Genomic DNA, 55,897 nt, shown 5'->3' on the forward strand with positions numbered 1-55,897 from the left:
AAGGACGTGGAGCGCAAAAAGCGCTCGGTAGCGACCTCGCACCCGCCCCCGAAGACGGAAGCGACGGCGGCGCAGGACGCGGCCCAGCCGCCCAAGGACGACGAAGAGGCGCAGGGCAAGACCGCCAACGCCGAGAAGATGAACGACGCCAAGCCGAAGGAGTTCGACAAGGACGCGTTCATCAAGGCGGTCGAGAAGGCGATCGCCGAGAAGGCGCCAAAGAACCTCGACGAGGCGGACAAGTTCGCCGACTCCGGCAAGGCCGACGAGGTGAAGGCCGAGGTGCACGGCAAGGTCGGCGAGGGCAAGACGGATTCGGCCGAGCAGATCGCCACGACGACCGCCGCTCCCCCGGACACCTCGGCGGCCGTGCCCAAGAAGGTCGTACCGATGACCCCGGACCGGCCGCCCGGGACCCCGGGCACGCCGAATCCGGCGAACGCCGTACCGGACAAGTTGCCCGAGTCGGCCACCGACTTGTCCGCCGGCCCCGCGCGGGTCGACCGGCAGATGGCGGATGCCCAGGTCACCGAGACGCAGTTGAAGAAGTCCAACGAGCCCACCTTCAAGAACGCCCTGGGCGAGAAGAAGGCCGCCGAACAGCACTCCGAGGTGGCCCCTGGCCGGATGCGCGGGCACGAGAAGAAGGAGCTGCGTGCCGCCACCGCACAGGCCCAGCGGCTCGGCGCCGCCGCTATGGGCGCAATCGGCGCCCAGCGGGTGCGGACCGGGCAGCAGGTCGGCGCGGGCAAGACCGGGGCCAAGGGGCGGGACGAGGAGAAGCGGGCCCAGGTCACGGCGATCCTGCAGGGCGTCTTCGACACCATGAAGAAGGAAGTCGAGGCGATCCTCGACGGCCTCGACAAGCTCGTCGACGAGCAGTTCAGCAGGGAAGAGAAGGCGGCGCGGGACGCGTTCACCGCCGAGCACAAGCGGAAAATGGAGGAGTACAAGGACCGGCGGTACTCGGGCTGGACAGGCAAGGCGCGCTGGGTCCGGGACCTGTTCGCCGGGCTGCCCGCCGAGGCCGACAAGATCTTCGAGGAGGCCCGCGACAACTACGTCCGCCGGATGCGGCAGGTCATCTCCGATGTCGCCGACACCATCGGCGGCGAGCTGAACCGGGCGAAGCGCCGCATCGCCCAGGGCCGCACCGAAATGCAGGCCGCCGTGCGCAAGCTCCCGGCCGACCTGCGGTCCATCGGGCAGCAGGCGGCCGCCGAGTTCTCCGACAAGTTCGACGAACTCACCCAGTCCGTGGACGACAAGGGCACCCAACTCGTCGACACGCTGGCCACCAAGTACACCGACGCGCTCAAGTCCGTCGACGACGAGATCGCCGCGGAGAAGGAGAAGAACAAGGGCCTCGTGGCCAAGGCCGTGGACGCGGTCAAGTCCGTCATCAACACCATTCTGGAGCTGAAGCGGCTCCTGCTGTCGGTCCTGGCCAAGGCCGCGTCGGCGGTCATGCTGATCCTCAAGGACCCGATCGGCTTCCTGCGCAACCTGGTCTCGGCCGTCGGCGCCGGCCTCAAGCAATTCCTGGCGAACATCGGCCGCCACCTGCAACAGGGCATCATGTCCTGGCTGCTCGGCAAGACGGCCGAGGCGGGCCTCGAACTCCCGTCGAAGTTCGACGCGCAGGGTGTGCTGAAGATGCTCGCCTCCGTGCTCGGCCTGACCTGGCAGAACGTCCGCGCCCGGATCGTCCGCAAGGTCCCCAAGATGGAACCGGCCGTCGCGGCGGCCGAAACCGCGATCCCGCTGGTCTCGGAGGTCCGCAAGCGGGGCGTCGCGGGGATGTGGGAGGACCTCAAGACGCGCGTGGGCGACCTGAAGAAGGACCTCCTCGACAAGGTCATCGCCTATGTGACGCCCACGATCATCCAGGCCGGGATCATGTGGGTGCTCTCGCTGCTCAACCCCGCGTCAGCGTTTGTGCGAGCGGTGAAGCTGATCATCGACATCGTGCGCTTCATCGTCACCCAGGCGCGCCAGATCTTCGAGTTCGTGAACGCCGTTCTGGACGCGGCCATCGCGATCGCGAAAGGCGGCAGCGGCGGCGTCCCGGGCCTCATCGAACGCGCCCTGGCCCGCTCCATCCCGGTCCTGCTGGGCGTCCTGGCCGCGATCCTGGGCGTGGGCGGCATCGCCGCCAAGGTCAAGCAGATCGTCCAAGCGATGTCCAAGCCGGTGAACCGGGCGATCGACTGGGTGATCGACAAGATCGTGGGCCTGGTGAAGAAGCTCTGGGCCAAGATCAAGTCGAAGTTCGAGAAGAAGAAGCCCAAGCCGAAACCGAAGCGCCGCCCGGACCGGAAGCGCCCGGGCAGGCCGCCCCGACGGAGGCGCCCGGACCAGCGGCGACGTCCGGACCGGCGGAGGCCGAAACGGAAGGACAGGCGCGACCCGAGGAAGAAGCGCCCCGACAAACGGTCCGAGGCGGACAAGCAGCGCGCTCTGGACGCCGCCCTCCGTGAGGCGACGGCGCTCATCACGGCCGAGTCGGCAACAGTCAGGTCCGTACGGCGCGGACTCCCAGCAATCAAGAAACGTCACGGACTGACCGGGATCAAGCTAGTACGGGAGACGAAGGAAAAGTACTACATCGATCTGGCGATCAATCCACGCGCCAAGACGCGGCCCGAGGACCTCGGGGAGAAGTTCCCCTACAAGATCGAGACGATCCCCGATGCCGGGTCGGTCAAGACCACCAGGCTCTCGCGGGTGATCAAGAACCTGCGCAAGATCAACATCCCGATGAGAGGAAAAGACCCCACGACCGGCTTCGTCGTCAATATGGCGGCGACGCCCGGCGAGATCACCTCGAACGTGGCGTCGCGGTACATCGACGAGGCGTGGAAGGACTCCGAGGGGAGAAGCGCGGAAGCCATGGCGCTGACGCGGACCGCGGTCGTCATCGGCATCAACACCTTCGAACGGCTCGACCCGAAGAGCGCCAGGGGCGGCGGAAAGGCCGACATCATGGCCGCCTTCGACCGCATCCGTCCGAAGGCCGGGCAGCTCCTGGGAGTGTTCGGATTCCTGTGGACCCCCCGTTGGACACACATCGTCGACAAGCGTGAGGTCGCCCTCGCGGAAGTGCGGCACGCTTATTCACAGCTATCGCACGCCGACCAGCAGACCGCCCTGGCGGCCAACGAGTCGGGCTGGCGCGACGGCAAGCTGCCCTACGGAGCCTTCCGTGAGGAGGTGCTCGGCCACACCTTCACCCAGCAGGCCGTGAGCATCCTCAAGGACACCAACACACAGGTCCACATCGTCAGCCAGGACGCCGACACTGGCGTCGCGGCCATCAGCGGCATGGGGGTCCTCCGAGCGTACACGCAGGTGCTCGCCTCCATGGAGCGGCACCCGCTGCTCGTCATCGGCGGCTACCACTTCGGAGGCTTCAAGTGGGGCGAGCACGACGACCCCCACATGCAGCAGATGACGCTCCTGTCCAACGAGCTCGACCGGGCCATCCGCGAGGCCATCGCCAACCGGTTCCCGGAGATGCTCTATCCGACCGAGCCGAACATGCTCATCAAGGCGTGGGACAACGAGCAGGCCGACGGCATCTTCCAACGGGCCCGGGCCGATGGCCTGACCGCCGTCCAGGAAAAGCTCTACGGGCTCCGCGGGGCCGAGGGCCGCTTCCTGCGCATCCGGCTGATGGAGCTGTTCGGTCACGAGTTCAAGGTGGCCTACGCCCCGGAGGCGAGCACCACCACCAGCCCGCTGCCGGAGAACGAGGACCGGGGCCTCGCCGTACGGCCGACCACTGTGGAACTGGCCGAGATGGGCAAGAAGCGGAAGAAGGGCGGCGAGCTCGCGGACATCCGCGTCAGCCATCGCGCGTACGCGGCCATCCTCCAGTCGCAGTCGTACGCCAGCGCGCAAACCCTCAGCCGGGAGTTCCTCTACGGCATCCCCGCGGTCAGCGGAAACAGGTGGCTCCAGCGCAAGCTGCAGGAGAAGGTCTTCGTCCACATCGAGAACGTCATCATGCTCATGAGCGACAACCCTCGGCTGACCGAGCGGAGCGGAAGCGTCCAGGCCGAGCTGCGCCAACTCGAAGCGAGCGTCATTAACCTCGTCGGCATGGCGGAAAGGCGCCGCGACCCGGGTGCCAGGCAGGCCCTGGAGAAGGCGCACACCATCACTCAGGAGATCGTGACGGCACTGACCGCCCCTCAACTCGCGGACTTCTGGACGAGACTGCGCACGGTGCTCGATGAGATCATGAGGGCCGCGTCGTCGAGGAACCAGGGAGAGCCGCGATGACCCCGGAGGCCGTGGACCGGTTGCGGATCGAGGCGTCGCGCGACGACTACGCGTCCATGGCGCGGCTGGCGCGTGCGCTGTACGAGAACGGGGCGGGTCCGCGTGAGGTGCTGCGCGAATGCTACGGCGTCCCGTTTCCCGAGGAGGTCTTCGCTGTCGTCGACGCCGGGCTGTGGTCCCTGGACCTGCTGGCGGATTTCACCAACCAGCCCTGGGAGCTGGCCGTTCCGCCCCGTCTCGGAGGCCCGGTGGAGGTGCCCGACGCCATGGCCGCAGTCGAGTCGCTCCTCCTGGCCCGCGACCCCGACCTGCTGCCGCTCCTGGAGATTCCCGCGGCCCACCCCGGCGAGGGTCGCCGTATCGTGTGCTACCGGTTGGAGGAACTCCGGGCGGGTCGTCCCACGGTCTTCTGCCTGACCGCGGAAGCCTATCCCGGCACGGGGGTGCGTGAGGATGAGGCGGTGCGCTGCGGCGATTCCATGCTCGCGGTCCTGTACGACGAACACGCCGCTTCCCTCCGCTCCCTGGAGGAGGAGTGGAACAGCCCGTGGAACGTGGGCGCGGGCTCGGTCGCGGGGAGCGAGGTCGAGCAGGCCCGCGCCTCACTGGCGCGGGTCGAGGAACTGTGGCGGACGGCGGAGGGGCGTCAGGGCGCCTGAACGCCCCGGATCGTGATCGGCGGCACGACCATCGGCACCGGTGCGGCAGGACTCGTCCGGCTCGCGACTCCGGCCACCGCCGCGTTGCCCACCTGGTTCTGCTCCATCACGAGGAAACCTTCGAAGGGGGGCAGCGGTTTGGCCGGGACCTCCGGCACCGGCGCCGGAGCCGGCACCTGGCGGGTGGCCGTCGCGGTCTCCGGGGTTCGGGCCGGGGGGACCGGGGCTATCAGGCGGTGGAGGGAGAGCGGGGGTTCGGTGGGCAGCATCGGTGTCACCCCGGGGTTCCGTCGTCGAGCAGGTGGGCGTGCGGGCCGAGTTCGGTCGGGCGGAGCAGGCGGGCCTCGCGCTGGAATTGGCGGGCCACGCCGCGGACGATGTGGCGCATTCCGATGGTAGCGCTGTCGGCGTCCGCCGCGGCGAGGGCGGCGGTGCGGGCCGCCGCGGCGATGCCCGCGCCGGTCATGTCGAGGCGGGCCAGGGCGTCCAGGTCCACGTCGGGGGCGAGGGGGGCCTCTTCGGGGAAGGCTACGCGCCACAGCCGGCGGCGTTCGGGCGCGGACGGGCGGGGGAAGTGGACGACGAAGTGGAAGCGGCGGGTGAAGGCCGGGTCGATGTTGTCCTTGAGGTTGCTGGTGAGGATCACCAGGCCGTCGCTGGCCTCCAGGCGTTGCAGGAGGTAGCCGACCTCCAGGTTGGCGTACCGGTCGGTGCCGTGCTTGACCTCGCCGCGTTTGCCGAACAGGGCGTCGGCCTCGTCGAAGAGGAGGACCGCGTGGCTCTCCTCGGCCTGCCGGAACGCGGTCTCCATGTTCTTCTCCGTCTCCCCCACCCATTTGGAGACGACCTGGGCGAGGTCCACCTTGAGCAGTTCCAGGCCCAGCATGCCGGTGACGATCTCGGCGGACATGGTCTTGCCGGTGCCGGGCTCTCCGGTGAAGAGGGCCTTGACCCCGCCGTGGCCCGAGCGGCGGGCGAAGCCCCAGCTCTCGGCGATCCGGGGCCAGGCGCGGAAGGCGGAGGCGATCTCCAGGATCTGGCGGAACTGGACGTCGGGCAGGACCAGGTCGTCGACGGTGCGGCGGGGCACGATGGAGTGGACGGCGCTGCCGCTGCGGCCGCGGGTGACGGTGGCGATGGCGGGTTCGACGTGGTCGGCGACCGGCTCCGGGCGACCGTTGCCGGCCAGGCGCGCCCCGGCGTCGGCGACCGAGGCCACGGCGCGCAGTTCGCCGCCGCTCATCCGGTAGCGCACGGCGAGGTCTTCGAGGAGGGTGCCGTTCAGATCCGGGAGGGCGGCCGACCACATGGCGCGGCGGTCGGTGAATCCGGGTACGGGGACGGTGAGTTCGGCGTACGCGCGGGCCGCGAGCAGGCCGGCCGGGCGCCAGGGTTTCAGGCCGGTCAGGCACACCGGTACGCGGGAGCGCAGTAGCGCGGCGGAGATCGCGTCGGCGTGGGGACGCCGCTGCTCGCCGTGCAGGTCGTCGGTGGGGATCCACAGCACCGCGCCCAGCGCGGCGGCCGTCCGCAGGTCGGCCTCGGGGTCGGCGGTCAGGGTCCGCAGCGGTGCTCCCGCGGCTTGGGCCAGCGCCTGGACTGCGTCGAGCTGGCCGTCGGGCGGGCAGCCCCACAGCCCGGCCAGGTCGATGTCCCCCGCGGCGAGGGCGCGGCCGAGGCGGGTGAGTTCGTCCGACGAGAGGTACGGGGAGAGCACGCGGGGTTCCGGCGGGGCGACCTCGCCGGGATCGTGGCCCAGCAGGCCGACGTCGCCGCCCCAGCCCAGCAGGAAGTCCAGCACCCCGGGGCCGAGGATCAGTTCCTGGGACAGTTCGACCGCGGACTCGCCGTGCGCGTGCAGCAGGCCGTAGCGGCGCAGCGGCGCGGCCGGGCCGAGGGCGCGGCGGAGGGCGAGGCGGGCCGCCGCGCCACCCGCATTTTCCTCGACCCCCTCGTCTCTCAACGCGCCCACCGTCACCAGCAGTTCGACGCTCGGCAGGCGCCTGTTCAGGTTGTCCACGATGTAGGCGTAGATCCGCTCGTAGCCGCGGTCCAGTTCGGGCGCCGCGACCAGCAGCAGCGCGTCCTGCTCCGCGCGGGTCAGGCCGAACCGGGTGGCGAGGGCGTCCAGGGGCAGGGTCTTCCCTTCGGCGGAGGCGCGTCGTCTCAGGCCCTGTTCGGCTTCCGACTCCCCGCGGCGGGGGACGTGCGGCTCGGCCATGGTGTCGGTGAAGGCGTGCACCTCGCCGAGGAGAACGTCGACCTGTTCGTCGGTGACGCAGTACGGGGTGAGATCCGGCCTGGTGAGCCGGGCCGCGAGCTGCGCCTGCCGCTCGACGGCGGCGCGCAGGGCCCGGTGGGTGTCGGCCAGCCGGATCCGCAGGTGTTCCACCGCTGGTTCGCCCATGTGTCTCACCCGGCCGAGAAGGTCAGGGTCCGGCCGCCCAGCCAGACCACGTCGGGCACGTCGGCGAGCAGGCCGCCGCGCAGGAGGTCCGCGTGGCGCCGTCCCATCGGTACGCGGACCCGGACGGCCGCGGGCTCGAACCGCACCGTGGCCTCCAGGTCGGCGAAGCGGTGCAGGGCCAGGAGCGGATCCGGTGTCTCGCGGTCGCGCCAGAGCGTCCAGGCGACCGTGGACAGGCCGAGCGCGGCGGCCAGGGTGACGGTGTGCTCCAGGCCGCCGTCCGGCGCGAGCGGTACCGCCCGGCGCTCGGTGACCAGGGCGGTGACCATGGCCGCGAATCGTTCGGCGTGGGTGGGGAGTTCGGCGGCCGAGCGCGGGTCCGGGGTTGTCCCCGTGGCGGCCCACAGGGGTGTGCGCCAGGGCAGCCGCGTCGCCGGGTCGCCGCGCAGAGGGCGTACGCCGGTGAGGAACGGAACCCCAGCCGAGGCGAGGTCGCGCAGCGTGCCCGGGGGCAGGGGGCCGTCACAGAGCAGTACGGTCGGCCGCCCGCACGCCTGCCAGTACGGCAGCAGCCCGGCGGCGTCCGCGGCCCACGCGATGGGGAACATGCCCTGGGCGTCGACGAGGAGGAGCGCGTCGTCCGCGCCGGTGATCAGGAGCGGGTCGGCGGGGTCGTGGCCGCGGCACACCGACAGCGCGAGGACGCCGTCGAGGACCGGGAGCGCGGGGCGCACCTGGCGGGCGAAGGCGGTCAGGTGCTCCTCGGCGACGGGTGGGTGGAGGCCCGCGAAGGCGGCCGCGGCCTCGGCGTCCCGTTCGGTGCGGCGCCAGCCCCGCGCGGTGGAGCCCAGCACCTTGTACGCGAGGGCCGCCGCGAACAGCGGTGCGTCGTCGGCGAGTTCCAGACCTGCCAGGGCGGGACCGATGGCGTCGAGGTAGCCGATGCGTGCCAGAGGCCCGGCGAGCAGGAAGGGCAGCGCGGACCACACCCGTACCTCGCCGGTGGTGCGAGGGGCCATCGCGGTGGCGCCCGGGGCCAGAGGCGGCGGCGCCACGGCGATGGCGGGCGGTTCCTGGGCGGGCGGGCCGAGCGGGTCGGTCAGGGTCCGGGCGAGACGGACCGCCTCCTCGGGGTTCGCGGACGCTACGTAAGCGGCGAGCGTCCGGGGCAGGTCGGCGGCGTCGCTGCCCGCGACCGCGGTACGCAACGGCTCGGGCAGCGCCTCGGCGGGCCGGGTGACCAGTGCTCGCCCGACCAGTTCGGCGAGCAGCCGGGCGGCCGTCGTGTCGTCGGCGCCGAGGAGGGCGGGCAGATACGCCCGTACGGACTCGTCCGGCAGCAGCGCGAGCAGCGCGTCCAGTTCGCCGCGCTCGGCGAGTTCGGCGAAGAGCGCTGCAGCGCTCGGGGCGGTCCACGGTTCGGGCGGCGCCGCGAAGGAGTCCTCGAACGACATGGCGTCCGTGTCGGGCTCGGCGTCGGGTGCGTCGGCGGGTATCTCCACCATCGGTACGGGTGCGAAGTGGACCTCGACGGGTGGTCCACCGTTCGTGGCCTGCTGAAGCGTTCCGTTACGGCCCGGCCTGACGGTGACGATCAGCGGTTCGGTGATCTCCACATCCGGCCCGTCGGCCGCCAGCCGTTCGGCGAAGTGGTCCGCCAGCAGCTCCGGGAGGGAATCCACCACGCGGCGGACCAGGCCGCGTGGATCGGGGCCCCAGCTCCACCCACCGCGCCGGACGACCGTCACGGTGCACCGGTGCACCGTGATGTCGCCGGACTCGCCGGTCCCGCCGATGGCCGGCGCGGTGGGGGCGCTCATGTCACCTTCTCCGTCCCCAGGTGGCCCGACCAGCCCGCCGCGAGCACCAGCACACCGTGCTCGCTGCCCGCGGTGAGGGTCACCGGCAGCTTCACCTGGGCCTGCTGGGCCGGGATCTCCCCGGTCAGCACATGGGTGTCCTGCTCGTCGGAGATCAGGGCCACCACGGGGGTGATGCGGTTCGCCGGGACCTGCACCTTGATGGTGATCCCGTCCTTGGCCAGCGCGACATCGTCGTCCCACTCCGCCAGGCGCACCAGCTCAGGTTTGGGTTTGTCCTCGGACGTCAGCTCGACGCCGAAGGCCAACGCATCGGCGAGGGCACCGGGTTCGTCGTCCACGGCCGCCACGCCGAGCTTTCCGGCGCTCAGCGGCAGGGTCGCGATGCTGCCGTCGCTCAGGGCGACGCGCAACGGCAGCGCGCGTCCGACGAGTGCGGCCACGTCGGCCGGGGCGTCGGCGCCGGTGTGGGCCAGGGCGCCCACGACGTGGCCGGTGCCGATCGCGTACACCACGTGAAGAGTCATCGTCAGCCACCGCCGTTCGTTGCCGCGACCGTAGCCACCACCAGGAAGTCGGCCGCCCCGGGCTGGTCGACGACCTCCCCCGGGGCGGCGACGGGGTCGTACACGCGCACCCGGCACCGGAGCCGTCGGTCGCCGTCCACGGCGATCTCCACCGGGCTGAACAGCGCCGTGTTGCCCAAGGGCGGTGTGCGCGGGGTCAGATGGACGTGGAGCACGGCCCGCCCGTCGGCGACCTGTTGCGGGGTGACACCGGACGGCAGGGGCAGCAGCATCCCGTCGGTGGCGGTCCCGGACGCGACCAGCGTGCTGCCGGCCTGGGTCCCGCCGCTGAAGCTGCCCTCGATCGTGAGGTTGCCGTTGGCCGCCACGGTCATCAGCGGGGCGACCGTGCCGCTGCCCTGGTACAGGCCGAAGACCAAATTCGGCGTGTCGCCGCCGGACAGGACGAGCGCCGGCTTGCCCTCCTGGGCCTCCGGGGCCGTGCGCAGGGTCAGTTCGCCGGACGCGGCCGAGACACTGTCCGCGCGTACGCCCACGAACCGCGCCGCGACTCCGCGCGCCTCGGTCACGACGCCGCTGAAGTGGCCGTCCGTCCACTGGACGTAGCCCAGCAGGATGAGCCAGCGGACGGGCGGATCGGCCGGTGGGGCGCCGATCGCGGGCGGCTGCTGCTCCGCGACCAGCCGCTCGTCGCCGAGGCGGCCGAAGAGGAGCTGGTACGACTCCTCCACCCGGGTCTTCGTGGCACCGCCGGAGCAGGAGACCGGAGCGGCGGACCGGTCCGGTTCGCGGTCGGCGGCGGTGAGGAAGACCGGGTAGGGCTCGACCGTGAGCTGGTCCGCGCCGTTGACCTCGTCGAAGTCGCTCTCGCGCAGCACCACCGGCTCGGTGACGACCACCTCGCGGCCGGTCCCGTCGACGGCGATCCCCGGCGACACGCTCACCTCGACGTAACGGACGCCCGTGGCCGGGTCGGTACGGGGCTGGGTGACGAGGCCGAGCCCTTCGGCGATGCCCCATTCGTGCAGGTGCCGGGCGTGCCGGACGGCCGGTCCGCGCGCGTACTCGACCGTGGCCGACAGGTCGGCGGCGGCCAGTACCTGCCCCTCGTGGAAGGCGGGGCGCAGCGGGCCCGTCATGGCGTCTCACCGGGCTTCTGGTTACGGGAGCGGGGCGACCGGGTGCGTTTGACCGGGGGCTTGGGCGGCTCGGCGGCGCTGTCGGGCGCCTGGTCCGCTCCTGCGTCTGCGTCCGCGTCCGGGGCCTGGTCCGGTGTGCCCTCGCGATCGGCGAGGCGTTCCTGTAAGTGCGTGACCTGCGTCTGGGCGCTGCCCATGTGGGCGCGCAGGCCCTCCACGGCGGCGGTGAGATCGGCGACCTGTGTCCTGAGCCGGGCCAGTTCCTGCATGCTGTCGGTGACTTCGCTGGGGGTCGTGTAGACCTGTTCATGCAGCGCCTTGGGCGGTGTCTCGCCGGGCGCGGGGGTCAGCAGCAGGGACAGCATCTCCTCCAGGTCCCCGGTGCGCGGCCAGTCGCCGAGCAGGCCCTCGGCGTACGGGAGCGCGACCGGGCCCTCGGTCGGGAGCGGCAGCGTCCGGTACACGGGCAGGGGCTCGCAGCACACGCGCTCGGCGAGTTCGCGCAGCCGGTAGAGCTTGGGCAGCCATTCGCCGTAGGCCGAGCCGCCCGGCAGCACCTGTTCCCGGGTGGCGGAGCAGACCCGTACGACGTCGCAGCCGTCCAGCTCCACATGGGCGAGCAGGACGTCGGTGTCGGTGCAGTCGCCGCACGGCGGGTTCAGCGTGGCGCACGCCGCGTCGGTCAGGAACCTGCGCAGCGCGGTGCCCAGCGTCGTGGCCGCCTGGGCGATCTGCTGCACCTCGGCGACGGTCGCCTTCTCGGTGCTGTCCGGCGGCGGGGCCGGGAGCAGCGGCGGTACGTCGGCGGTGGCGATGTCGTGGCGAAGCGTGCAGTCGGCGAGGTCGGCGGACAGGTCCAGCCGACACAGCAGCCATTCGCGGATCAGGCCGATGTCGGCTCGGAACTCCACCCGCAGGGCGTGGCCGAGCGGTGTGCCCTGGGCGAGCATGCGCACTTCCAGTGGCGCGTCCGGGTCGCCCCGCTCCGGTACGACCCGGGCGGCGGTCTCGGTGACGACGGCGCGGGCGATCGTACGGCGCAGCGGATCGGGCCAGGCCGCCTCCGCGTCGGCGCCCCGGAGCCGTTCGCACGCCGTGCCCAGGGCGCCGCGGGCCTCCCGCACGGAGGCGAGGTCCGGGTAGTTCTGCCGGAGCTGGTCCTGCCCGGCCGCGTCGTAGGTGTCGAACCGGGCGACGGCGGCGGCGAGCCCGCGTACGTGCTCGGTCATCTCACGGACCGTCGGCGGGGACGGTGTCCCCTCTCCGCCCGCGTTGTCGCGCAGCCACTTCAGCGCGGTGGCGTACCGCTGCGCGTCGGCGGCGTCGAAGCGGAAGGTACGGCCGGTACCGGTCGCCGCGGCGGTCAGGGCGTCGGCGTAGAACGCGAGCCGCCGGTCGCGGGTGCGCGCCTGGTCGGCCCGGGCCAGGTCGCCGATGCTCGCGAGGAGCCGGGTGCCGGGGTTGTGGCGGTGGTCCTCGAAGTCGTCGCACTTGACGACGAAGCGGTACCCCTCCTGAACCCTGGAGGGCACGCATCCCGGTGAGGGACAGGGCTCCTCCGTGGCGTACGGCGCCACCGGCTCGACGGGAAGCTCCTGGTACTGCACGTAGAGCCCGTAGCGGCGGCCGCCCTCGTCGGCGTCGTTGCCGCAGTTTTCCCCACATTCCACGCCGAGGGCTTGCACGCGCCGCTCCTGCACCAGGGCGGTGACGTCGACGCGTTCGGTGCAGGCGACGACGATGTCGTTCCCTGCGCAGTCGAGGGCGTGCCCGGGGTGGACGGCCACGGTTCCGCCGCCGCACGGGTCACAGGTGACGCCGAGGCCGCAGATAACGCCGGGCCCGTACAGGGAGCGGTTGTGGAGTCTGCGCTTCGCCGTCGTGTACTCGACCAGCAGGCTGAGGTCGTCCTCGGTCAGCAGTTGCCCTGCGAAGAAGCGAGGACGTACGAAGGCGGAGGTCCGGGTGGCGTCGCCACCGCAGCCGCATCCGCAGTCTGTTCGCATGATCAGCGCTCCTTCACAAAGAACCAGCTCTCGAAGACGTCCCCGCCCGCACCGGTGCCGGACGTCCAGGGGCCGATGCCCGAGGGTGGGAGGTCGCAGCCGCCGTGCGCGGCGTCGGACCGGGTGTTGTGGTCGTCGATGGTCGGTACGCGTCCGCCGACATGAGTGCCGTCGACCGGACGGCAGCAGCGGTCGAGGAGGAACGCGGCGCGGACGGTGATCAGGAGGCGGTCGCCGTCCTGCAGCGTCTCGCGGGTGGTCTGGCGGTAGCGGAACCGCTCGGTGAACTCGTCGCATTCGCCGTCTGTTTCGGGATCCGGTCCGGTGTCGGGTTCGGCGAACTTGCCGCCCATGTACCAAGTGGAGGCGTTGCGTCCGCTGCCGCCCTCGATCACTTGGAGTTCCACCACGCCGGGCCGCAGCGTGTCGGTCCGTACGCCGGAGGAGAACCGCACCACGAGGCCGCCGTCCTCGTCCTGGGTGCCGAGGAGCGCCTTGGCCTCGTCGATGGTGTAGGTGTGTCCGTGGATCCAGTTGATGCCGGTGATCACGGTGGGCACATGGCGGCCGAAGGGGCGGCGTACGTTCATGTGGATCTGGTGGCGGCGCACCGGCTCGTACCAGTCGACGCAGTCGATCCTGGCCAGCCACAGCACCTTGTGCTCGCATGCCGAGCAGCAGGTGTCGCAGCGCTCGTCCGCCGGCGGCTCGCACCCGGTGACCCGGACCGTGTAGCACTCCTCCGTCCAGCCGAACTCGCAGTCGGAAGTGTCCGCGCAGGCGTCGTTGTAGACGGCGCGGGTGGGCTCGACGGGCCGTTCGGCGTACTCGATGCCGACCCAGACGGTGTCGGTGTCCCGTTCGTGCGGTGGCAGCGCCTTCCACAGGTCGATCGCGCAGCCGCCGCGCACGACGACCTCGTTGCCGTCGCAGTCCACGGCCAGGCCGGGGCTGATCGTCACCTTGGCCCGGCGCCGGGTGTGCCGCTGTTCGGCATCGCTCTCGCTCTGCTCGGCGGATGGCGTTTCCTCACCCGTATCCGACGGGCAGTCGTCCTCGTCGCCCGGTGCCGGTTCCACGTACAGGCCGCACACCACGCCGTAGCCGAGCAGACAGCGCATGCGCAGCTTCAGCTTCTCGCGGTGGTAGTCCTGTTCACGCTGGAAGTCCCGCGCGCCCAGCATCTGGCCGTGGAAGTACCGCAGCCGGCGCAGCGGTGGCGCGTCGAACTCCTCCGTGCATGACCTCGATGTCTCTGTCTCCGTCATCGCCACGTCCTCTCACGACACCTGTGTGTGCACACCGACGGCGGAGACGACTCCCACGCCCACCCCTCGGCGCAATCCTCTTGGCCCCGGCCTCAGCACCCCGTCGCGGTTCAGCCGCAGGGGTGGCGCGCCGCCCAGTACGGGCGGCGGAAGCGGGACGAACGCGGTGTCCACGCCGACCGTGGACCGCGAACCGACCACGAAACCGGCGCCACCGGTCCGTACCGACCCCACCGTGTGCGCGGGCGCCTGCCGCTCCACCAGCCGCGCGAGCGCCGTCCCGTCCGCCGACCCGGCGGGCAGGGCCAGCCGGAACCGGTGCGCGTGCGCGGTGAACGGGTCGCTGTCGGGGGCGCCGAACGCGCGCAGCGGCGCCGCGCCCAGCGCCGAGCCGCCGACCCGGAACCGGCTCGCGGACCGGCCGAACAGCCTTATGGCGCCCAGCCCCTGGTCCTGTCCCGGCCCCGCGCCGGAGCCGATGGCCTTGCGCAGGTGTGCCCAGCGGCGGTCCGTCGCCAGTTCGTCGACGACCGGGGTCACCCCGAACACGATGCGCACCGCCTCCCGCAGCGCCCACGGCGTGCCCCGGCGCCGGTACAGCTCCGGGGCGGCGGCCAGCAGCTCGCGCCGGATACGGGCGTCCCAGCCCGCCTCGTACGACAGGCCCAGCAGCCCGGCCAGCCACGGCAGCACCCGGTCGGGGACGCCGGCCGGGTCGAGGAGGGCCGGATACCGCTCGATGACCCGGTCGAGCTGGGCGAGCGTGGCGTCGAACAGCGACAGGAAGCGTTCGGTGAAGTCGTCGGCCGCGGGGTCCTCACGGAAGGCGGGCGGCAGCAGATCGGCGCTGGTGACCCGGGGGAAGTCCAGCCGGATCCGGCGGACGACCGGGGTCGCGGCACCGTCGCCGGAGAGGCGCAGCCGCAGCCGCAGGTAGCGGCCGGGCGGCTGGTCCACGAGGAAGTCCGTGGATCCCGGGGCCGACGCCTGCCAGTCGCTGTCGTCGTAGTGGCTGTCCTCGGTCACCACGATCTGTACGGCGACGGCTGTCCCGTCGGGCACGTCGGCGTCCACGCGGACGCGGTGCCAGCGGCACCGCGAGATGCCGCTGTCGATCAGGGCGGTGATGTACGACCCGCTGGTCAGGTACGCGTCGGTGGCGGGCGGCGCGGGGTCGCTGGGCCGGCCCCGCCAGGTGTAACAGGTGGTCTGGGGGCCGTCGGGGCCCTGCTCGCTCAGGCAGAACCCGTCGTCGTCGGCCGAGGTGAGGGCGGACGGCGGAAGGGCGGCGGCCAGCTCGTCCATGGTGACGGTGTCGAAGTGGCGGCGGTGGCCGCCCCGGTGGATCGTGAGCCGTCCGCCGTCGTCGGTGAGCAGCCACACGGTCCGCTCCGGTCCGGTGCGCAGGCCGATGACCTCGCCGCGGGCGCCGGTGCGGAGCACGCCGCGGAAACGGCCCGTCTGGTCGTACCGCCTCACGTCCGTGCTGCCCTGACAGGCCACCAGGATCTCGTCGCCGGGAGCGGGGACGGCCCAGCGAGCCTGCTCGGCCCGGATCACCCCGGCGAGTTGGGCGCCCTCGCGGTGCCATACCAGGACGCGGCCGGAGTCCACGACGGCCAGCCGGTGGCCGCGCGCGGCGACCGAGACCGGCGCGCGCAGCAGGCGGGGATCGCAGCCGGGCGGCCAGACCGGGGTGAAGGCGCCGCAGGCGTCGCGGCGCAGCAGCCGCCGCTCGCCGGGGATGAGCAGGTACCAGGCGCACGGCCCGCACCCGGGCGCGAGGCGGGGATCGGGGAACCAGGGCAGCAGCTGGGCCCTGGTGGGGCCTTCGGGGGCGGTGCCGTGGTGGGCGAGGCGGAGGCCGGACGGGTCGCCGAAACCGACGATGTCCTGGGCCTCCTGCTTGTCCCAGCCGACGTAGGCGTCGAGCAGACGGAAGGTCGCGGGGTGTGGGGTGCACGTCATGGCTGGTCTCCTACCGGGATCAGCAGCGGGCGCTCCGGCCAGACGAGGGTGTGGGGCGGGAGGGCGTGGTCGGTGCAGGGCGGCAGGCGGATGCCGTCGACGGTGAGCGAGAGCCGGGTGACGGCCAGCACCCCGTCGACCGCCAGGAGCCGCCGGACCAGCGCGGTGTGCCGCAGCGCGCCGCCGAACGGCCAGCCCGCGCCGTCCTCCCCGCCGCGCAGCGGATCCAGGTAGGTGCGCACCGCGTCGCCCGCCCGGGCGAGGACCGCGGCCCGGTCGAGGTCCGGGTCGAGCGTGACCCAGGACTCCACCCCGACGCGGCGGTAGGGGGCGGGGGCGGCGACCACCGTGACCCCGGCGGGTGCGGCGTCGCGCGACAGGAAGTCGGCGACGGCCCGCAGGGTGGCGGCGGTGGGGACGGGCGGTTCGGCGGCGTCGTCGCCCGGCGGTACGGGCGGTACGACGAGGACGCCCACGACGCCGGGGATCGGCTTCCCGGCGAAGTCGGGGTGCAGGCCGGGCACGCCCCGGGCGCGGGCAACCGAGGCGCCGGGCGCGCGGAGGGCGAGCTGCCCGTAGTCGGCGGGGGCCACGGCCCGGCCGCGGGCCCGCAGTTCGCCGACGCCGCGGCGCATGGCGTCGGCGTCGGGTTCGGCGTCCGAGCCGCCGGAGGCCGGGAAGGGGTTGCCCACGCCGGTGACGAACGGCAGCGCGGTCACCACTCCGCTCACGGCTCCCGCCCGTACGGCGCCGGCGCTGCCGCCGCCCACGCGGTAGCGCACGGCGCGGACGTTGCGGAAGCCGGGCGGGACGGCCATGCCGTTGACGCCGTCCCCGAAGGTCACTTCGCCGCTGTCGTGATCCACGGTGAACACGCGGTCGTCGGCGCCGTACCCGGCCAGGCTCTCCACCTCGCGCCACCGGGTGGAGGTTCCGGCGGTGGTGCCGAACACGTCGCCCCCCGTGTCGTCGTCCACCTCGATGACCACCGATCCGGCGAGGATGGGCACCTGGCTGAGCTTCATGCGTCGCCGCGCGGTCGCCGTACCGTCCTGGACGGGCTGGAGCGGCTCGTCGCGGATGGTGCGGGCGGCTGTGGCGGTGACCACGTTCAGCCGCAGTCCGGACAGGACCGGCGCCGGGCCGGGGAAGGCGCCGTGGGCGATCCGCAGGCGCAGCCAGCGCAACAGGGGCCGGGGCCGGGTGCCGGGCGGGCTGCCCGGCTGCCACGAGCGCGGCACGCGCAGCTCGACGGTCCCGTTGGCGTTGAGCCCTGCCGTGGAGTCCCGCAGCACCTCGGCGGGGACGAGCCGGGTGCCGTCCAGCACGTCCCAGCGCAGCAGCGGCGCGGGCGGCAGCGGCAGGGGCGTCAGTCCGCCGGAGGCCGCGGGCGCGGGGGGCGCGGCGACGACCACGAAGCCCAGCGACAGCCGGGGGTAGGGGCCGGCCGGTCCGGCGAGTCCGATCCACAGCCCGTTGCCGGGCTCCGGGTCGCGGCCGAAGGGCGTGAAGGGGCGGCTGGGCCCGGACGGTCCCAGGGGCAGGGTCTCCAGCCGTCCGGCCTCCTGGACGGCGAGGGCGCCGAGGGTGGCCGGTGTGGCGTACAGGTCCTGGTCCGTCTCGTAGACGACCTGCCCCGCCGGGGTGGAGGCCGCGCTCTGGAACCCGGCGGGGACGAGGACGGAGGAGCCGTCGGGCGGATTGACGGTGAACTCGAGGAGCGCGGCCGCCGCTCCGGCCGGGCGCCGCCGCACCCCCGCCGTCGCCAGGTGTTCGGCGAGCACCTTCTCCGGGAGCCGGTTGACGCGGCCCAGCACGGGTTCGGCGAGCGTGCCGAAGAGGCGGACGAGCGCGACGCCCGCGTCCTGGCGGTCGGGATCGGTCCAGTCCGGGGTGTAGCCCGCGATGCGTCCGCGGACGGCGGTGCGGACCGCCTCGCGGGTGGCGTCGACGAGTTCGGGCTGGACGCCGCTGGGCCCGGGGCCTGGCACGGTCCGGCCGTCCGCCCGCTCCTGTTCCCGGGCGTCCCGCTCCCACCACACGTCGCCGGTCATGTCAGCCCCTCCCCCGGTTCGACGGCGGGCACGATCCGGGTGCGGACCGTGCGCAGGACGGGAAGTTCCCCGGCCGCGAGCGGCACCTCGTCGCAGGCTTCGTCCGCGTCGGCCCCGTCGAGGCCGATCGCGACGGCGGCGATGTCCGCGAGGTCCCCCAGCGCCCGTTGCGCGGCCCGCAGCAGGGCCGAGGGCCGCAGCGGCTGCCCGAACGGCCAGCCGTCCTGGTCGTCGCCGCCCACCAGCGGGTCGAGGAAGCGGCGCAGCGCCGCGGTGACCGCGGTGGCCACGCGGGTGCGGTCGGCGGGGTCGCCGGAGAGGTCGACGCGCAGGGCGACATCGCGGTAGCGGGGCGCGCGGACGAAGACCTCGGAGGTGAGCAGCCGCGCCTTTTCGAGACGGGCGGCGACCGCGCACAGCATGCCCGGGTCGGGCATCGGCGCGGCGACGAAGTCCTCGCGGGCGAGGTCGTCCCGGGGTACGGCCGGGACGATGCGCACGGTCACCGCGCCGGGCACCGTGGCGCACGGGAAGCCGGGATGCTCGCCGAGGGCCGGGTAGGCGCGGGCCACGGCGACGCCCGGGGGCGTACGGGCCAGGGTGACGAAGTCGTCGGCGGTGACGGCGCGGGTCACCTCGCCGAGCGACGCGGCCGCGCGCTGCCGCGCCTCGGGAACCGTCTCCGGGTCCGCGCCGCCTTCGGCCCGTACGAGGTTGGCGGCCGAGACCGCGCCGATCCCGGCCGGGTCGTCGGCGGCCGGGAGCCAGTTGGCGGTCATGCCGCCGTTGCCGTCCCTGCCGCCGCCGGTCACGTAGGCCACGTGCACGTCCGGGTCCGGGTGGGGGATGCGTCCGGTGAGTCCGTCGCCGAACACCAGCGCGCCCTCGGCCCGATCGAGCACGAAGATGCGGTCGGCCGGTGCGCCGAAGGTGAAGTCCGGCACAGGCGTCCACTCATCGCCCGCCAGGCGCACGGTGGCCTCCAGGAGGCGGTCGGCGGCGTCCGGCAGGACGAGGTGCTGTCCGGGCAGCCTGAGCCAGGCGCGGATCTGCTCCTGGAGGTCGGCGCCGTCCGCGGTGCGGTACGTGCGGTGGTGTGCGGCGGACACGTTGACGGCGAGTTGGAGGAGGCGGGGCGGGGCCGCGTAGGTGGCCGCCGGGGTCGACACCAGGAGCCCGGTGTCCTGGGTGGTCCAGTCGGCGGGAGGGTGGAGCCGGACGATTCCGGACCGGCGGAGACCGGCCGTGCCGTCCTCGATCCTTTCGAACTCGCCGGAGATGTCCGTGCCCGGCCGGAACCAGGACCAGGTCAGCTCGGCGGGCGGCGGCACATCGTCGACCGCCCCGGGCAGCCACGACGGTACGCACACGGCGGGCGCGTCCAGTTCCACGAGCAGGCAGATCGGGCCGGGCGCGGTGTGCTCTCCGGTGAGCGGCAGGGTGAAGCGGGCCTCGGCCGGGGCGCCGTCGCTCGCGAGCAGGGCGATGCCACGCCGGGCCCGCAGGTCCGCCGTGCGGTCGCGGTCGGTCCACACGGTGATCTCGCCGCCCTCGGCGAGCGGGAGGACGGCCACGTCGTCGTCGAGGGTGAACACGATCCGGCCCGTGGGGTCCCGGGTCAGCGCCGTCCCCGCGGGGACGAGGGGTACTGCGGTGTCCTCCTGCTGTGCGGCGAGGCGCAGCACGGTGGCGGCGGGTCGGGCGGGGCGCGGCGGTTTGATGTCGAGCAGCCGCAGGATGGCGACCACGAGCGCCTCGGGCACCTGGTCGAGCCAGTACAGCCGCTGTTCGAGGAGGTAGGCGAAGAGTTCGAGGAGGGTGACGCCGGGGTCGACGGGCGCGTGCAGTGTCCAGGTGCCGTCCGACTCGGCGGGGATGCGGCGGCGGATGGCCGCCATCATGTCGGCCCAGGTGAGGTCGTCCAGCTTGGGCGCGGGCAGCGTCATGGCGTCCCCCCAAGGGAGCCCGTGAGGCTCGTGAGCCCGGTGTAGAACGGGAACACCAGGTTCGCCTTGGTGTTGCTGCGCCGGATGCGATAGACGATCGAGACGGTGATCCGCGACTCGTCGGCCGGGTCGGCCTCCGCGCGGACCTCCTCCAGTTCCACACGTGGCTCGTGGTCGCGGACGGCGGCGGCGATCGACTGCTCCAGGTCGCGCAGGTTCTGCACGCTGCCGGGCGCGAACAGCAACTCATGGGCGCGGGTGCCCAGTTCGGGCTGCATGACCCGCTCGCCGGTGCCGGTGAGCAGCAGCGCCCGCAGGCAGTGCTCGATACTCTCCTCGCCGACGGCGTAGCCGAGCCGCCCGGACGCGTCGGGCAGGATCGGGAACCGCCAGCCGGTCCCCAGGAACTCCTCGCTCATTCCGTCCTCGCCTTCTTGGCCAGCACGGCGGGGGTGAGCGGCGGGGCCGGCGGGCCGGTCGGCCCGGCTGCGGAGGGGTGGGTGTGCGTGTTGAACGCCTGGAGCAGCGCGTTGCCGAGGACGAGGGGTTCGGTGGCGGCGCCGCCGAGGTCGATGGAGGGCGAGTCGAGCGTCACCTTGGGCGCCTTGAGGGTGATCTCGCCCTGGGCGGTCACGGTGACGCTGCCGCCCTCGGCCGCGGTGATGTGGATCGCCTTGCCCTGGTCGTCCAGTTCCACCACGTGTCCGGCGGCGGAGGTGATCCGGACGGCGGCCTTGGACTCGGTGTCGTCCAGGAGCACTTCATGGCCGTGCTTGGTCCGGATGATCTTCTGATCGCGGCCTTCGGTACGGGCGGTCGGCGGTTTGTCCTTGCCGTTGTAGAGGCCGCCCAGGACGATCGGGTACCGCATGTCGCCGTGCACGAAGGCGACGAGCACCTCGTCGCCCTTCTCGGGCACGAACACCGAGCCGTAGCCGTTTCCCGCGTACAGCTGGCCGACCCGGATCCAGTCGGTGACCGTGGTGTCGTCGAACCAGGGGAACTTCAGTTTGACCTGGCCCTCGTCGTTGCCCTCGTTCTCCACGACGAGCGCTTCGACCACGCCGTAGTAGCGCTTGTCGGTGGAGCGGGCGCGTGGCGTACCCCTCATGGTCACTGGTCCCCCTGGTGGATCCGCCGTGCGGTGAACTGGGTGAAGAAACCGCTGGTGTTGAGGGTGTGCTCGACCCGTTTGACGAAGTAGGTGCCGGAGAAACGGCGGCCGAGCCCGTAGATCTCCAGGTTGTCGCCGGGCCGCAGCTCGGGCAGGCCCGCCACCTTGCCGGTGGCGGTGATGAACTCGTACGCACGCTCACGCAGCAGGCTGATCGCCAGTTCGCGGGCCTCCTGGTCGCTGCCGACCGGCGCGTCGACCATGACCTCCTGGCGGCCCTGCATCGTGGACTCGGCGGCCTGCGGCCCGCTCTGCCCGTCGGCCGTGTTCTGCCCGGCGGGAAGGTTCTCCGCGGTCGCGGTGAACGCGATGGGCTGTTTCGTACGGGGGTCCCAGCCGCGCACGGTGACCTTGCTGACCTGCTGCGACACCGTCAGCGTCGGGGTGAACTCGATCAGGTTGGGGATCAGCCCCGCAGGCTGGCCGGTGGGGCCGGTGGTCAGCCCCGGAGCGTACGCCAGCCGGTACACGCGGATCGGGCGGCCGTCGCGGCCGTCGGTCGGCTTGATGAAGTACAGCGTGTCCTCGCCGGTCTTCGCGTCCGGCAGGATGTAGCAGTCGAAGTCCAGCCGCTTGGCCCGCTCCAGCAGGAACGTGGCGTCGTCCTGGTTCTTCTGCACCACCACGTCGTGGGTGGGCCCTTCCCTGGTGACCTCGATGCGCAGGTGGTTGCGCTGGGCGATCTGCTCGGCGATGCGCCAGTCGGGCAGATTACGGTAGATCTTGGTCTCGTTCTCGGTGGGCTTGCGGTCCTTGAGCCGCAGCAGCCCGTCCACGCCGCTGACCTGGACGGTGGGCGAGGCGCCGTCGGTGAACTTCGGGCTGAGCGTGGAGATGGTCCCGGTGGCGACGGTGAGCAGCTTGTCGGCGTAGCCGAGCCGGACCGAGACCCGGCCGCCGAGCCGGAAGCTCGCCGAATCGCTGTGCTTGAACCGCAGGTGAGCATCGTCCCAGTTGTTCAGGGTGAGATCGAAGCCGGACATCTCGTCGATGTCCCGGTTCACCTTGATGTCGATGATGTCGTTCTTGGTGGACGGGTCCATCTCCAGGCCCTCGATGCGCACCTCGAACTCCGGCGCGTACCGGTCGGGCGGGGCCACCTCGGGTGCGGGGGTGCTCATCGGGCCTCCTCACGGCAGCCGGGGCACGGTCAGCACCCGGCCCGGCCGTAGGTCGCGTGGATCGCTGATGCCGTTGGCGCGCGCCAGCTCCCGCCAGGCGTCGGGCCGCCGGTACAGCGCGGCGGAGATGGAGCTGAGCGTGTCGCCGCGGCGCACCACATAGCTCTTCTCCACCGTGGGCGAGGAGCGCGGTGTCTCGGCGACCTGCACGGCGGCCGTACGGAACTCCTTGAGCGAGAGGTCCAGCATGGCGCGCAGCGGCACCCCGTCCGGCCGGAACAGCTGGTAGTTGACGTCCAGCTTCTCCACGACGCCGGTGAAGACCTCCTCGTCCCAGACGAAGCGGACGACAGGTGGCGCGTGTTCGCGGCTGTCGGGCCGCAGCAGGTTGCGCAGCGCGTTGACGTAGGCGGTCCGTACGTTCTCCAGGGTGTCGGAGGTGTCCACCAGCGCCTGGACCGTGAGGGTTTCCGTGCCGCCGCGGACGTACTGCAGGGGCGGGGTCTCCAGGCCGGGGATGGTGATCTCGGCGAACGTGTTGCTCTTGCTCAGCTTGTAGTCGGTGGGGTTGAACCGCAGCGGGATCCGCCGCTGCCGCTCGTCGGCGATCACCGGGCGGACGATCTCCAGGCGGGCCCGGGCGGCGCCTTGGCGGGCGAAGGACACGGGGGTCACGCTCATTGCAGGCCCTCCCCGTCCCCGAAGCTCCGCTCCGTCTGGGTGCGTTGGGCTCGGGCGCACTGGTCCTCGTACAGCTTCGCCCAGGCCTGGATGTGCTTGTTGAACAGCTTCGTGAACACGGCACCGTCGTCGCCGTCCACCTGGAACCGGACCTCCAGCTGGTGAATGGTCACCTTCGGCACGCCGGTCACCTCCCTCGGCCCAGGCGCGACAGGGCGTCCGCCGCGGCGTCCTGCAGGACCTTCGTCAGCCCCTCGTGCGCGATCTCCAGCGACTCGATGGCGATCGCGTTCTGCTCCGCGTGCAGGTCCGGGCCGCTCCACTTGGCGGCGAGCCCACCGTGGAAGGCCCACGCCGCGCCGGGCACCCCGTCCGGGCCGAGCACGATCACGGCGCCGTCGCGGCGGGCGCCGAGTGAGTCGGCGAGCCCGGCCTGGTACCAGGACCACAGCCCCGGGTCGCGCACCACGCCGCGCTTGAGCGTGATCCGGTTCCAGGAGTGGCGCAGCGGCAGCTGGTGGACCGAGTCGTTGCGGCCGCCCTCCGGGTAGCTCGTCACCTCCAGCTGTGCGCCGAGCCCGGTGACCTCCTGGAACGCGCCGGACGCGGCCAGTGGCAGCAGCAGGGCCTGCGCGGGCGGCAGATAGGCGTCGCCGGGGTCGAGGGTGACCAGGAAGCGGTATTTGGGCAGGGGATCCAGGGTCATGCCTCGATTACCTCCAGGTCTCGGTCCTGGCCGAGTACGAGACGGAGCCGGATGAACTCCATGGGGACGGCCGGGGCGACCTCGATCTCGCAGACCAGCTGCCCCGGGTCCTGCTCGGGCGGGTTGTTGGTGTCGTCGCACACCACCCGGAACGCCTGCTCGGGCCGGTCACCGGCGAGCGCCCCGGCGCGGAAGGCCGACAGGAGTACGGAGGTCAGCGCCCGCACCAGGGTCAGCCGCAGTTCGGGCGAGTTGACGTCGAACACCAGCGGGCTCGCCGCCCGCCGGATGGCCCGCACCAGCAGGTGCACCAGCCTGCGGTGGGCGATGTAGCGGGTGCGCGGGTCGGCGGACAGGGTGCGCCCGCCCCACACCATCAGCCCCCGCCCGCGGGTGCACCGGAGCAGGTCGACACCCGCGTCGAACAGCCGGACCTGCTGCGGTTCGGGGTACTCGGCGGCGAGGTCGACCGCCTCCAGGATCACGGCGTTCGCGGGCGTGTGATGTGCGCCGCGCTCGCCGTCGAGGCGGGCGATGACGCCCAGGACGTGCCCGGACGCCGGGACGATGCGCAGGTCGTGCCCGTCGGGGACGCGCAGCGGCGGGTGGTAGACGGCGACGCAGCCGAGGAGCCCGGCATCGCCGGTGGCCGCCAGGGAGTCCGCCCAGCCGGCCACCTCGTCCACGGAGGACAGCCGGGGCGGTACGTCGAGCACGGCCAGGCGGTCGTGCGACGGCTCGATGCTGCGCAGCAGTTCGAGCACCACGTCGGTGTGGGTGGTGCCGGACAGGTCCGTGCCGAGGTCCGGCAGCGCCACCAGCGCCGGTTCCGGCAGTTCGGCCTGGGTGGTGACGGCGTCCGCGTACGCGTCGCGGGTGGGCTCCGCGTCGGTGCCGCCCGCGAGCGTCAGGTCCCAGGACATCGTGATGGGGCCGGTCGATCCCGGCGGTGGTGGTGGCCCGTCCGGGACCAGCCGGATGTAGCGGGACCCGTTCAGCCGGTCGGCGACTTCGGCGAGCGGCAGCCCGGGGAAGGTCTCGGTCGGCTCGCCGGGCAGCATGACCCGTACGCCCACGGTGGGCGGCCCGGCGACGGTGCTGGACTGGTAGCGGATGGCGACGCGGGCACCGTTGGCCCAGGCGCCGGGGCTGGTCGCGACCACCTGGAAGCCCGTGGCGGCCAATCCGCTCAGCGGACCGGCCGCCCACCGGGCCCGGGCCGTGGTGGCCGGCCCGGACACGCGGAGCACCCAGGCCGTGCGGCCGCCGTTCTCGAAGAAGCCGCGCAGTGCGTACGGGGTGGCGAAGGCGCCGTCCGGCGGTCCGAAGGCGGCCACGACGTCGTTCCAGCTCTCCACGCGCACGGGAGTGCCGACCGGGCCGCGCCGGAGCCGACCCAGGAACGCCGCCACGTCGGTGCGCAGCGGCTCCGTGTCGGGACCACGGGTCGCGGACGTCAGGGATACGCCGGGAAGCGCTTCGCCGGCCATGTCAGGCGTCGATCTCCAGCTTCTCGACCGCCAGGACCAGGGTCTCCATGGCGATCTCGTTCTTGGTGGCGCTGAGCGTCGGGCCGGTGTATTTGGTCGGCCAGCCGCGGTCGAAGTTCCAGCGCATGGCCTCCTGGCGGTTCTCGTCCAGCAGCACGATCGACCCGGAGGTGCGCCGCACCTTGCCGTTGAGCGCTTCGACGACCCAGTTCCAGAAGCCGACGTGGCCGGTGATGCCGCGCTTGAAGGTGAGGTTGGTGAACTTCTTCAGCCCCGGGATCTTGCGGACGGTGATGTCCTCGCTCCCGGTGCGGTACTCGATCGGCGGAACCTCCAGCTCCAGCCCGCTCACCTCGGTGAAGGACCCGCTCACCGCGACCCCGTCGTCGCTGACGTTGGTGACGATGATCTGGAAGTTGTAGGACGCGTACGGATCGTCCCTGGTAACGGGCGGCATGGTGGCCTCTCTTCAGTCCTCGGTCCTCGGTCGGGCACTCAGGCGAGTTGGGTCTCGCGGGTCTTCTGCTGGATCCGGAAGATCACGAACTCCGCCGGGAAGACCGGCGCGACGCCGATGACGCAGATGAGCCGGCCGTTGGCCAGGTCGTCCTCCGTCATCGTGGTGCGGTCGCAGGCGACGAAGAACGCCTCGTCGGCGGTCGTCCCGGCGAGCGCGCCGCTGCGCCAGACGGTGGTGAGGAAGTTGGTGACGGTCTGACGGACCAGGGCCCACAGCGCCTCGTCGTTCGGCTCGAACACCACCCACTGGGTGCCCTCGTCGATCGACTCCTCCAGGTAGAGGAAGAGCCGCCGGACATTGATGTACTTCCAGGAGCTGTCCGAGGAGAGCGTGCGCGCGCCCCACACCCGGTGGCCCATCCCGGGGAAGAACCGCAGCGCGTTGATGCCCTTGGGGTTGAGCAGGTCCTGATGGCGCTTGGTGATGTCCTGGGCGATGCCGTCGGTCAGCCGGATGCCCCGGATGACCGCGTTCGCCGGTGCCTTGTGCACGCCGCGCTCCACGTCCGTGCGTGCGTAGATCCCGGCCATGTGGCCGGACGGCGGCACCTCGGTGTCGCGGCCCGTCGACGGGTCGCGGGTGACGAGCCACGGGTGGTACAGCGCCGCGTACTTGGTGTCGAACGGCTCGCGGAAGGCCAGGATGCCCTCGGTGTCCAGGCCGTCCTGCGGATCGAGGATCGCGAACCGGTCCTTGAGCAGTTCGCAGTGGGTGACCAGGGCCGATTCGACCGTCCCCGACCACATCCCGGGCACCGCGCAGACGGCCACCTCGTCGATGTCCTCCAGCGCGGCGATCCCGGTGCGCTTGCCGCTGCCGCCGTCCTCGCCGACGAAGTCGGCGACGCTCAGGCTTCCGTAGGCGTCGTCGCCGTCCGCCAGGGTCAGCCAGGATCCGACCGCGGGCAGGGGGAACTTCTGCGGGTCGGTGGACAGCGCCGTCGCCCGCACCAGCTTCGAGCGGCCGGCCAGGGTGGTCACCAGGTTCGTCGGGGAGTCGCCGGTGAGCCGGAGGTTGCGGTACGTCTCCGACACCACGGCCCCGGACGGGTCGGTGAACCGGGCGTCGACCTGTACCTCGGCCAGGTGCAGCCGGTCGGTTTCGTACAGCGTCCCGGGCACGTCGTCGTCGAGGGTGACGACATCGTCGGCGACCGACTGGACGGTGCGGATGGTCAGGTTGGTGCCGTTGTCGAGCTGTACGAGGGCGCCCTCGTACAGCCGGCTCGCCCCGCCGACCCTCAGCTTCGGACCTGCCGAGATGTTGCCCCGGCGCACGCGGCGCACCATCAGCCCCTTGCGCCACGCCTCATGTGACGTGCCGGACGGCAGGGTCAGCGTGACCTTCCCGTCCGCGGGCTGGCCCACCTGGGCCTGGAACCGGTCGGATCCAATCTGCACCCAGACGTCGGTGTCGGGCTCGATCCCGGTCCGCGCGGTGACCTCGACCGTCTCGTCGTCCGCGTCGGCGTCCGTGGCCAGCTGCGTGACGAACAGCGCGCCCTCCTGTGGATCCGGCAGCACCGGCAGCGTGGCCCCGACCATCGGCTGGACGCGCACCTGGACGCCGCTGCCCCACGAGCCGGGGCTGACGGCGGCGAACTCCAGCGTCTGTTCGTCGCTGCGCGTCCCGATCTGCACGTAGTCGCCGCGGGCCGTCCTGACCTCCGCGGGCAGCGCGGCGTCCAGTTCGATCCGGTGGGCGGTCACGTCGTAGGCGGCGACACCGGCGCTGAGGATCTCCTGCTGGTCGTCGCCGCGGAAGATCTTGATCGGCTCGCCGACGCCGGTGAACCCGATCAGGTGGCCAAGCTCCAGGCGGGTGGCGCCCTTGGCGGCATCACCGACGATCGGGCTCACCCGGCCGTGGCCCAGAACGCCCGAGGCCGGTGTCGCCTGCTTGCTGGCGACCCGCTTGATGTACAGGCGCTGGCCGCCGTTGTCGAAGAAGCCCTTGACCGCCAGCGGGAACAGCCACCAGCGGCCGCCTTCGGCGGGATCGCCCGCCCAGGTGTCCCGGATGAGGGGGTCCGGCTCGGGGACGAAGCCACCGAACGTGTTCTGGAACTCGAGGAAGTTGGTGACCAGCTTGGGTTTGCCTGTGTACGGGCCGCGTAGGGTGACGCCGACCATACCGGCCGTACTGGTGCTCACCCCCGCGATCGGCCGTGGGCCCGCATCGATCTCCTCGACGTAGACCCCGGGGCTCAGATACTCCGCCATGGACGGCTCCTTAACTCTCGCGGATCTCAATGACGTGCCGGCGCTCGATGTCCTGCGGCAGCCGCACGACCAGCGATCCGGATCTGCCCGGCCGCTCGGTGGCCCGCAGGCGGAAGGTCTCCTCGACGGCGTGCTCACCGGCCTTCTCGCCCTCCCACCGCAGGGCCAGCCGGAAGGCGCCCGTGGCGTCGGACAGGGTGCGCTCGTGCCATGGCGTCAGGTCCCGGCCGGTCCGCCCCTCGGCCTCCACCAGCACATTGGCGATCGGCTCGGCGGTGGCCGCGTCGACCACGGCGCCGTGCACCGTGCGCACACCCGGCGGATAGGGGAAGGAGACGCCCGGCAGCAGCCGGACCAGCCGGGGTTCGGCCGCCACCGCCGGCGGGTGGGTGTCGTCGTACGGGTGCACCAGGAACTCGACGCCCACCAGATCGGCCGAGAACGGCTGCCCGTCGGCCGGGTACAGCGGTTGGTAGCCGGCGGCCGCGAACCGGGCGCGGTGGCGCCGCGGCCGGGCCGCCCAGGGCTCGGCGCACCGGCCAAGCCCCGGATAGGCGAAGGCGGCGCTGGGCGTGCGCACCGCCGCGTCGTCCAGCGGCAGCCAGGCGCCGTCCTCGAACCGGTCCAGCTGGACCGTCACCCCGGCACCGCGCACCCGCCGGGCGTAGTCGTCGAACGGGATGAACCAGGCGGGGCTGTGGAGGGTGGAGCGTTCCAGCGGCTGGAAGCGGCTCATGGCGTCGCCGCCCCGCTGATGACCCGGCTGTGCACCGGGCGGACCGGCGTCTCGATGGCGGAGTCCAGGTTGACGACGCGGACCTCGTAGTTCAGCGACAGCCGGTACGGCTTCTGGATCGCGTACCAGACCCAGGATTTCTGGTCCAGGGTGAGCGGGGTGAGGCTGAGGTGCAGCGAGTCGGTGCTCGCCGCCAGGCTGCCGGACAGCTGTGTGCCGTCCAGGATCGCATCGTCGTAGAACGTCTGCATCGCCCGGCCGAGCATCCGGTGCTGGGTCTCCTGGTCGCCGCCCCAGGGGGTGATCAGATAGCGCAGCAGCAGAGCCATCGGCGGCTTGCGGGTGGCCGGCGGGTCGGGTGGTTGGGAGCGCACCGGTGGCCGGTTGCGCGATGTCGGGTCCTCGGCGATTTCGTAAAGGAACACGGTGAGTTTCGGCGGCGGTGTCTGCACCGTCTCGGAAAGATCGTTGAGTTCCGCGATCGGCGGTTCCACCTGGCTGAGCCCGCGCAGGGACTGGGTCAGGGTCTCCACGATGACCGTCGAGACGTCGGCGATGACGCCGAAGTCACCCATGCGAATCCTCCCCGCGCTCCGCACCCGAAAGCGTGTACCGACGCCCGAAAGCGTGCCTCGACGAGGATGCCGGGCCCGGCGTGGCGCAATCGCGATTCACCCATCACACGAGCGTCACCAGCCCGTTTCCGTCGCACGACGATGACGTCGGCGGTCACGCGCCGACAACGCCGAGGTGACACCGATAGGCATATTTTCCTTCCATGGAAATCCACTCAGAGCAGGCCGGCGTCCTGATCCTCCGAGTGTGGGTGGAAGAGGGAAGGCCGGATGGCTTCCGGGCCCGCATTGTGCGGACGGGCGGCCGGCACCAGGCGCCGCCGACCGCGGTGAGCGCGGTCGACGATGTGCTCGCCAGTGTGCGCGCCTGGCTCGATCAGTTACTCGAATCCGACGGGTGACGTTTCCGCGACGCCCCGGTGATGCCCGGCAACTTAGCGTTCCGTTACCGAAGGGCAGGGCGCACGATCATGAATTGCTCGTAACATGGCTGGGCAGTATCCCGATTGCCGGTATGGGATCTTTATGGGATCTTTCACTGAAGCCGATATCGCCCGGGGGGCCGATGAGCGCAGAAGGCCACGTCATAACGTTGAGGCTGCTCAAAGGCTTCGCGCTATCGGTTGATCACAAACGGGTTCCCCTTTCTTCCAGCGCCCAACGCCTCCTCGCGTTCCTCGCCCTCCAGGACATGCCGCGCACCCGAACGTATGTGGCCGGAATGCTGTGGCCCGACGTTACGGCGTCCCGCGCCAACGCCAACCTCAGATCGTCTTTGTGGCGCGCGACCCGAACGGGACATCAGGTCATCGACGCGTCCACACAGGAACTGGCGATCGCCAAACACATCGACGTGGACATTCATGCGGCGGCGACGCGCGCGCACCAGCTGCTCGACATGTCGTGCCATTGCGACGACATCCTCACCGCCCGGACGCGTGCGGACCTGTCGTCCGATCTGTTACCCGAGTGGTCGGAGAACGAGTGGGTGCTGGTCGAGCAGGAGCAGTACCACGAACTCCGGCTGTACGCCCTGGAGGCGATGACCGAGCGGCTGACGGCGGCGGGCCGCCACGGCGAGGCCGTCGCTTCCGGGCTGGCCGCCGTCCGCGCGGAACCCCTGCGGGAGAGCGCGCACCGCGTGCTGATCACCGCACATCTGGCCGCCGGCAACAGGGGTGCGGCGCTGCGGCAGTTCGAGCAGTGCCGCCGGGTGCTGCTCGACGAACTGGGCCTTGAGCCCTCCCAGGCGCTGCGAAGCCTGGTGCCGTGCCATCCGCCTCACCCGTCCGCCCCCGAGGAGGCGCCCCAACAGGCCCGGCGCGTCGTCGTCCGCCACGCGGCGAGCGACGTCCTGGTCGACGGCGCGGGCGGAAGGTAGCCCGGGGCACAGCTCAGCCCAGCCCGTCCCGGTGGGACCAACGGGGCTCACCGGGGCTGTCGTACGGCTGCGGGGGCTCCCTCCTGGGCTCGCTGCGGGTGGCGCCGCGCGCGGCCCGCATGTGGTCGCAGGCCCGGGAGCCGGGGCCGAACTCGATGCCGGTGGCGGCCGCGAGTGCCGCGAAGAAGCTCTCGCCGAACTCCGACTGCTTGGTGGTCGTCCAGGTGTATGTCTCGCAGTCGCGCAGGGCCCGCATCATCATGCGGCTCCCGTAGCCCCGGCGCTGCCATCGCTCGGCGACCCGGATCTTCCTGACCAGGCCCCTCCTGCACGTGTCGCACACCTGCCAGGTGAGCCGGGCGAAGTCCTCCCCGTCCGGCTCCTGGCTCACCCGCAGCTGCCGGCATCCTGCCGGGACGCCGGGCGGGGTGTACATCCAGACCTCCCCCTCCTCCGTGGAGCGCCCGGGCTCGCGCCCGCGTAACGCAGCCACCAGGCGGCCCCATAAACCGGCCCGCTCACCGCCCGCCATCAGCGGCCGTTCTCGTCGGCGGTGCCGAATCTGTGCGCGCCCTCCACGGCTTGCCCTCTCAACGTCCCCACGCCCCTTCGTCCTCATCCCGGCCGGCCCCGGAGGACCGGCGGAGCCAGCCTGCCCCACCCGGGGCCGCCCGGACAGGTCTCAACCCGTCGACACGCGGTGCGGGTTGGTGCTGCACCATCGTTCCGGACGCCGTCTCCCCGAACGCCCGGGCGCTGATCGCACCCAAGTTCGACCGTGATCGAGGGTGAGGAGCCGTTTACCGTGTGCGTCGGCGCCTGCGGCTCACGGTGTGCCCCGGGGGCTCACATCGACGCAGATCCAGTCGTACTCGCCGTAATGCAGCAGCTCAGCGCCTTCGAAGAGGGTCACCGTGGAATCGCCGTACTCCCAGACCACGCCCCGCTCGGCTTCCAGCGCCTCGTCCGGCGGCCGCGGCACCGGTTCGCCCAGCCGCGCGCGCAGTAGTTCCTCGGCCGCCCGGAAGCCGGATGCCCAGTCGTCCTCGGTGGCCTCCGGCTGCCACCGCCATCCGGTGAACGCGTCGAACTCCCAGACCTCCTCCGGGGGCAGCGGCTCCCCCTCCAGGTCGGTCACCTCGAACGCGCCGTACGCCAGGGGCATCAGCACGCCACGGTCCTCCAGGCATCCGGGGTGGGCACACGTCACCTCCGCCCCTCCCTCCTCGCAGCCGGGATGGTTGCCGAGCCACAGGTGCCAGCCCTGGTCCTGTCCCTCCCCTTCCTCGCCGGGCGGGGGCCAAGTCTCCATCTCCGGGATGACGGGCTCGCCGCCGGGCCCGGACAGATGCCAGCCGTTGCGCACGAAAAGGTCCTCATAGGCCGGGTACGTCCAGGTCAGCCCGGCGAACTGCAGGACACGGCCAAGCCACTGGCCGTCTGCCGGAGTCATCATCGCCATGCGCGGACAGTACTCGCCACGCGGGGAGGGCCCCAGGGGCAGGCGCACTCGCGCCGGTTATCGTATCGAGGCACAACGAGCACGGGCAGGGCGGAACGAAGAGGGATGCGGTGTCGGACAAGGGGCGGCTGGTCGCCAGGCGGTACCGGCTGACCGAGCGGATCGGCAGCGGTGGCATGGGGACGGTGTGGCGGGCCGAGGACGATGTTCTGGGCCGCCAGGTGGCGCTCAAACGGATCCACGCTCCGCGCCATCTCTCCGACGACGAACTCGCCACGCTGTACGAGCGCACCCGCCGCGAGGCGCGGAGCGCCGCCCGCATCACCCACCCCAACGTGGTCGTCGTCCATGACGTCGTGGACGACGACGAGGGGCTGCCGTGCATCGTCATGGAGTACGTGCCGTCCACCACCCTCGGCGCGCTGCTCAAGGAGCGCGGTACCGTCCCGCCCCAGGAGGCGGCGCGGATCGGCCGGGGCATGGTCGCCGCGCTCCGGGCCGCGCACGCGGCCGGGGTGCTGCACCGGGACGTCAAGCCCGGCAATGTGCTGCTCAGCGACGCCGACGACAGGATCGTCCTCACCGACTTCGGCATCGCGGTGACCAGCGGAACGTCGACGCTGACCCGGACCGGCGAGATGATCGGCTCCATCGAGTACATGGCGCCGGAGCGCGTCAGGGGCCGCAAGCCCGGCCCCTTCTCGGACCTCTGGGCGCTGGGCGCGACGCTCTACCAAGCGGTGGAAGGGCAGCCGCCGTTCCGGCGGGACACGGCGATCGAGACGGCCTACGCCAACGCCGTCGACCCGCTGCCGCCCATGCGGCACGCCGGACCGCTGGCACCGCTGATCGAGGCGCTGCTGGCCAAGGAGCCCGACGAGCGGCCGTCGGCGGAGGAGACGGAGCGGGAGCTGCGGGCCGTGGCGGCGGAGGCGCCGACCCGGGCCCGGGCCCCCCGGCAGGAAGCCCCCGACACGCCCGCCGCTCCGCCGCCGGCCGGGGCAGTGGCCACTCCTGGGCGCACCGGCGGCAGCCGTCGTCAGCGGCACCGCGTCATGTGGAGCGCCGTGGCGGTGGCGCTCACGACGGTGGCCGCGGCCGGTGCCTTCTCCCTGTGGCCGGACGACGGCGGGCAGCGGGACGGTGACAAGGCGAAGGCCCCTGCCACCGCTCCCCCGCCCGTACCCCGCGGCTACCACCTGGTGGAGGAGAAGAAGCTCGGCGTCTCCTTCCCCGTACCGAACAGGTGGAAGCTGAGCGGCCGAACGAACGACGGAGTCAAGTACATCGACCCCTCCGGCCTGGTCGAGATCACTATCGGCATGGTGGACCCCGCCGGTCCGACACCCGTGGCGCACTTCCGGGACATCGAGGCGAACACGAAGAAGAACTACGACGTGGTCCGCCGACTGCGCCTGGACCGCACCACCTTCCGGGGACAGCCCGCGGCGATCTGGGAGTGCACGTTCGTCGGCAGAGTGCGCACGTTCCGCGCCATCGACCTCGGCTTCGGGCGGGAGGGCGGCAAGGAGTACGACGTCTACCTCTCGGCGCCCGACGAGCAATGGGGCACTTACCGCCCCATCTTCGACAAGGTGAAGCAGGGCTTGCGCACCCACTGACCGCGTGCCCGCTGACTGGGCTCATCACCGCACGCGCGTGTACCGGTTCACGCCGTCGGCGAACGCCACCGTCACCTGCCCGCGGAGCACGAGGACGTCCAGGTGCGCGGCGGTCTCGTTGACCGCGAGCATCTGGTTGAAGGCACTCAGGCTCCCGAACGGCACCGCACGGCGCGTCCAGGCGAGCCCCCGCGCCACCGCGTGGGCGTCGAGGGTGTCCTCGCCCAGCGCGGCCAGGCTCCCGGCCAGCCGGTCGTCGTGGTGGGCGAGCAGTTCGGCGACCCGGGTGTGGGCGCTGTCGGTGACCGGCCCGTGGGCGGGCAGCAGGTGGGCGTCGGCGTAGCGGGTCATCAGCCGCAGCGAGTCCAGGTAGTCGGCGAGCGGACGGCCACCCGGTTCGGCCAGTTCGAAGCCGATGGAGGGGGTGATGTGCGGCAGGACGTGGTCCCCGGAGAACAGCAGTCCGCGCTGCTCGTCCAGGAAGACCACATGGCCCTTGGTGTGCCCCGGGGTGGGGACGACACGCAGCGCGCGGTCGCCGAAGCGGAGGGTTTCGGCACCGAGCCAGCGATCGGGGGCCTCCCACACAGTGGGGTCGTAGCCGCCGTGGTCCATCGCCTCGATGTGGTCGGCGAGTTCCCCGGCTCCCGCCTCGCGCAGCGTGCGCAGCGAGCCGACGGGCTGGTCGCTGCGCAGCCGGTCGAGCATCTCCAGTCCCGGGCGTTCCCCCGAGCCGAGGTAGACGCGTGAGCCCAGCAGCCTGCGCAGTTCCACGGCGTGGGTGTAGTGGTCGCGATGGATGTGGGTGACCAGGATGTGGCTGATGTCGCCGGGGTCGCGGTCGATGGCGGCCAGCGCCTCTTCGAGCGCCTTGCGGGCCTCGGGGATCGCCCAGCCGCCGTCGATCATGACGATGCCGCCGTCGTCGTCCAGGTCCTCCAGGAGGTAGACGTTCACGGCGTGCAGGCCGTCATTGGGCAGCGGCAGGGGCACGCGGTGCACCCCGGGCTGTACGGTCTGGATTCCGGCCGCCGCCCACGGGCCCTGGTCGAACCGCGCTGTCATGATCCTCCTCGTCGATGTCCTGCCCGGATCACGCCGGATGGCGTGCCGCGTCGGCAGACGCTCACGGATGCGCCCCTCTCAGGGCCGGTCGGCCTCGCGGGCACGCAGCGTGACGGCCAGGTCCCGGGCCCCGCCCCGGTCGAGCTTGCCGACCTTCGTCTGGGGCAACTCGTCGGTACCGTACACGTATTCGGGCCATTTGGTCTTGGACAGTCCGATGCTCTCCAGGTGGCCGGTCATCTCGGCCAGGTCGACGGGCCGGCCGTCCGTGGTGACGACGAGCAGTGCCACGCGTTCGCCGAGGACGTCGTCGGGGACCGGCACCACGCAGGCCCGGGCCACACGCGGGTGGCCTGCGACCGCGCGCTCGATCTCGGTGATGCCGATGTTGCGGCCGCCGCGGATGATGATGTCCTTCTCGCGTCCCATGATGGTGAGGGTGCCGTCCTCGTGGGTGGTCAGCAGATCGCCGGTGGGCAGATACCCGTCCTCCGTCAGGTCCGGGGGAACGGCCCTCCCGTCGCCGGCATAGCCGAGGAAGAGGGACGGACCGCGCACCTGCGCCCGGCCGGTCACACCTGGGCCGGCCACCTGGCCGTCGGGGGTGAGCGCGCGCACGTCCGTGCCCGGGAAGGGGCGGCCGTCTCTGCCGAGCCGGATCTCCTCGGGATCGCCGGGACTCGGTGAGGTGTGGCCGAGGCATTCGGACATGCCGAAGACCCGCAGGATCTTTGTTCCGAGCGACTGCTCGGCCCGGGCCAGGGCCACGCGGTCCATGGGCCCGCCGCCAACGGTGATCGACCGGACACCCCTGAGGATTGCGGAGCCGGCCGCCTCGTCGCCCATCTGCAGCGCCATGGTCGGTACGCACATGGTCCAGCGGACACCGGCGTCGGCCATCCGCCGCAGCGCGAGAGCCCTGTCCCACTTCCCCGTCATGACGAGCGGCCCGCGCAGCAGCAGCGAGAGATAGACGCCGAAGCAGTACGCGGCCGTCGACGACAGCGGGACGATCGCGGCGACGGCCTCGCCCGGCGCCAGGCCGTTGACGGCGATGGTGGTCGCGGCGGCATAGCGCAGGGCCTCCTCGGACTGTACGACGCCTTTGGGCCGTCCGGTCGACCCGGAGGTCAGGCCGATCAGGACGCCACCCGACCACCGGGACACCGCACGTTTGTCCGGTGTGGCCAGGCATGTCCAGCCGTCGAGCACGGTCCGCGCCGGGCCCGGCAGCAGTGTCGACACCGCCCACTCGTCGATCGCCGAGGGCTCGGCGATGACGGCGTCGGGGCGGATGTCCTCCCAGGCGGCGGCGAATTCGGCCCGGGTGGTGTGCCGGTTGACCAGCGCGATGACCCCGCCGTCCCCGCCGCTGAGCCCCGCGGCCAGGGTGGCGGCGACGGTGCGCCATGAGTTGTCCGCCTGGATCAGGACGGTGCCGACGGCTCCGTCGGCCGTGCCTGCGGACAGTGCCCCGGCCAGCCGTACGGCCTCGTCGAGGAGCTGCCGGGCCGTATGACTGCCCGTGTCGTCGATGACGGCAACGAAGTCGCCCTCGGCGACCTGCTGTTGGAACTCCCGCACTACCTGTCGCATCTCGTCCCCTCCTCAGGCGGCGAACAGCTCCGCCTCGTGCCCCATGACCGCGATACGGCGGCCCTTCATGTCGCCCACCTGGGCGACGGCTGCGGCCCATTCGGGACTCGCGAGGGCCTTCTTCAGGTCCTCGGGGGAGTCGAAGCCGAGGACGGAGATGCCGTCCCAGCCCTCGGAGCGCGGCTCCAGGGCGGCGTCGATCTCGGTGTGCCGCCAGCTGCGCAGTCCGGGCAGGTGGCAGGTCAGCTCCGCGTGGTCGCCGCGCCACCACTTGATGAACTGCTCGTGTGTCCACTCCGGGGGCCGGGCTGCCAGCAGGACGAGGTTGTACATGACGGTCCTCCGCACGTGGTCGCTTCCATGAACGCGGTCGTTGGGTGAGGCATGCGTGGTCAGGTGAAGCGGATCTCGGACGAGCGCCCGATCAGCAGGCGCTGCAGCCGGCCTTCGCCGTTCACTCGCCCGGCGGCGACGAAGCTCGCCTCGGGGACGCCCGCGCGCCGTACCTCGCCCAGGAAGAATTCGTCCCTCCCGAGCGTGGTCGCCGCGAGCCGGTGGTGGGTGCGGGTGCCCTTCTCGCGCTGTTCCAGGTAGCCGACCAGGGCGGCGCGGCCTCCGGCGAAGTCGGTGGCGTCGCCGCCGCCGGTGGAGAACAGGATGGACAGCGAGAAGTCGTCGCTGATCAGGTCGAGGATCCGGGACGGCTCGTCCCCGTCGAGGATCTCGAACCACGCGGTGAGGAACGGGGCCGCCGCCGGGGCGCCCGTCATGCCCGGCTCCTGTCCTCGGCCCAGTCGATCAGTTGGAAGGAGGTGGTGAAAAAGGCCTGGTAGCGTGCTATGAGTCCGCCGGGCGAGAGCACCGCGCCCGAGTGGAAGGAGCCCATGTACCGCCCGCTCTCGGTCACGACTCCGTACACGGTCTCCAGGTCGCCGTCCCGGCTGTGGCGCAGGATCTCGTGCGTCCGGTCCACGGGGTTTCGGCCGCCGATGTACGCGGCGAAGTCTTCCCTGGAGGTGCCGGTGACCTCCTTGCCCGGCAGGGCTATGAGGAACCGGAAATCGGGTTCCAGCAGTTCGAGCGTCTGTTCCGGATGCCGGCTGTCCATACCGGCGAAATACGCGCGCAACGCCATGAGGGGGACCTTTCGATTGGCGGGACGAGCGCCCCGGGATCCGGGACCTTCTCGACTCCCCAGATCAACCTGAGTTCAGTTCAATTCATTCTGGATGGTAATCCCGGTGAAACACGGCTGACAAGAGCCTGTACGGACCCGAAAACGGCCCCCGGCGGATGGTCCGCCGGGGGCCGCAGAAAGCGGATTCGCTCAGGCCGTCACGAGGCGACCATCCGCACGCAGGCGCCCTCGATCAGCTCGCTGATATCGGACAGTGGCGTCGGCCCCGACGGCCGGTACCACCGCCAGACGCTGACGATCAGGCCGAGCACGCCCGCACCCAGCAGCTGTGCGTCCCGGAGCGGGAAGGCGCCCTGGGACATGCCCCGGACCAGCAGGTTCGTCCAGTCCCGCTCGACGAGTTGGACCAGCCGGCGGGCCTCGACGCGCTCGGCCTCCTCCCGCTTGGACTTGCGCGGGCCGGAGAGCAGGTCCATGTGGTTGTGCAGGATACGCATCTGCAGAACCTCGTGGTCGGAGACGTCATACGCCGCGCGCACGGCCGCCCGCAGGGCCTCGACCGGGTCCGTGACGTCCGCGGTCGCCTCCGTGAACTTGTCGTGGGAACGCTGGAGCTCCAACCGCATGATGGTGAGCAGACAGTGGGTCTTGGACTCGAAGTAGTGGTACAGCGCCGTCTGCCCGATCCCGACCCGCTCCGCCACGGTGGACCACTTGGTGGCCTCGAAGCCCGTCTCGCCGAAGCGGTCGACGGCGGCCGCCAGAATGGCAGCTCGCTTGGACCTCGGTCCTGCTTCCGGTTCAACGATCCTCGTCGCCATCACTCGTCTCCTGGCTGCAGCCCGCCTATCGTCCGTACCTGAGAGTAGCCCCAACCTGAACTCAGTTGCCAATCGGCTGGAAGAACCGGCACGAACGTGCTCAGACGCGCTCCAGCACGGTCGCGTTCGCCATGCCGCCGCCCTCGCACATCGTCTGCAGGCCATAGCGTCCTTCGGTCCTGCGCAGTTGGTGGACGAGCGTGGTCATGAGCCGGGCGCCGGTGGCGCCGAGCGGATGTCCGAGCGCGATGGCGCCGCCGAAGGCGTTGACCCGCTCCGGGGCGGGGCCGATTTCCTTCTGCCAGGCGAGGACGACCGAGGCGAAGGCCTCGTTGATCTCCACCAGGTCGATGTCCTCGACCGAGAGCCCGGCCTTGCCGAGAACCTTCTCGGTGGCGGGGATCGGGCCGGTCAGCATGTGGATCGGATCGGAGCCGACGACGGCCATGGTGTGCACGCGTGCGAGCGGGGTCAGACCGTGGCGGCGCACCGCCTCCTCGGAGGCGATCAAGAGGGCGGCGGCGCCGTCGCTGATCTGGCTGGAGACGGCGGCGGTCAGTCGGCCGTCCTCGGTGAGGGTCTTCAGACCGGCCATCTTCTCCAGAGTGCTGTCGGCACGCGGGCCCTCGTCGGCGGTCAGTCCGAAGGCCGGGCTGATCTCGTCGTCGAAGACACCGCCTGCCTGGGCGGCGAGGGCCCGCTGGTGGCTGGTGAGCGCGAAGTCCTCCATGTCCGCCCGGGAGATGCCCCACTTTTCCGCGATCAGTTCGGCGCCGCGGAACTGTGACACCTCCTGGTCGCCGAAGTTCTCGCGCCAGCCGTCCCCCGCGTACGGGCTGCCGAGGCCCGCCTGTTCTCCGACGTACATGGGGCTGGCAATGGGCACCAGGCTCATCACCTCCACCCCGCCGGCGACCACCAGGTCGGCGGCACCGGAGCCGACCGCCTGGGCCGCGAAGTGCACGGCCTGCTGGGAGGAACCGCACTGGCGGTCGATGGTGGTGCCGGGCACGTGCTGCGGCAGCCCCGCGGACAGCCATGCGGTGCGGGCGACGTTGCCGGTCTGGGCGCCGATCTGGCCGACGCACCCGAAGTACACGTCGTCGACGGCATCCGGGTCGGCGCCGGTACGCTCCAGCAGAACACGCAGCACATGGGCGCCGAGGTCGGCGGGGTGCACACCGCTGAGCGCGCCCTTGCGGCGGCCGACGGGGGTGCGGACGGCTCCGACGATGAAGGCTTCGGACATGACGGACTCCATGGTTCGGGGTAGAGGGTTCAGGCGCTGGGGGCGGCGCGCGTGAAGTCGGGCGCCCGCTTGCCGAGGAAGGCGGCGACGCCCTCCCGGCCCGCGGCGGAGGTGGCCGCGGCGGCGATCGTGTGGGCTTCCCGGTCCAGGTGCGCGCCGAGGTCGGCGGTCAGCCCGGCGGCGACGAGCCGGCGGATGGCGCCGAACGCGGCGGTGGGCCCGCGGCGCAGCGCCTCGGCCGTGCGCGCGGCCTCTTCGGTCAGCTCGCCGGGGGTGACGACCCGGCTCACCAGGCCGATGCCCGCGGCTTCGGCCGCCGTGACGCGGCGGTTGGTCAGCAGCAGGTCCAGGGCCCGCTTGGGGCCGATCAGACGGGGCAGGAACCAGCTGACACCGGCGTCCGGCGTGTAGCCGATGCCGGTGTACGCGGCGGTGAAGGACGCGGTGTCGGCGGCGAGCGTCACATCGGCGGACGCGGCCAGGCCGAGCCCCGCGCCCGCGACGGCGCCCTGTACGGCGGCCACCACGGGCGCGTCGCTCGCCGCGAACGTGCGCAGCGCGTCATGGAGCAGGTCGGTCACCGCGGTGAGGTGCTTCTCCAGTGCCTCACCGGAGAGCCGGGAGAACTCCCTGAGGTCGCCGCCGACGCAGAAGGACTTGCCCTCGCCGGTCAGCAGTACCGCCCGTACGCCCTCCGCGGCGCAGGTCCGTGCCGCGTCCAGCAGTCCGCGTGCCATGTCCAGGCCGATGGCGTTGCCCGCCTCGCCGCGGCGCAGGGTGAGGTGGGCCAGACCGTCGTCGATGTCGATGCCGACGCTCATCGCGCGGTCCATCCGCCGTCGACGGTCAGGACCTGTCCGGTGCAGTAGGAGGAGGCGTCCGAGGCGAGGAAGAGCAGCGCGCCGTCGAGTTCATGGCCTTCGCCGCCGCGCCGCAGCAGGGTGTTGCGCTCGACCCAGCGGGCGGAGCGCTCGTCGCCGAAGAGGTCCGCGGTCATCTCGGTGCGAAACCAGCCGGGGGCGAGCGCGTTGACACGGGTACCACTCGCGCCCCACTGTCCGGCCAGCTCCCGGGTCAGCCCGATCAGTCCGGCCTTGGAGGCGGAGTAGCTCGCACCGCCGAGCGGGGCGGCGGTGACCAGGCCGAGGATGGAGGAGACATTGATGACGCTCCGGCCCGGCGCGCCCTCCGCCTCGGGCGCCTCGGCCACGAGCCGTGCCAGGTGGAAGGGGGCGGTGAGGTTGACGCCGAGGACGTCGGCGAAGGCGTCCGGGGATTCGTCCTCGGCACGGGTCTCCCCGGACGTGGCGGCGTTGTTGACCAGGATGTCGATGCGGCCGGTGGCGTCCAGCGCGGTCTCGACGAGCCGCGTCCGGTCCCAGTCCAGCGAGACGTCGCACGCGATGGGGTGGATGCGGTCGCCTCCGTCGGCGAGTTCCTTCAGCCGGTCGATGCGCCGGGCGGCGGCGAACACGGTGGCGCCGGCCTGTGCGAGGACCGCGGCGAAGCGTGCGCCGAGCCCGGCGGAGGCTCCGGTGACCAGGGCGGTCCTGCCCTGGAGGGAGAACAGCTCCGCGGCGGGCCGTGGCGCGCTCATCCCTCCACCCCGATCGGCAGGGCGGTCGCGCCGCCGTCGAGCACCAGGGTCTGGCCGGTCATCCACGAGGAGGCGTCGGAGGCCAGGAACAGTGCCGCGTGGGCCACGTCCTCCACGGTGCCGAGGCGCCGCAGCGGCAGTTTGGCGGTGAGGATCGGTTCGCGTACCTCCCATACCGCCCGCGCCAGTTCCGTCTTGATCAGCCCGGGGGCGATGGCGTTGACGCGGGCGCGCGGCCCGAGTTCGTAGGCGAGCTGCCGGGTCATGTGCAGCATGGCGGCCTTGGTGGCGTTGTAGTAGCCGATGTGCGGATCGACGACGAGTCCGCCGACGGAGGAGATGTTGACCACCGCTCCCCCGTGCTCGGCCATCCAGGCCCGCCAGGCGTACCGGGTCCAGGCGATCATGCCGTACTGGTTGACACGGACGGTCTTCTCCGCGCGCGACAAATCCAGGTCGAGCAGATCGCCGTGGTACGGGTTGGTCGCCGCGTTGTTGACGAGGACGTCGAGGCGGCCGAAGCGGGCCATGGTCTCCTCGACGCAGGTCTCGGCCTGCTCCGGTTCACCGGCGTTGGCCACCACGGTGTGGACGTCGCCGTCGCCCTTGACGCGCAGCAACTCCTCGCGTGCCTCGGCGAGTCCGGCCGGTTTGCGGGCCGCGAGCACCACGTGGGCGCCGGCCGTCCGGTAGGCGGTGGCGATGCCGAGGCCGATGCCGCGGGATCCGCCGGTGATGACGGCCACCTTGCCGTCGAGGCTGTTGGCGCTCACGCCGCTCCCGTCGTTGTGCCGGTCTTCTTCGTGTCGGTCTTCTTCGTGTCGGTCTTCTTCGTGTATTCCGCGAGTTCCAGGCGGGCCACCGTCCGCAGATGCACCTCGTCGGGGCCGTCGGCGATGCGCAGCGCGCGCGTGATGGCGTACAGCCGGGCCAGTACGGTGTCGTCGCTGACGCCCGCCGCACCGTGCGCCTGCACCGCGCGGTCGACCACCTTGTGGGCGACCTCCAGCGCCGCGACCTTGATGGCGGCGACCTCCATGCGGGCGGCGGCGTTGCCGACGGTGTCCATCAGCCAGGCGGACTTGAGGACGAGGAGACGCAGCTGCTCGATCTCGATGCGGCTGCGGGCGATCCACTCCCGGACCACGCCCCGGTCGGCGAGGGGCCCGCCGAAGGCGGTGCGTGTGGTGACGCGCTCGCACATCAGCTGGAGGGCGCGCTCGGCGAATCCCACGGCGCGCATCGCGTAGTGCATCCGGCCCGGGCCGAGCCGTCCCTGGGCGAGCGCGAAGCCCTCGCCCTCGCCGCCGAGGATGTTCGCGGCCGGTACGCGGACGTCTTCGAAGAGCACATCGCCGTGTCCGAGCCGATCGGTGTAGCCGAACATCGGCAGGTCGCGCAGGATCGTGATGCCCGGGGTGTCCCGGGGGATGAGCAGCATGCTCTGCTGTCGGTAGGTGGGCGCCTCCGGGTCCGTCTTGCCCATCAGGATGATGAGCTCGCAGTCGGGGTCGAGGATCCCGGAGGTGTACCACTTGCGGCCGTTGACGACGTAAGCGTCACCGTCGCGGGTGATGCGGGTGCGGATGTTGCGGGCGTCGGAACTGGCGACTTCCGGCTCGGTCATGGCGAAGCACGAGCGGATCTCCGCGTCGAGCAGGGGGCGCAGCCAGCGGTCCTGCTGCTCGGGGGTGCCGTACAGCGCGAGGAGTTCCATGTTGCCGGTGTCGGGCGCCGAGCAGTTGAACACCTCGGGGCCGATGATGGAGCGCCCGGCCAGTTCCATGAGCGGCGCGTATTCGAGGTTGCTGAGCCCCGCGCCCCAGTCGCCGTGCGCCATGAAGAGGTTCCACAACCCCTCGGCACGGGCCTTCTCCTTCAGCCCGGCCATGACCGGCGGCAGGGCGTGCGGGTCGTCCGCTTCGGCCAGCTGCCGGTCGTAGACCGCTTCCGCCGGAAAAACGTGCTCCTCCATGAACGACCGTATGCGGTCCTGGAGTTCACTCGCGCGTGGCGAGAATGCGAAATCCACGCTTGCTCCTGTTCAATGGGGCCGATCAGCCGAGGATGTCGCGCGCGGTGCGGATCATCGCGGCGATGGTGGGCGGCAGGCGCTCCTGGTCCGGGTCGTGGTGCTTGCCCTCGCGGTGGCGGCGCAGGTTGTGGCCCATGATCGCGGCCATCTTCATGCGGCCGAGCGCCCGGAACCAGTCCATCGCGGGCAGGGCGGGCCGGCCGTCACGGTAGGCGTCCAGGAGGTCGGTCTCGCCGGGCAGGCCGGGCACGGGGTGTCCCAGGCGGGGAAAGTTGCGGTGGTCGGCGAAGAGCAGGAACCAGCCGAGGTCGATGCGCGGGTCGCCGACGCTCCAGATCTCCCAGTCCACGACGGCCACGGCCCGCTCGTCCACACACAGTACGTTGCCGAGCCGGAAGTCCCCGTGCAGCAGCACCGGCGGGAGGGCGCCGGGTACGCCATCGGCGAGACGTACCAGCAGCTCCTCCCCGCCGGGCCGCAGTTCGTTGGGAACGGCCCGCAGGGTGCGGCTCCATCGCTCCAGCTCGCCCGAGGGGTCGAGCGGTGCGGGCGCGTCGAGCCCGGGTGCTCCGACATCGGTGGTGTGGAGCCGTCGCAGGACGGAGGCGATCTCCAGCATCCGGGCGCGGGCCGTCGCGGCGGGCACCTCGTGCTCGTCGAGGACCGGCTCGACGGCCTCCCCGGCCGCGAAGTCCATGGCGAACCAGGCGGGCTGGGTTTCGTCGACGGCCACGACGCCCGGTACCGGCACCGTGGACCCGGCCAGCGCGCCCAGTACCCGGGCCTGGCGCAGGACGTCGTTGCGTCCGACGGCCCGCTGCCCGGGCGGCACCGCCTTGACGACGTATCGGGCGTCCCCCGCCGTGACCGAGTACGTCAGCCCGGAGTGGCCGCCCGGCAGCACTGTCAGCTCGCCGATGGCCGCGCCCGGGTGGTGGCGGGCGAGCCGGTCGCGGACCCGGGCGGCCAGCTCCGGCGCTTGCGTGGTTGTGCTCATCGGACGGGCTCCTTGGGCAGGCCGAGGACGCGTTCGGCGAGGATGGTGCGCTGGATCTCGTCGGTGCCACCCGCGATGCTGTAGCCGGGGGCGCCGAGCAGATGCTCCGTCCAGGCGTAGGTGCCCCACTCCCCCGTGTCCGCCACGAGGCTCGGCCCCAGCAGCTCGGACACCAGGTCGCTGGTGCGGCGCATGGTCTCGGTTGCGTACAGCTTGCCGACCGAGGCTTCCGCGCCGGGTTCGCGCCCGGCGACGAGGGCGGCGGTCACCCGCAGTCCGATGAGCCGCTGGACGAGGGTGCGGATGTGGAGGTCGGCGGCCCGCTGCTGTTCGCCGCCGGTGAGGGGGCGCGGCAGGTTCGCGGCGAGGTCCAAGGCCCGGTCGGCGTTGTCGAGGCCGAGGCTGCCGGAGTCGAGCCGTTCGGCGGCCAGCACGCTGAGCGTGACCCGCCAGCCCTCGCCGACCGGCCCGAGCCGGTCGGTGTCGGGCACCCGCACGTCGTCGAGGTAGACCTCGTTGAAGCTGGTGCCGCCGGTCATCTGCCGGATCGGCCGTACGGTGACGCCCGGCGCGTCCATGCGCACCAGGAAGACGGTGATCCCGGCGTGTTTGCGGACGTCCGGATCGGTGCGGCACACCGCGACGCCCCAGGTGGCGACGCGGGCTCCCGAAGTCCATACCTTGTGCCCGGTCAGCACCCAACTGTCGCCCTCGCGTACCGCCCTGGTGCGCACCGCGGCGAGGTCGGAGCCGGCCTCGGTCTCCGAAAACAGCTGGCAGGCCAGTTCGTCGGTGCGCAGCATGGGACGCAGCCAGCGCCGCTTCTGCTCCTCGGTGCCCCAGATGCCGATGGCCGGGGCGACGAGCGCCTGCGTCACGGGGAAGATCTCGGGCCGGTGGGGTACGTCGAAGACGGCCTCTTCGGCGCGGTAGAGCTGCTCGTAGTACGCGGGCAGGTCGCGCCCGCCGTAGTCCTGCGGCCAGTTGAACGCGGACCAGCCCTGGTCGTAGCGGGTGCGTTCCCACTCCTGGACGCGGGCGGTGTGTTCGCGTTCCTGCTCCTCGGTCCAGTTGTCGAACACCGCGACGGAGTCGGAGCCGCTGCCCCACTCCCCGTCGTCGGGGCGGGGCCGGGCCGCACCGGTGAGCCACCGGCGGGCCCGGGCGCGGAACTCCTCGGGTTCCGGGACACCGCTCATCTCTTCTGCCACCTCCGTTCGGCGGAATGTTCGGGGGCGCTCAGCGGGAGAGCACCGTGCAGGCACTCACACCGGGGGCGCCGTACACATGGGTGAAGCCGACCCTGGGACGGCTCGGGACCTGGCGTTCTCCGGCGCGTCCGCGCAGTTGCTGGACGACCTCGTAGACCTGGCGCAGTCCCGAGGCGCCGATGGGTTCGCCGTTGGCGATGCAGCCGCCGTCGGTGTTGACCGGCAGCGTTCCGCCGATCTCGGTGGCCCCGGAGGCGATCAGCCGCTCCTGCTCGCCGTCCACACAGAACCCGCACTCGGCCATGTGCATGACCTCGGCGCCGCTCTCGGTGTCCTGGAGCTGGCAGACGTCGACCTCGCCGGGACCGACCCCCGCCTCCTCGAAGGCGGCGGCCGAGGCGTCGCGGCTGACACTGGTCAGCTCGCCCCCGGGGATCCACGGGCTGAACACCTCGAACGAGCCGAAGCGCCGGGTGCGTACGGCCGCCGAGCGCAAGGTGACCGGCGAGCCGTCCATGGTGCGGGCGGCCTCGGGCGAGCAGAGCACCAGCGCGGCCGCGCCCGCCCCCGGGGAGCAGAACATATAGCGGGTCAGCGGATCGCTGACCATGCCCGATTCCAGGATCTCATCGGCGGACAGCGGTTTGCGCCGCCATGCCTCGGGGGTCAGGACGCCGTTGCGGTACGCCTTCTCGGCAACCAGGGCGAGGGTGTGCGGGGTGATGCCGTGGTCGTGCATGTAGCGCTGGATCTTCATGCCGAAGAACTGGGTGGTCACCATCAGCCCGTCGCTGCCGTACTCGGCGCCCAGCCCCCAGTCCTCGGGCCTCGGGTCGAAGGCACCGCGCGGGTGTTTGTCGAAGCCGACGGCGAGGACGACGTCCGCCATACCGGAGCGGATCGCGTTCACGGCGGAGATCAGCGCGCTGCCGCCGGTGGCACAGCCGTTCTTGACGTTGACGAACGGCAGTCCGGTCAGGCCGAGCTGGCCCACCAGGGTATCGGCGAGACCCGCGCTGTCGCTGCCACCGAACGCGGCGCGCACCCGCGACCACGGGATCCCGGCGTCCGCCAGCGCGGCATTCACCGCGCCGACGGCGAGCTGCCGGCCGGTCGTCTCCGACCGGCCGAACGGGGTGCGGCCGGCACCGCAGATCAGGACCTCGCTGCTCATGAACCCTCCCGTTCGGGGGTCGTGGGCCTGGCCCGTGGCACACCGGACCCCGGGGTCACGGTGAGGGGCATGCCGATGCGGAGATCGTCCAGGTCGTCGACGTCGAGGACGGCGGCCACCCGTACGTTCTCCGGCAGCTCGACATAGCCGACCGCGAACGGGGCGAAGCCGCCGGGCGGGGCCTCATAGGGCGGCGACTTGGGGGCGTAGCGCTGCACCGTCCAGGTCCACAGCGTGCCCGCGCCCTCCAGGACCACCGGCCGTGCCGGTCCCCCGCAGCGCGGGCACGCGTCGTCCGGGGGACAGACCGTCACCGCGCAGCCGGAGCAGCGCGAGCCCTGGAGCCCGGCGGCCGGGCTCCGCGGTTCGGTGGCCATCCGGGTCAGCGCCCCTGCCACTTGGGCTCGCGCTTCTCCAGGAACGCCGACACGCCCTCGTTCGCGTCCTCGGAGTTGAGCGCCACGCCCACGGCGAGGTGTTCCATCACCATCAGCGACTGGGTGTCGGCGTCCAGGCTGCGGTCGATCGTCATCTTCGTGAGCCACATCATGAAGGGGCTCTTGTCGGTGAGGTCCCCGATGAAGTCCTCGACCACCGCGTCCAGCTCCTCGGCCGGGGCGGACTTGTTGATGAGCCCGAACTCGGTGGCCTCGACGCCCGAGAGCAGCTTGCCGGTGAGCATCAGCTCCTTGGTCTTGCGGATGCCGATCATGCGCGGCACCCGGTAGATCGGTCCCGCCCCGCCGAACAGCGCACGGCGGATGTGGAAGTCACCGATCTTGGCGTCGTCCGCGGCGATGGCGAAGTCGCAGGAAATCATGATCTCGAAGCCGCCGGCGGTGACATGGCCCTCCAGGACCGCGACCGACGGGGTCTTCATCGAGTAGAGCCGGTCGCACACCTTCGCGGACTTCACCGCGACGTCGATCGCGTTCGACTTGCCGACGTACTCGGCCTTCAGGCTGTCCAGGTCGAAGCCCGAGCAGAAGGTGCCGCCGCGGCCGCGGACCACCAGGACCCGGAGCTCGGGGTCCTCGTCGACCTCGGTGATGATCTCGTCGAGCCGGTCCAGGATCGGCACGGTGACGCAGTTCTTCTTCCACGGGCGGTTGAGCCACACCCGGGCGACGTGGCCGTCGCGCTCGAACTGGATCTCGTCTTCCACCGTCATTCTCACTCCCCAAACTGAACTGAATTCACTGCAACTTTCTCCGGCCACGGCTGCCCTGTCAAGCCTTTGATCTACCTCGGTTCAATACGCCGGAGCACATCGCGGCCGCCCCTCGCGGCGAGGGCCTCCGCGGCCGCGCGGCCCTCCGCGACGGCGTGCGCGATGCGGCGCGGCACGACGCAGTCACCGATGGCGTGGACGGCCTGGTGAGCGGCCGGAGGGATGTCGGGACGGCGCGGGCGGCGTTCACCGACGGTGACCAGGACGTCGGCGGCGAGGCGGGTCTCCCGGCCGTCGAGGAGATGTCGCAGGCCCACCCCCTCGGCGGTCGTCGAGGTCACGGTGGTCATCGCCAGGACGCGCAGGGGAGCACCGATGAGCCGGTTCATCAGCTGAGTGCGGTTCTCCGGCGACAGACCCGCCGCGAACCCGGTGCCGGGGGTGACGACGGTGACCTCCGCGGCGCCGGCCGCCAGCGCGCTCTCCGTGGCGCTGATCCCCTGCCACCAGCCGAATCCGTCGTCGAGGACGGCGACGCGGGGCGCGTCCGGGACCACCTCCGCATACCGGTGCAGAAAGTCCGTGCTGGTGAGGGTCCACAGCTCGCCAGGCACGGCGAGGGGGTCCTCCTTCGCGCCGGTGGCGAGCACGATCCGGGCGTACGCCGTCAGGTCGTCCGCCCCGGCGGATGTGCCCAGCAGCAGCGTTGCACCGAGGTCCTCGAGCTGGTCGCGCTGGTAATCGGCGAGCTTCTGCCAGCCGGAGCGGTTCGGGGCCAGGGAGGCGAGACGCGCCTGGCCACCGACGTACCGGGCCGGGTCGAAGACGGTCACGTCCGCGCCGGAACGAGCGAGCGTCATCGCGCACTCCATGCCCGCCGGGCCCGCTCCGAGCACGGCGACCGGGCCGTCGGGGGAGGTCCGCCGGACGAGCCGCAGCGGGACGGCCGGGCGGGCGGTGGCTCCCGGCGGGCCGAGATCGGGGTTCACCGAGCACGACCCGGTGGGTTCGAAGGTGCGGCAGCCCTCGTTGCAGCTCGTGCAGGGGCGTACGGATCGCTCGTCGCCCGCGATCACCTTGCGGGCGAAGTCGGGATCGGCGATGAACGGCCGGGCCATGCCGACCAGATCGGCCCCCGAGTCCAGCGCCCGCTCGATGTCCGCGGCCGACCGGAAACCCTGGCCGACCAGGAGTGGCAGGGTGACCGCGGAACGGAGCCGGGCCACCGACTCCAGCAGCGGTGGGCGGGTGGTGGCCATGCCGGGGACATAGGTGTTGCGGACGCCGGTGGTGACGCTGACGTACGCGAAGGGCGAGGCGGCCGACAGCCGGGGAAGCAGTTCGATCAGGTCGTCCAGGCCGAGACCGGAATCCTCACCGGGCTCCACCGACACCCTCACGCCGATGGGCAGTTCACCGATCTCCCGGCGGACGGCGTCGATCACCTGGGCGGTGAGAGCGATGCGATCGCCGTACGCGTCGCCACGGGTGTTGGTGAGCCGGGAGAGAAACTGGGCGAGCAGATAGCCGTGGCCGGCGTGCAGTTCCACGCCGTGAAATCCGGCTTGCACGCTGTTCGCCGCACAGATGCGGAAGGCGTCGACAATGCCGCGGACTTCTTCGGCGCTCAACGGGTGAGGGGCGGCGGCCTCACGGGGCGAGCGGACGGCCGCGGCGGAGACCGGCGCGTAGTAGGTGCCGGCGCCCAGGGTCTCCCGGCCGAGGTGGACGAGTTGCGCGATGGCCACGGCGCCCCCGTCCGTGATGGCCTCGGCGCGGCGGCGTACGGCGTCCTCGATCTCGGGGCGCCACGCCTCGGTCAGATAGCGCCGCGGCAGCGTCGACTCGGGTGCCACTGCGGTTCCCCCGGTGATCACCATGCCGGCGCCGCCCCGGGCCAGCCGACGCCAGTAGGCCGCGTCGGCTCCCGTGGGGGCACCGTCGGTGACGGCGGCGGTGGCATGGGCGGTGGCGACGAGGCGGTTGCGGAGCGTGAGTCCGCCGAGTGGATACGGTGCGGCGAGGTTCAGTGAGGTGCGTGGCGTCATGCGGGCCTCCCCGTCTCGTCGCCCGTTCAGACAGCAGAGCGGGTGGTGAGGCCGGCGAGTTCGGCCAGCCGGTCCCGGTGGCGGTCGGCCGTGCCGAACAGCACCTCGTCGCCGCGCGCTCGGCGCACATACAGATGGGCCGGGTGCTCCCAGGTGAAGCCGATGCCACCGTGCAGCTGCACGTACTCGGCCGTGGCCAGGCGGAAGGTCTCGGAGCAGACCACGGCGGCGGCGCACGCGGCCACCGGCAGGCCCGGCGAGCCGACGGCGGCGCAGGCGGTCGCGTACGCGGATGCCGAGCGCGCCCCCTCCAGCGCGACCAGCACATCGGCCAGCCGGTGCTTGACGGCCTGGAAGGAACCGATGGGACGCCCGAACTGGTGGCGCTGCGCGACGAATTCGACCGTGGCGTCCAGCGCGTGACCGCTGCCGCCGACCTGCTCGGCGGCGAGCGCGGCCCGCCCGGTGTCCAGCGTCGCCGACACGGTCTCGTCGGCACCCTCCGCCGCGCCCACCGGGGTGGCCGGCGCGCCGTGGAACTCCAGCAGCGCCTGGCGCCGCGTCTCGTCCAGGACCCGGCGCGGCGTCCGGCGGCAAGTGCCGGGGGCCGGCTCGCACGCGAACAGCCGGGGCCCCTCGGGCGCCGCGGCCCGCACCAGGATCAGCTCGGCGCCGGCCCCGTCCAGGACGAAGTCCGCCCGCCCCCGCAGCACCCAGCCCGTGCCGGTCCGCTCCGCGGTGACGCCGGGCTCGTCCGCGCCGAACCCGGCCACGGTCGCGGTCAGCGTGCCGTCGGCGATCCGGGGCAGATAGCGGGCACACGCCGAGCGGTCGCCGCTGTGCAGCAGGGCGGGGGCGGCCAGGGCCACCGTGGGCAGCAGCGGCGCGCAGTACAGGGCGCGCCCGGCCTCCTCCAGCACCACGGCCAGCTCGGCGAAGGTGAAGCCGGACCCGCCGTACTCCTCCGGCACGGCCAGGCCATGGACCCCGATCTCGCCGGCGAGCCGCGCCCAGAGCGCCTCGTCGTGCCCGCGCGGCGTGGCCAGATGCTTGCGGACGTCCTCGGGACCGCTCGCCTCGGCGAAGAGGTCCCGCAGCACGGTGCGCAGTTGTCGTTGTTCGTCCGTTTCGGACAGCAGGTGGGGGGCGATGTCGGGGTGGCGGTTGTCCATGGGGTCTCCATCGTGCTCGTACGACCGGAGCATCGTCTAAGAATTGAACTCAATTCACGACCGTAGGCACCGCCTCTCGCACGGGCAAGACCTCTATTGAACCCACTTCACCTCTGTTACGGTGACGATCACGGACACGGGGCGACGAGAGCGGGGTCGGTGGGGATGAGGGCGCTGCGGCTGACGGAGTGGGGCGCGCCCCCGGTACCGACTGATGTCGAGCGGCCCGTGCCGCGCGGCGCCGAGGTGCTGGTGCGGGTCGAGGCCACCGGACTGTGCCACTCCGACCTGCACGTCATCGACGCGGCTCCCGGTGTGCTCCCCTACCGGCTGCCGTTCACCCTCGGCCACGAGATCGCCGGGCGGGTCGCGGCCCTGGCGCCCGAGGCCGACGGGGTGGAAGCGGATGATCCCGTGGTGGTCTACGGACCGTGGGGCTGCGGCGGCTGCGACCGCTGCGCCACCGGCCGGGACAACTACTGCGACCGGCGGGACACGCTCGGCCGGCACGGCGCGGGACTCGGTCGCGACGGCGGAATGGCCGAGTACGTGCTCGTCCCGTCCGCCCGCCATCTGGTGCCGATCGGCGACGTACCGGCCGAGCAGGCGGCCCCGCTCTCCGACGCCGGTCTGACCTCGTACCACGCCGTGGCCGGGGCCCGGCACGCGCTCGGGGAGGGCACCACCGCCGTCGTCATCGGGATCGGCGGGCTCGGCCATCTGTGTGTGCAGATCCTCCGCGCGACGACGGCGAGCCGTGTGCTGGCGGTCGACGTCCGGGAGGAGGCGCTGGCTCTCGCGGAGCGCTCCGGCGCCCACTTCGCCACCCTGATGCGGGCGGACACCGCCCGGGTGCTCCGCGCCCGCGCCCAGGGCGCGGGAGGCGGTACGGGGGCGGACGCCGTGTTCGACTTCGTCGGCACCGACCCGACGCTGGACCTCGCCACCGCCGTACTGCGCCCCGGTGGTGAACTCGCCGTCGTCGGCAGCGGAGGCGGCCGGCTGACGGTGTCCAAACCGGGCGTACTGCCACCCGGTTTCCGGCTCTCGCTGCCCTTCTGGGGAACCCGCCCCGAGCTGGCGGAGGTGATCGGACTGGCGCGTTCGGGAGCGCTCCACGTCGAAACGGAGCGGTTCCCGCTGTCCGCCGCGCCGGAGGCCATCGACCGGCTCCGCGGGGGTCGGGTGCGGGGGCGGGCCGTACTCGTCCCCGACTGATCACTCGACACGAAAGGGAAGTGCGCCATGCGCTTCGAGGGCAAGGTCGCGCTCGTCACCGGCGGAGCCCGGGGCATGGGCGCCTCACACGTCCGCGGGCTGGCCGCGGAGGGCGCCCGGGTCGCCGTCTGCGATGTGCTGGACGACGAGGGTGAGGCCCTGGCCGGTGAGCTCCCCGGGGCCCGGTACTGCCACCTCGACGTCACCGACGAGGCGCGGTGGGAGTCCGTGGTCCGCACGGTCGAGGAGACTCTCGGGCCGGTGGACGTGCTGGTCAACAACGCGGGAATCATTCACTTCGGCGGGGTGGAGGAGCAGACTCCCGAGCAGTTCCGCCGGATCCTCGACGTCAATCTGGTGGGCGCCTTCCTCGGTATGCACACCGTCCTGCCCGGTATGCGCGCCCGCGGCCGCGGGGCCGTCGTCAACCTCTCCTCGGCCGCCGGCATGACGGGTTTCGCCGACGGCATCGCCTATGTGGCGAGCAAGTGGGGGGTACGAGGGATGACCAAGGCCGCCGCGCTCGACATGGCGGGCACGGGCGTACGCATCAACTCCGTACACCCGGGCGTCATCCGCACGCCCATGGGCGAGAGCACCTCGCCCGAACTCTTCGCCGACCAGCCGGTGCCCCGCATCGGTGAACCCGGCGAGGTCACCCGCATGGTGCTCTTCCTTTCCTGCGACGACGCCTCCTACACCACGGGCGGGGAGTTCCTGATCGACGGTGGCCAGACCATCGGCCACGCCGGTCACGCCCGCGGGGCATGAGCGTCTATACGTCCTTCCGGACGGTGGCCAGGGCGCCCACGTCCTTCCGGACGGTGGCCAGGGCGCCGATCCCGATCAGGCACACCGCCATGACGAAGAACGCCGGGGAGAGCAGGCTTCCGGTCCGGTCGACCAGGAAGGCGGCGATGTACGGCGCCGTACCGCCCGCGAGGACGGTGCCGATGTTGTACCCGATCGCCATACCGGTGTAGCGGACCCGGCGTTCGAAGAGGTGCGGCCACAGGCTGGCCGCCGGGACCTGGACGAACGCGCTGCTCACCATCAAGAGCACATAGGCCAGGCCCGCCACGGCCAGGCTTCCCCGGCCCATGAGCACCATCGCCGGGTAGGCGGTCACCAGGAAGCCCACCAGCCCGGCCAGCAGGACCCGGCGACAGCCGAACCGGGCCGAGAGCCAGCCGGCCGGCACCATGAGCAGCACGGTGACGAACACGACACCCGCGGTCAGCCAGAACACCTGCGTGGGGTCGTACCCCAGGTTGGTGGTCAGGTAGATGCCGATGTACGTCAGTCCGAGGAAGACCGCGCCGCCCTGCGCCATGGCCAATCCGACGGACTGCAGCAGCGCCGGGCGGTGGGTGGACAGGACCTCCCGGATGGGAGCCGAGGGGATGTCGGCGCGCTCTGCGGCCTTCTGGAATTCCGGGGTGTCCTCGATCTTCAGCCGGGCCCACAGACAGATCAGGGTGAGCGGCACGGCCAGCAGGAAGGGCAGCCGCCAGCCCCAGTCGGCCATCTGGTCCTTGGTGGTGAGAGCCGAGATCGCCCCGGCCGTGGCGGCGGCCAACACGAACCCGAGGTTGGATCCGATGGGCGTGACGGCACCGAGGAAGGCCCTGCGCCGTGGTGGCGCCGACTCGTAGATGTAGGTGAAGGCGCCGACCGACTCGCCGCCCGAGGAGATGCCCTGCACCACCCGGATGAGGAACAGCAGCACCGCGGCGAACACGCCGATCTGGCTGTAGGTCGGCAGCAGTCCGGTGAGGCTGCTGGCCACTCCCATGCACAGCACGGACGAGACCAGCGCCTTGCGGCGGCCCCATCGGTCGCCGAGCCATCCGAAGAAGACACCGCCGACCGGCCGCACGACCAGGCCGGTGGCGAACACCGCGAGCGCCGCCAGCACCGAGGCCGTCGGATCGTCGCCCGGGAAGAACTGCGGAGCGATCGCCACGGCAAGATAGCCGTAGATACTGAAGTCGTAGTACTCGATCAGGGTGCCGATGCTCCCGGCGAGCATCGCGCGGCGCACCGTACGCGGGTCGTATGACGGCGACTCCGCCCCCGGCGGGGCGGGTTGCTGAGTAGTACTCAAGGTCCGACTCTCCTTCCCAGCGGCACGGTCCGTGCCCTTTCGATGTTTCGGGGACGCTACAGAACTGAACTCAGTACAGCTAGCCTCGGGAGGGAGGTTCATAAGAAAATCGAGATGACGGGGGCCACCCCGGTCACCCCTGGTCACCCCGCGTCACCCTGGTCGCCCTCGCCATGCTCGAATTGGATTCGATTCACAGGGCATGTGCATACGATGAACCGGCCGCCGTTGGCGAGCAGCGCCGCGCCGACCAGGCCGGCCGCGGCCTCGCTCACCAGAAACAGGACGATGTCGGCGATCAGCCCGCCGGGGCGTCGAAGACCGAGGACGAGCCGATCACGACGATCGCGCCCGCCTTCGCGGGCCACATGACCCGGACCGGCAACGGCTCCCGTCACAACCGCGACCTTGCCCTCGAACCTGCCAACCTGCCCACACCTCCCGCACCTGAAACCATAATTGAATCGACTTCACCTCCCCTATCGCGCCGATCACGGGGACAACAAGACCCAGGACCGGGCCACCCCCATCGACAGTTGCGTCGACAGGCCTTGATGCCTGAATTGGATTCGGTTTTACTGGAGACGCGGTGACCGGAGGAGGTGCGCGCATGGTGGGAGAAGCCGTCGACCTGCTCATCGTCGGCGCGGGCATGGGGGGCCTGACCGCCGGCGCCCGCGCCGTCCGCGACGGCCTGTCCGTGGTGGTCGTGGATACCAGTACGGACGTCGGCGGCTCCGCACGTTTCGCCGGATACGCCTGGACCGCCCCGAATCACGAGGTCATGGACCGGCACAATCCGCGAGGAGACCTGGCCCTGAAGCGCGCCCTCGTGGACCGGTTCGCCGAGGGTGTGTCATGGATCCGCTCCGTCGGCGTGGAGGTGAAGGACGCGCAGCGCATCCTCGGCTTCGGCCGCGGACACCAATTCGACACCAACCATTACCTCGACACCTGCCGTCGGCTCGTCCTCGACGGCGGTGGTCGGATACTGCTCGCGACCCACACCGAACGGCTACTGACCGAGCAGGATGCCGTCGTAGGAGCCGAGCTGCGGTCATCCGACGGCGCCCGCAGGACGGTCCGCGCCCGCGCCACGCTCCTCGCGACCGGGGGATTTCAGGGCGACGCCGCACTCCGCGCCGCTCATGTGCATCCGCACGCCGACCGCATGGAGCTGCGCTCCAATCCGCACAGCCGCGGCGGCGGCTACCGCCTGGCCACCCAGGTCGGCGCGGCCACCGGCCACGCCGACGCCGGCTTCTACGGTCACCTCATTCCGAGCTGCGTGCCCTTCACCGACCCGGCGGACTTCGTCGACCTGTCGCTGTACTACAGCGAGCACGCGCTCCTGTTCAACCTGCGCAACGAGCGCTTCGTGGACGAGACGCTGGGCGACCACCTCACCGCCATGGCGCTGCTGGAGCAGCCGGAGAGCCGGGGTCTCCTCATCGCGGACGCCCGGGTCTTCCGCGACTGGATCGTCGGCTCCTACGTCGACGGCGCGGTCGCCGTCGACAAGTTCGC

At 71.8% G+C, this 55,897-nt stretch carries 51 protein-coding genes (2 of these 51 running past the window's edge); 8 read left to right on the forward strand and 43 right to left on the reverse strand.

Annotated elements, in window-relative coordinates:
- Both ACH4SI_RS22655 and ACH4SI_RS22660 read left to right on the forward strand, forming a co-directional pair.
- A protein-coding gene (locus tag ACH4SI_RS22655) for a hypothetical protein (protein ID WP_398298294.1) crosses the window boundary here: on the forward strand, positions 1-4,287 show its 3' portion. Its footprint begins 420 nt before the window's first position; the window shows 4,287 of its 4,707 coding nt (coding positions 421-4,707); its start codon lies beyond the left edge, outside the window; it ends in the stop codon at positions 4,285-4,287.
- Positions 4,284-4,946, forward strand: coding sequence for a hypothetical protein (locus ACH4SI_RS22660; protein WP_398298296.1), 663 nt, complete (start codon positions 4,284-4,286; stop codon positions 4,944-4,946). Before ACH4SI_RS22655 ends, ACH4SI_RS22660 begins: the two co-directional genes overlap by 4 nt.
- On the opposite strand, the gene ACH4SI_RS22665 is transcribed toward ACH4SI_RS22660, so the two are convergent.
- Genes ACH4SI_RS22665 through ACH4SI_RS22765 form a run of 21 tightly spaced genes read right to left on the reverse strand, consistent with a single transcriptional unit; the run spans position 4,934 to position 29,306 of the window.
- Positions 4,934-5,215 carry a hypothetical protein gene (locus ACH4SI_RS22665; protein ID WP_398298298.1) on the reverse strand — a complete coding sequence of 94 codons (282 nt, stop codon included), beginning with the start codon at positions 5,213-5,215 and terminating at the stop codon, positions 4,934-4,936. The genes ACH4SI_RS22660 and ACH4SI_RS22665 overlap by 13 nt on opposite strands.
- Before the next feature lie 5 nt (positions 5,216-5,220).
- A complete protein-coding gene (locus ACH4SI_RS22670) occupies positions 5,221-7,353 on the reverse strand; it encodes an ATP-binding protein (protein ID WP_398298300.1) in 2,133 nt (710 codons plus the stop codon).
- A gap of 5 nt (positions 7,354-7,358) precedes the next feature.
- Entirely contained in the window at positions 7,359-9,173 is a 1,815-nt protein-coding gene (locus ACH4SI_RS22675; protein ID WP_398298302.1) for a hypothetical protein, read from the reverse strand.
- Positions 9,170-9,700: a hypothetical protein gene (locus ACH4SI_RS22680; protein WP_398298304.1), complete on the reverse strand. Its 531-nt coding sequence runs from the start codon at positions 9,698-9,700 to the stop codon at positions 9,170-9,172. Before ACH4SI_RS22680 ends, ACH4SI_RS22675 begins: the two co-directional genes overlap by 4 nt.
- 2 nt (positions 9,701-9,702) lie before the next feature.
- A complete protein-coding gene (locus ACH4SI_RS22685; protein WP_398298306.1) occupies positions 9,703-10,839 on the reverse strand; it encodes a hypothetical protein in 1,137 nt (378 codons plus the stop codon).
- Positions 10,836-12,845: a hypothetical protein gene (locus ACH4SI_RS22690; protein WP_398298308.1), complete on the reverse strand. Its 2,010-nt coding sequence runs from the start codon at positions 12,843-12,845 to the stop codon at positions 10,836-10,838. The genes ACH4SI_RS22685 and ACH4SI_RS22690 overlap by 4 nt, the downstream gene beginning before the upstream one ends.
- Positions 12,846-12,847: 2 nt before the next feature.
- Positions 12,848-14,113: a hypothetical protein gene (locus ACH4SI_RS22695; protein WP_398298310.1), complete on the reverse strand. Its 1,266-nt coding sequence runs from the start codon at positions 14,111-14,113 to the stop codon at positions 12,848-12,850.
- Between the two features lie 12 nt (positions 14,114-14,125).
- Positions 14,126-16,081, reverse strand: coding sequence for a phage tail protein I (locus ACH4SI_RS22700; protein WP_398298312.1), 1,956 nt, complete (start codon positions 16,079-16,081; stop codon positions 14,126-14,128).
- Positions 16,078-18,135 (reverse strand): putative baseplate assembly protein, encoded by a 2,058-nt coding sequence (locus tag ACH4SI_RS22705; RefSeq protein WP_398298314.1) that lies wholly within the window; start codon positions 18,133-18,135, stop codon positions 16,078-16,080. Before ACH4SI_RS22705 ends, ACH4SI_RS22700 begins: the two co-directional genes overlap by 4 nt.
- Positions 18,132-20,081 carry a putative baseplate assembly protein gene (locus ACH4SI_RS22710; RefSeq protein WP_398298316.1) on the reverse strand — a complete coding sequence of 650 codons (1,950 nt, stop codon included), beginning with the start codon at positions 20,079-20,081 and terminating at the stop codon, positions 18,132-18,134. The genes ACH4SI_RS22705 and ACH4SI_RS22710 overlap by 4 nt, the downstream gene beginning before the upstream one ends.
- Positions 20,078-20,500, reverse strand: coding sequence for a GPW/gp25 family protein (locus tag ACH4SI_RS22715; RefSeq protein WP_398298317.1), 423 nt, complete (start codon positions 20,498-20,500; stop codon positions 20,078-20,080). Before ACH4SI_RS22715 ends, ACH4SI_RS22710 begins: the two co-directional genes overlap by 4 nt.
- Positions 20,497-21,192 (reverse strand): phage baseplate assembly protein V, encoded by a 696-nt coding sequence (locus ACH4SI_RS22720; protein ID WP_398298319.1) that lies wholly within the window; start codon positions 21,190-21,192, stop codon positions 20,497-20,499. Before ACH4SI_RS22720 ends, ACH4SI_RS22715 begins: the two co-directional genes overlap by 4 nt.
- A gap of 2 nt (positions 21,193-21,194) precedes the next feature.
- On the reverse strand, positions 21,195-22,376 hold the full coding sequence (locus ACH4SI_RS22725; RefSeq protein ID WP_398298321.1) for a phage late control D family protein: 1,182 nt from the start codon (positions 22,374-22,376) through the stop codon (positions 21,195-21,197).
- A gap of 9 nt (positions 22,377-22,385) precedes the next feature.
- On the reverse strand, positions 22,386-23,057 hold the full coding sequence (locus tag ACH4SI_RS22730; protein WP_237514764.1) for a LysM peptidoglycan-binding domain-containing protein: 672 nt from the start codon (positions 23,055-23,057) through the stop codon (positions 22,386-22,388).
- Complete coding sequence (locus ACH4SI_RS22735; protein ID WP_398298324.1) at positions 23,054-23,239, reverse strand: putative phage tail protein; 186 nt, start codon at positions 23,237-23,239, stop codon at positions 23,054-23,056. Before ACH4SI_RS22735 ends, ACH4SI_RS22730 begins: the two co-directional genes overlap by 4 nt.
- Positions 23,240-23,244: 5 nt before the next feature.
- On the reverse strand, positions 23,245-23,763 hold the full coding sequence (locus tag ACH4SI_RS22740) for a phage tail protein (protein WP_398298326.1): 519 nt from the start codon (positions 23,761-23,763) through the stop codon (positions 23,245-23,247).
- Complete coding sequence (locus tag ACH4SI_RS22745; RefSeq protein WP_398298328.1) at positions 23,760-25,253, reverse strand: phage tail sheath family protein; 1,494 nt, start codon at positions 25,251-25,253, stop codon at positions 23,760-23,762. Before ACH4SI_RS22745 ends, ACH4SI_RS22740 begins: the two co-directional genes overlap by 4 nt.
- A 1-nt stretch (position 25,254) precedes the next feature.
- The gene (locus ACH4SI_RS22750; RefSeq protein WP_009720918.1) at positions 25,255-25,710 is read right to left on the reverse strand and encodes a phage tail protein; all 456 of its coding nucleotides are present in this window, start codon (positions 25,708-25,710) and stop codon (positions 25,255-25,257) included.
- A 38-nt stretch (positions 25,711-25,748) separates the two neighbouring features.
- Positions 25,749-27,995, reverse strand: a complete 2,247-nt coding sequence (locus ACH4SI_RS22755; RefSeq protein WP_398298331.1) for a phage tail sheath family protein — start codon at positions 27,993-27,995, stop codon at positions 25,749-25,751.
- 10 nt (positions 27,996-28,005) lie between these two features.
- On the reverse strand, positions 28,006-28,731 hold the full coding sequence (locus tag ACH4SI_RS22760; protein ID WP_398298333.1) for a carboxypeptidase regulatory-like domain-containing protein: 726 nt from the start codon (positions 28,729-28,731) through the stop codon (positions 28,006-28,008).
- Positions 28,728-29,306 (reverse strand): DUF4255 domain-containing protein, encoded by a 579-nt coding sequence (locus ACH4SI_RS22765; RefSeq protein WP_398298335.1) that lies wholly within the window; start codon positions 29,304-29,306, stop codon positions 28,728-28,730. Before ACH4SI_RS22765 ends, ACH4SI_RS22760 begins: the two co-directional genes overlap by 4 nt.
- 203 nt (positions 29,307-29,509) lie before the next feature.
- Between ACH4SI_RS22765 and ACH4SI_RS22770 the strand changes: the two genes are divergently transcribed.
- Positions 29,510-29,707, forward strand: coding sequence for a hypothetical protein (locus tag ACH4SI_RS22770; RefSeq protein ID WP_398298337.1), 198 nt, complete (start codon positions 29,510-29,512; stop codon positions 29,705-29,707).
- Between the two features lie 290 nt (positions 29,708-29,997).
- The gene (locus ACH4SI_RS22775) at positions 29,998-30,687 is read left to right on the forward strand and encodes a BTAD domain-containing putative transcriptional regulator (RefSeq protein ID WP_398298339.1); all 690 of its coding nucleotides are present in this window, start codon (positions 29,998-30,000) and stop codon (positions 30,685-30,687) included.
- Positions 30,688-30,700: 13 nt separating this feature from the next.
- Here the strand turns inward: ACH4SI_RS22775 and ACH4SI_RS22780 are convergent, their stop codons facing one another.
- Both ACH4SI_RS22780 and ACH4SI_RS22785 read right to left on the reverse strand, forming a co-directional pair.
- On the reverse strand, positions 30,701-31,180 hold the full coding sequence (locus ACH4SI_RS22780) for a hypothetical protein (protein ID WP_398298341.1): 480 nt from the start codon (positions 31,178-31,180) through the stop codon (positions 30,701-30,703).
- Between the two features lie 333 nt (positions 31,181-31,513).
- On the reverse strand, positions 31,514-32,149 hold the full coding sequence (locus tag ACH4SI_RS22785; RefSeq protein ID WP_398298343.1) for a hypothetical protein: 636 nt from the start codon (positions 32,147-32,149) through the stop codon (positions 31,514-31,516).
- A gap of 110 nt (positions 32,150-32,259) precedes the next feature.
- Here ACH4SI_RS22785 and ACH4SI_RS22790 point away from each other — a divergent pair, with 110 nt between their 5' ends.
- Positions 32,260-33,771 carry a serine/threonine-protein kinase gene (locus ACH4SI_RS22790; protein WP_398298345.1) on the forward strand — a complete coding sequence of 504 codons (1,512 nt, stop codon included), beginning with the start codon at positions 32,260-32,262 and terminating at the stop codon, positions 33,769-33,771.
- Between the two features lie 24 nt (positions 33,772-33,795).
- On the opposite strand, the gene ACH4SI_RS22795 is transcribed toward ACH4SI_RS22790, so the two are convergent.
- The 18 genes from ACH4SI_RS22795 to ACH4SI_RS22880 form a co-directional block, all read right to left on the reverse strand.
- Positions 33,796-34,836: an MBL fold metallo-hydrolase gene (locus tag ACH4SI_RS22795; RefSeq protein WP_398298347.1), complete on the reverse strand. Its 1,041-nt coding sequence runs from the start codon at positions 34,834-34,836 to the stop codon at positions 33,796-33,798.
- Positions 34,837-34,914: 78 nt separating this feature from the next.
- Positions 34,915-36,432, reverse strand: coding sequence for a class I adenylate-forming enzyme family protein (locus tag ACH4SI_RS22800; protein WP_398298348.1), 1,518 nt, complete (start codon positions 36,430-36,432; stop codon positions 34,915-34,917).
- 12 nt (positions 36,433-36,444) lie between these two features.
- Entirely contained in the window at positions 36,445-36,765 is a 321-nt protein-coding gene (locus ACH4SI_RS22805; RefSeq protein WP_398298350.1) for an EthD family reductase, read from the reverse strand.
- Positions 36,766-36,824: 59 nt separating this feature from the next.
- Positions 36,825-37,202: a hypothetical protein gene (locus ACH4SI_RS22810; RefSeq protein WP_398298352.1), complete on the reverse strand. Its 378-nt coding sequence runs from the start codon at positions 37,200-37,202 to the stop codon at positions 36,825-36,827.
- On the reverse strand, positions 37,199-37,567 hold the full coding sequence (locus ACH4SI_RS22815; protein ID WP_398298354.1) for a nuclear transport factor 2 family protein: 369 nt from the start codon (positions 37,565-37,567) through the stop codon (positions 37,199-37,201). Before ACH4SI_RS22815 ends, ACH4SI_RS22810 begins: the two co-directional genes overlap by 4 nt.
- 200 nt (positions 37,568-37,767) lie before the next feature.
- The gene (locus tag ACH4SI_RS22820) at positions 37,768-38,391 is read right to left on the reverse strand and encodes a TetR/AcrR family transcriptional regulator (RefSeq protein ID WP_398298356.1); all 624 of its coding nucleotides are present in this window, start codon (positions 38,389-38,391) and stop codon (positions 37,768-37,770) included.
- Between the two features lie 100 nt (positions 38,392-38,491).
- Positions 38,492-39,640, reverse strand: coding sequence for an acetyl-CoA C-acetyltransferase (locus ACH4SI_RS22825; RefSeq protein WP_398298358.1), 1,149 nt, complete (start codon positions 39,638-39,640; stop codon positions 38,492-38,494).
- Between the two features lie 29 nt (positions 39,641-39,669).
- The gene (locus ACH4SI_RS22830; RefSeq protein ID WP_398298360.1) at positions 39,670-40,461 is read right to left on the reverse strand and encodes an enoyl-CoA hydratase/isomerase family protein; all 792 of its coding nucleotides are present in this window, start codon (positions 40,459-40,461) and stop codon (positions 39,670-39,672) included.
- Positions 40,458-41,237, reverse strand: a complete 780-nt coding sequence (locus ACH4SI_RS22835; RefSeq protein ID WP_398298362.1) for an SDR family NAD(P)-dependent oxidoreductase — start codon at positions 41,235-41,237, stop codon at positions 40,458-40,460. The genes ACH4SI_RS22830 and ACH4SI_RS22835 overlap by 4 nt, the downstream gene beginning before the upstream one ends.
- Entirely contained in the window at positions 41,234-42,010 is a 777-nt protein-coding gene (locus ACH4SI_RS22840) for an SDR family oxidoreductase (protein ID WP_398298364.1), read from the reverse strand. The genes ACH4SI_RS22835 and ACH4SI_RS22840 overlap by 4 nt, the downstream gene beginning before the upstream one ends.
- Positions 42,007-43,269, reverse strand: coding sequence for an acyl-CoA dehydrogenase family protein (locus tag ACH4SI_RS22845; protein ID WP_398298366.1), 1,263 nt, complete (start codon positions 43,267-43,269; stop codon positions 42,007-42,009). The genes ACH4SI_RS22840 and ACH4SI_RS22845 overlap by 4 nt, the downstream gene beginning before the upstream one ends.
- Positions 43,270-43,294: 25 nt before the next feature.
- Complete coding sequence (locus tag ACH4SI_RS22850) at positions 43,295-44,269, reverse strand: phosphotransferase family protein (RefSeq protein ID WP_398298368.1); 975 nt, start codon at positions 44,267-44,269, stop codon at positions 43,295-43,297.
- Positions 44,266-45,468 carry an acyl-CoA dehydrogenase family protein gene (locus ACH4SI_RS22855; RefSeq protein ID WP_398298370.1) on the reverse strand — a complete coding sequence of 401 codons (1,203 nt, stop codon included), beginning with the start codon at positions 45,466-45,468 and terminating at the stop codon, positions 44,266-44,268. The genes ACH4SI_RS22850 and ACH4SI_RS22855 overlap by 4 nt, the downstream gene beginning before the upstream one ends.
- A 40-nt stretch (positions 45,469-45,508) precedes the next feature.
- Positions 45,509-46,654 (reverse strand): thiolase family protein, encoded by a 1,146-nt coding sequence (locus tag ACH4SI_RS22860; RefSeq protein WP_398298372.1) that lies wholly within the window; start codon positions 46,652-46,654, stop codon positions 45,509-45,511.
- Positions 46,651-47,031 carry a Zn-ribbon domain-containing OB-fold protein gene (locus tag ACH4SI_RS22865; protein WP_398298374.1) on the reverse strand — a complete coding sequence of 127 codons (381 nt, stop codon included), beginning with the start codon at positions 47,029-47,031 and terminating at the stop codon, positions 46,651-46,653. Before ACH4SI_RS22865 ends, ACH4SI_RS22860 begins: the two co-directional genes overlap by 4 nt.
- Before the next feature lie 5 nt (positions 47,032-47,036).
- On the reverse strand, positions 47,037-47,825 hold the full coding sequence (locus ACH4SI_RS22870; protein WP_398298376.1) for an enoyl-CoA hydratase/isomerase family protein: 789 nt from the start codon (positions 47,823-47,825) through the stop codon (positions 47,037-47,039).
- Between the two features lie 71 nt (positions 47,826-47,896).
- Positions 47,897-49,873, reverse strand: coding sequence for an FAD-dependent oxidoreductase (locus ACH4SI_RS22875; RefSeq protein WP_398298378.1), 1,977 nt, complete (start codon positions 49,871-49,873; stop codon positions 47,897-47,899).
- A gap of 26 nt (positions 49,874-49,899) precedes the next feature.
- Complete coding sequence (locus ACH4SI_RS22880) at positions 49,900-51,045, reverse strand: acyl-CoA dehydrogenase family protein (protein WP_398298380.1); 1,146 nt, start codon at positions 51,043-51,045, stop codon at positions 49,900-49,902.
- 165 nt (positions 51,046-51,210) lie between these two features.
- Here ACH4SI_RS22880 and ACH4SI_RS22885 point away from each other — a divergent pair, with 165 nt between their 5' ends.
- Together ACH4SI_RS22885 and ACH4SI_RS22890 are read left to right on the forward strand one after the other, a co-directional pair.
- Positions 51,211-52,263, forward strand: a complete 1,053-nt coding sequence (locus tag ACH4SI_RS22885) for an NAD(P)-dependent alcohol dehydrogenase (protein WP_398298795.1) — start codon at positions 51,211-51,213, stop codon at positions 52,261-52,263.
- A 27-nt stretch (positions 52,264-52,290) separates the two neighbouring features.
- Positions 52,291-53,034: an SDR family NAD(P)-dependent oxidoreductase gene (locus ACH4SI_RS22890; protein ID WP_398298382.1), complete on the forward strand. Its 744-nt coding sequence runs from the start codon at positions 52,291-52,293 to the stop codon at positions 53,032-53,034.
- A 4-nt stretch (positions 53,035-53,038) separates the two neighbouring features.
- On the opposite strand, the gene ACH4SI_RS22895 is transcribed toward ACH4SI_RS22890, so the two are convergent.
- Entirely contained in the window at positions 53,039-54,370 is a 1,332-nt protein-coding gene (locus tag ACH4SI_RS22895; RefSeq protein WP_398298384.1) for an MFS transporter, read from the reverse strand.
- Between the two features lie 143 nt (positions 54,371-54,513).
- Complete coding sequence (locus ACH4SI_RS22900) at positions 54,514-54,768, reverse strand: hypothetical protein (protein ID WP_398298386.1); 255 nt, start codon at positions 54,766-54,768, stop codon at positions 54,514-54,516.
- A gap of 212 nt (positions 54,769-54,980) precedes the next feature.
- On the opposite strand from ACH4SI_RS22900, the gene ACH4SI_RS22905 reads away from it, so the two are divergent.
- Positions 54,981-55,897, forward strand: partial view of an FAD-binding protein gene (locus tag ACH4SI_RS22905; RefSeq protein WP_398298388.1) — the 5' portion only. 424 nt of this gene lie beyond the right edge of the window; 917 of the gene's 1,341 nt are visible here — the first part of the coding sequence; it begins with the start codon at positions 54,981-54,983; its stop codon lies off the right edge, out of view.

The organism is Streptomyces sp. NPDC021212 (assembly GCF_044332925.1).
In the GTDB taxonomy this organism is placed as follows: Bacteria; Actinomycetota; Actinomycetes; order Streptomycetales; family Streptomycetaceae; genus Streptomyces.

Coding starts and splice junctions, on each gene's coding strand:
- ACH4SI_RS22660 (WP_398298296.1), top strand. CDS start 4,284: ATGACCCCGGAGGCCGTGGACCGGTTGCGGATCGAGGCGTCGCGCGAC.
- ACH4SI_RS22665 (WP_398298298.1), bottom strand. CDS start 5,215: ATGCTGCCCACCGAACCCCCGCTCTCCCTCCACCGCCTGATAGCCCCG.
- ACH4SI_RS22670 (WP_398298300.1), bottom strand. CDS start 7,353: ATGGGCGAACCAGCGGTGGAACACCTGCGGATCCGGCTGGCCGACACC.
- ACH4SI_RS22675 (WP_398298302.1), bottom strand. CDS start 9,173: ATGAGCGCCCCCACCGCGCCGGCCATCGGCGGGACCGGCGAGTCCGGC.
- ACH4SI_RS22680 (WP_398298304.1), bottom strand. CDS start 9,700: ATGACTCTTCACGTGGTGTACGCGATCGGCACCGGCCACGTCGTGGGC.
- ACH4SI_RS22685 (WP_398298306.1), bottom strand. CDS start 10,839: ATGACGGGCCCGCTGCGCCCCGCCTTCCACGAGGGGCAGGTACTGGCC.
- ACH4SI_RS22690 (WP_398298308.1), bottom strand. CDS start 12,845: ATGCGAACAGACTGCGGATGCGGCTGCGGTGGCGACGCCACCCGGACC.
- ACH4SI_RS22695 (WP_398298310.1), bottom strand. CDS start 14,113: ATGACGGAGACAGAGACATCGAGGTCATGCACGGAGGAGTTCGACGCG.
- ACH4SI_RS22700 (WP_398298312.1), bottom strand. CDS start 16,081: ATGACGTGCACCCCACACCCCGCGACCTTCCGTCTGCTCGACGCCTAC.
- ACH4SI_RS22705 (WP_398298314.1), bottom strand. CDS start 18,135: ATGACCGGCGACGTGTGGTGGGAGCGGGACGCCCGGGAACAGGAGCGG.
- ACH4SI_RS22710 (WP_398298316.1), bottom strand. CDS start 20,081: ATGACGCTGCCCGCGCCCAAGCTGGACGACCTCACCTGGGCCGACATG.
- ACH4SI_RS22715 (WP_398298317.1), bottom strand. CDS start 20,500: ATGAGCGAGGAGTTCCTGGGGACCGGCTGGCGGTTCCCGATCCTGCCC.
- ACH4SI_RS22720 (WP_398298319.1), bottom strand. CDS start 21,192: ATGAGGGGTACGCCACGCGCCCGCTCCACCGACAAGCGCTACTACGGC.
- ACH4SI_RS22725 (WP_398298321.1), bottom strand. CDS start 22,376: ATGAGCACCCCCGCACCCGAGGTGGCCCCGCCCGACCGGTACGCGCCG.
- ACH4SI_RS22730 (WP_237514764.1), bottom strand. CDS start 23,057: ATGAGCGTGACCCCCGTGTCCTTCGCCCGCCAAGGCGCCGCCCGGGCC.
- ACH4SI_RS22740 (WP_398298326.1), bottom strand. CDS start 23,763: ATGACCCTGGATCCCCTGCCCAAATACCGCTTCCTGGTCACCCTCGAC.
- ACH4SI_RS22745 (WP_398298328.1), bottom strand. CDS start 25,253: ATGGCCGGCGAAGCGCTTCCCGGCGTATCCCTGACGTCCGCGACCCGT.
- ACH4SI_RS22750 (WP_009720918.1), bottom strand. CDS start 25,710: ATGCCGCCCGTTACCAGGGACGATCCGTACGCGTCCTACAACTTCCAG.
- ACH4SI_RS22755 (WP_398298331.1), bottom strand. CDS start 27,995: ATGGCGGAGTATCTGAGCCCCGGGGTCTACGTCGAGGAGATCGATGCG.
- ACH4SI_RS22760 (WP_398298333.1), bottom strand. CDS start 28,731: ATGAGCCGCTTCCAGCCGCTGGAACGCTCCACCCTCCACAGCCCCGCC.
- ACH4SI_RS22765 (WP_398298335.1), bottom strand. CDS start 29,306: ATGGGTGACTTCGGCGTCATCGCCGACGTCTCGACGGTCATCGTGGAG.
- ACH4SI_RS22770 (WP_398298337.1), top strand. CDS start 29,510: ATGGAAATCCACTCAGAGCAGGCCGGCGTCCTGATCCTCCGAGTGTGG.
- ACH4SI_RS22775 (WP_398298339.1), top strand. CDS start 29,998: ATGCCGCGCACCCGAACGTATGTGGCCGGAATGCTGTGGCCCGACGTT.
- ACH4SI_RS22785 (WP_398298343.1), bottom strand. CDS start 32,149: ATGGCGATGATGACTCCGGCAGACGGCCAGTGGCTTGGCCGTGTCCTG.
- ACH4SI_RS22795 (WP_398298347.1), bottom strand. CDS start 34,836: ATGACAGCGCGGTTCGACCAGGGCCCGTGGGCGGCGGCCGGAATCCAG.
- ACH4SI_RS22800 (WP_398298348.1), bottom strand. CDS start 36,432: ATGCGACAGGTAGTGCGGGAGTTCCAACAGCAGGTCGCCGAGGGCGAC.
- ACH4SI_RS22805 (WP_398298350.1), bottom strand. CDS start 36,765: ATGTACAACCTCGTCCTGCTGGCAGCCCGGCCCCCGGAGTGGACACAC.
- ACH4SI_RS22810 (WP_398298352.1), bottom strand. CDS start 37,202: ATGACGGGCGCCCCGGCGGCGGCCCCGTTCCTCACCGCGTGGTTCGAG.
- ACH4SI_RS22815 (WP_398298354.1), bottom strand. CDS start 37,567: ATGGCGTTGCGCGCGTATTTCGCCGGTATGGACAGCCGGCATCCGGAA.
- ACH4SI_RS22820 (WP_398298356.1), bottom strand. CDS start 38,391: ATGGCGACGAGGATCGTTGAACCGGAAGCAGGACCGAGGTCCAAGCGA.
- ACH4SI_RS22825 (WP_398298358.1), bottom strand. CDS start 39,640: ATGTCCGAAGCCTTCATCGTCGGAGCCGTCCGCACCCCCGTCGGCCGC.
- ACH4SI_RS22830 (WP_398298360.1), bottom strand. CDS start 40,461: ATGAGCGTCGGCATCGACATCGACGACGGTCTGGCCCACCTCACCCTG.
- ACH4SI_RS22835 (WP_398298362.1), bottom strand. CDS start 41,237: ATGAGCGCGCCACGGCCCGCCGCGGAGCTGTTCTCCCTCCAGGGCAGG.
- ACH4SI_RS22850 (WP_398298368.1), bottom strand. CDS start 44,269: ATGAGCACAACCACGCAAGCGCCGGAGCTGGCCGCCCGGGTCCGCGAC.
- ACH4SI_RS22855 (WP_398298370.1), bottom strand. CDS start 45,468: ATGAGCGGTGTCCCGGAACCCGAGGAGTTCCGCGCCCGGGCCCGCCGG.
- ACH4SI_RS22860 (WP_398298372.1), bottom strand. CDS start 46,654: ATGAGCAGCGAGGTCCTGATCTGCGGTGCCGGCCGCACCCCGTTCGGC.
- ACH4SI_RS22865 (WP_398298374.1), bottom strand. CDS start 47,031: ATGGCCACCGAACCGCGGAGCCCGGCCGCCGGGCTCCAGGGCTCGCGC.
- ACH4SI_RS22870 (WP_398298376.1), bottom strand. CDS start 47,825: ATGACGGTGGAAGACGAGATCCAGTTCGAGCGCGACGGCCACGTCGCC.
- ACH4SI_RS22875 (WP_398298378.1), bottom strand. CDS start 49,873: ATGACGCCACGCACCTCACTGAACCTCGCCGCACCGTATCCACTCGGC.
- ACH4SI_RS22880 (WP_398298380.1), bottom strand. CDS start 51,045: ATGGACAACCGCCACCCCGACATCGCCCCCCACCTGCTGTCCGAAACG.
- ACH4SI_RS22885 (WP_398298795.1), top strand. CDS start 51,211: ATGAGGGCGCTGCGGCTGACGGAGTGGGGCGCGCCCCCGGTACCGACT.
- ACH4SI_RS22890 (WP_398298382.1), top strand. CDS start 52,291: ATGCGCTTCGAGGGCAAGGTCGCGCTCGTCACCGGCGGAGCCCGGGGC.